The 45128-nt window shown below is 53.7% G+C and carries 35 protein-coding genes, 1 rRNA gene, 1 riboswitch and 1 other annotated feature; of the genes, 6 read left to right on the top strand and 30 right to left on the bottom strand.

What is annotated here, in order from left to right; translation table 11 throughout:
* Nucleotides 1-37 precede the first annotated feature (37 nt).
* The 7 genes from WH277_RS06790 to dnaB all read right to left on the bottom strand — a co-directional run bounded on the left by WH277_RS06790 (nt 38) and on the right by dnaB (nt 8648).
* Entirely contained in the window at nt 38-2923 is a 2886-nt protein-coding gene (locus tag WH277_RS06790; protein ID WP_445235315.1) for an autotransporter outer membrane beta-barrel domain-containing protein, read from the bottom strand.
* A 580-nt stretch (nt 2924-3503) separates the two neighbouring features.
* Nucleotides 3504-3821 (bottom strand): MmcQ/YjbR family DNA-binding protein, encoded by a 318-nt coding sequence (locus WH277_RS06785; protein WP_133846972.1) that lies wholly within the window; start codon nt 3819-3821, stop codon nt 3504-3506.
* Nucleotides 3822-3823: 2 nt separating this feature from the next.
* Complete coding sequence (locus WH277_RS06780; RefSeq protein ID WP_339505068.1) at nt 3824-4243, bottom strand: secondary thiamine-phosphate synthase enzyme YjbQ; 420 nt, start codon at nt 4241-4243, stop codon at nt 3824-3826.
* A 114-nt stretch (nt 4244-4357) separates the two neighbouring features.
* Nucleotides 4358-5551: an amino acid aminotransferase gene (locus WH277_RS06775; RefSeq protein ID WP_339505066.1), complete on the bottom strand. Its 1194-nt coding sequence runs from the start codon at nt 5549-5551 to the stop codon at nt 4358-4360.
* A gap of 74 nt (nt 5552-5625) precedes the next feature.
* Entirely contained in the window at nt 5626-6243 is a 618-nt protein-coding gene (locus tag WH277_RS06770) for a YitT family protein (RefSeq protein ID WP_133846970.1), read from the bottom strand.
* A 255-nt stretch (nt 6244-6498) separates the two neighbouring features.
* Entirely contained in the window at nt 6499-6978 is a 480-nt protein-coding gene (locus tag WH277_RS06765) for an Lrp/AsnC family transcriptional regulator (RefSeq protein WP_133846969.1), read from the bottom strand.
* A gap of 254 nt (nt 6979-7232) precedes the next feature.
* A complete protein-coding gene (gene dnaB, locus WH277_RS06760; protein WP_133846968.1) occupies nt 7233-8648 on the bottom strand; it encodes a replicative DNA helicase in 1416 nt (471 codons plus the stop codon).
* Nucleotides 8649-8749: 101 nt separating this feature from the next.
* Between dnaB and WH277_RS06755 the strand changes: the two genes are divergently transcribed.
* The gene (locus WH277_RS06755; RefSeq protein WP_133846967.1) at nt 8750-9730 is read left to right on the top strand and encodes a quinone oxidoreductase; all 981 of its coding nucleotides are present in this window, start codon (nt 8750-8752) and stop codon (nt 9728-9730) included.
* 239 nt (nt 9731-9969) lie between these two features.
* Here the strand turns inward: WH277_RS06755 and pspG are convergent, their stop codons facing one another.
* From pspG to WH277_RS06735, 4 genes are all read right to left on the bottom strand, one after another.
* Nucleotides 9970-10203, bottom strand: coding sequence for an envelope stress response protein PspG (pspG, locus tag WH277_RS06750; RefSeq protein ID WP_133846966.1), 234 nt, complete (start codon nt 10201-10203; stop codon nt 9970-9972).
* A gap of 157 nt (nt 10204-10360) precedes the next feature.
* Complete coding sequence (gene dusA / locus WH277_RS06745; protein WP_159336738.1) at nt 10361-11356, bottom strand: tRNA dihydrouridine(20/20a) synthase DusA; 996 nt, start codon at nt 11354-11356, stop codon at nt 10361-10363.
* A 190-nt stretch (nt 11357-11546) separates the two neighbouring features.
* Nucleotides 11547-11837, bottom strand: coding sequence for a hypothetical protein (locus WH277_RS06740; RefSeq protein WP_238337024.1), 291 nt, complete (start codon nt 11835-11837; stop codon nt 11547-11549).
* 181 nt (nt 11838-12018) lie between these two features.
* Nucleotides 12019-13260, bottom strand: coding sequence for a conjugal transfer protein TraF (locus WH277_RS06735; RefSeq protein WP_133846963.1), 1242 nt, complete (start codon nt 13258-13260; stop codon nt 12019-12021).
* 462 nt (nt 13261-13722) lie between these two features.
* Between WH277_RS06735 and zur the strand changes: the two genes are divergently transcribed.
* Complete coding sequence (gene zur, locus WH277_RS06730) at nt 13723-14232, top strand: zinc uptake transcriptional repressor Zur (RefSeq protein WP_133846982.1); 510 nt, start codon at nt 13723-13725, stop codon at nt 14230-14232.
* Between the two features lie 86 nt (nt 14233-14318).
* Here zur and WH277_RS06725 read toward each other — a convergent pair whose 3' ends face one another.
* The 4 genes from WH277_RS06725 to WH277_RS06710 form a co-directional block, all read right to left on the bottom strand.
* Entirely contained in the window at nt 14319-14528 is a 210-nt protein-coding gene (locus WH277_RS06725) for a CsbD family protein (protein ID WP_133846962.1), read from the bottom strand.
* 215 nt (nt 14529-14743) lie between these two features.
* Nucleotides 14744-16066, bottom strand: a complete 1323-nt coding sequence (gene dinF / locus WH277_RS06720) for an MATE family efflux transporter DinF (protein WP_133846961.1) — start codon at nt 16064-16066, stop codon at nt 14744-14746.
* Between the two features lie 82 nt (nt 16067-16148).
* Entirely contained in the window at nt 16149-16757 is a 609-nt protein-coding gene (gene lexA / locus WH277_RS06715; RefSeq protein WP_062748337.1) for a transcriptional repressor LexA, read from the bottom strand.
* 106 nt (nt 16758-16863) lie between these two features.
* On the bottom strand, nt 16864-17232 hold the full coding sequence (locus WH277_RS06710; protein ID WP_133846960.1) for a diacylglycerol kinase: 369 nt from the start codon (nt 17230-17232) through the stop codon (nt 16864-16866).
* 127 nt (nt 17233-17359) lie between these two features.
* Here WH277_RS06710 and plsB point away from each other — a divergent pair, with 127 nt between their 5' ends.
* A complete protein-coding gene (plsB, locus tag WH277_RS06705) occupies nt 17360-19783 on the top strand; it encodes a glycerol-3-phosphate 1-O-acyltransferase PlsB (RefSeq protein ID WP_133846981.1) in 2424 nt (807 codons plus the stop codon).
* Between the two features lie 51 nt (nt 19784-19834).
* Here plsB and ubiA read toward each other — a convergent pair whose 3' ends face one another.
* The 8 genes from ubiA to pgi all read right to left on the bottom strand — a co-directional run bounded on the left by ubiA (nt 19835) and on the right by pgi (nt 28058).
* Nucleotides 19835-20683 (bottom strand): 4-hydroxybenzoate octaprenyltransferase, encoded by an 849-nt coding sequence (gene ubiA, locus WH277_RS06700; protein ID WP_192933176.1) that lies wholly within the window; start codon nt 20681-20683, stop codon nt 19835-19837.
* A gap of 19 nt (nt 20684-20702) precedes the next feature.
* Nucleotides 20703-21230 carry a chorismate lyase gene (gene ubiC, locus WH277_RS06695; RefSeq protein WP_159336736.1) on the bottom strand — a complete coding sequence of 176 codons (528 nt, stop codon included), beginning with the start codon at nt 21228-21230 and terminating at the stop codon, nt 20703-20705.
* A gap of 105 nt (nt 21231-21335) precedes the next feature.
* Complete coding sequence (gene psiE, locus WH277_RS06690; RefSeq protein ID WP_062748345.1) at nt 21336-21752, bottom strand: phosphate-starvation-inducible protein PsiE; 417 nt, start codon at nt 21750-21752, stop codon at nt 21336-21338.
* 174 nt (nt 21753-21926) lie between these two features.
* Nucleotides 21927-24020, bottom strand: coding sequence for a YjbH domain-containing protein (locus WH277_RS06685; RefSeq protein ID WP_133846957.1), 2094 nt, complete (start codon nt 24018-24020; stop codon nt 21927-21929).
* The gene (locus WH277_RS06680; protein ID WP_339505060.1) at nt 24020-24775 is read right to left on the bottom strand and encodes a capsule biosynthesis GfcC D2 domain-containing protein; all 756 of its coding nucleotides are present in this window, start codon (nt 24773-24775) and stop codon (nt 24020-24022) included. Before WH277_RS06680 ends, WH277_RS06685 begins: the two co-directional genes overlap by 1 nt.
* Nucleotides 24772-25419: a YjbF family lipoprotein gene (locus WH277_RS06675; RefSeq protein ID WP_133846955.1), complete on the bottom strand. Its 648-nt coding sequence runs from the start codon at nt 25417-25419 to the stop codon at nt 24772-24774. The genes WH277_RS06680 and WH277_RS06675 overlap by 4 nt, the downstream gene beginning before the upstream one ends.
* A gap of 77 nt (nt 25420-25496) precedes the next feature.
* Nucleotides 25497-25766, bottom strand: coding sequence for an exopolysaccharide production protein YjbE (yjbE, locus tag WH277_RS06670; protein ID WP_133846954.1), 270 nt, complete (start codon nt 25764-25766; stop codon nt 25497-25499).
* 648 nt (nt 25767-26414) lie between these two features.
* Complete coding sequence (gene pgi / locus WH277_RS06665; protein WP_133846953.1) at nt 26415-28058, bottom strand: glucose-6-phosphate isomerase; 1644 nt, start codon at nt 28056-28058, stop codon at nt 26415-26417.
* Nucleotides 28059-28429: 371 nt separating this feature from the next.
* Nucleotides 28430-28619, top strand: a riboswitch (Lysine riboswitch).
* A 92-nt stretch (nt 28620-28711) separates the two neighbouring features.
* Between pgi and lysC the strand changes: the two genes are divergently transcribed.
* Entirely contained in the window at nt 28712-30064 is a 1353-nt protein-coding gene (gene lysC, locus WH277_RS06660) for a lysine-sensitive aspartokinase 3 (protein WP_159336734.1), read from the top strand.
* Nucleotides 30065-30312: 248 nt separating this feature from the next.
* Nucleotides 30313-31230, top strand: coding sequence for a ketopantoate/pantoate/pantothenate transporter PanS (gene panS, locus WH277_RS06655; protein WP_133846951.1), 918 nt, complete (start codon nt 30313-30315; stop codon nt 31228-31230).
* 53 nt (nt 31231-31283) lie between these two features.
* Here the strand turns inward: panS and WH277_RS06650 are convergent, their stop codons facing one another.
* Together WH277_RS06650 and metH are read right to left on the bottom strand one after the other, a co-directional pair.
* Complete coding sequence (locus WH277_RS06650; RefSeq protein WP_133846950.1) at nt 31284-32933, bottom strand: Na/Pi cotransporter family protein; 1650 nt, start codon at nt 32931-32933, stop codon at nt 31284-31286.
* 126 nt (nt 32934-33059) lie between these two features.
* Nucleotides 33060-36743, bottom strand: a complete 3684-nt coding sequence (metH, locus tag WH277_RS06645) for a methionine synthase (protein WP_133846949.1) — start codon at nt 36741-36743, stop codon at nt 33060-33062.
* 383 nt (nt 36744-37126) lie between these two features.
* Between metH and iclR the strand changes: the two genes are divergently transcribed.
* Nucleotides 37127-37960 carry a glyoxylate bypass operon transcriptional repressor IclR gene (gene iclR, locus WH277_RS06640; RefSeq protein WP_133846948.1) on the top strand — a complete coding sequence of 278 codons (834 nt, stop codon included), beginning with the start codon at nt 37127-37129 and terminating at the stop codon, nt 37958-37960.
* On the opposite strand, the gene aceK is transcribed toward iclR, so the two are convergent.
* The 5 genes from aceK to rrf all read right to left on the bottom strand — a co-directional run bounded on the left by aceK (nt 37957) and on the right by rrf (nt 44534).
* The gene (gene aceK / locus WH277_RS06635; protein ID WP_171149324.1) at nt 37957-39696 is read right to left on the bottom strand and encodes a bifunctional isocitrate dehydrogenase kinase/phosphatase; all 1740 of its coding nucleotides are present in this window, start codon (nt 39694-39696) and stop codon (nt 37957-37959) included. The two genes, iclR and aceK, sit on opposite strands and share 4 nt — an antisense overlap.
* Before the next feature lie 251 nt (nt 39697-39947).
* Nucleotides 39948-41252 (bottom strand): isocitrate lyase, encoded by a 1305-nt coding sequence (gene aceA, locus WH277_RS06630; RefSeq protein WP_133846946.1) that lies wholly within the window; start codon nt 41250-41252, stop codon nt 39948-39950.
* 21 nt (nt 41253-41273) lie between these two features.
* Nucleotides 41274-42872, bottom strand: a complete 1599-nt coding sequence (gene aceB, locus WH277_RS06625; RefSeq protein ID WP_339505056.1) for a malate synthase A — start codon at nt 42870-42872, stop codon at nt 41274-41276.
* Between the two features lie 314 nt (nt 42873-43186).
* Complete coding sequence (gene metA, locus WH277_RS06620) at nt 43187-44116, bottom strand: homoserine O-acetyltransferase MetA (protein WP_133846944.1); 930 nt, start codon at nt 44114-44116, stop codon at nt 43187-43189.
* A 302-nt stretch (nt 44117-44418) separates the two neighbouring features.
* A 5S ribosomal RNA gene (rrf, locus tag WH277_RS06615) occupies nt 44419-44534 on the bottom strand.
* A 217-nt stretch (nt 44535-44751) separates the two neighbouring features.
* Nucleotides 44752-44923, bottom strand: a sequence feature (most likely nonfunctional fraction of RNA operon).
* Between the last annotated feature and the right edge of the window lie 205 nt (nt 44924-45128).

Genomic DNA, 45128 nt, shown 5'->3' with positions numbered 1-45128 from the left:
CAGGCCCTGTTCAGGGCCGCCCGCTTAATGTTGACGATTAGAAATTGTATTTCACGCCAACCATTGCGGCATTATCGTTGTAACCCGCATCACCCATCTGCACGCCAATGTTCCCCCACAGATTCAGATGTGGGTTCACTTTCCCTTCCAGCCCGACTTTCACTTCGGCCAGGTTGGTTGCGCCGTTCTGGCTGACGCGAACGTCATCCATTTTGGTCGCAAAGTTGCGTGTGTTATGCAGCCAGTTTACCTGAAGGAAAGGCTGGAACTCGCGCTGCTTATTGTTATCAATAGCACTGTGACCTTTCAGGTAGGTTTTCACCCCCAGACGCGTCAACAGGTTGCCGTCGCCCTCACCTTTCACCTTCGTACCATTCGCTTCCTGAACGTTATTTGCCTTTACACCCATCCAGACAACCTGGGCCTGAGGTTGAATAAACCATTCATTGAGCGATCCCTGGCTCCCCGAGAACTGGCCGAGTTTCCAGGTGTAGCCGCCTTCCAGTGAAGCTGAAACCCCGTGGGATTTATAGCTTTCGGTCGCCAGTTCTTCACCTTTAACGTCGTTATCAAACCAGCCATACTGCAGCCAGGTATCCAGGTGCGCACCGGTATGGTTTTCAGTATTGCCATACCAGGTGGCATAACCGCCCACGCTGTAACCATTAACGGAACCTTTTGAACGGTAACCGCTGTGCTGGTTTCGGGTGGTGCTGTGGCTGTCACCATAACCAGCCATAACACCAACATGCCAGCGGTCTAGCCCATCCGTACTCCAGCGGGCAACATCACCACCGATCTGCGCCACATAGCGATTGCTCTGGGTTTTCAACTGTCCACTGTCGTCGTGCCATGAATTATGTCCGCCAACCTGGCGTAACCACATGCTGGTGACTTCCTTCTGGCCCGTTAGCGCATCAATGAACTGTGTTTCACCCAACCTGTCATGCAGGGTCAGAAGGAACAGGGTGTTTGCTGTTGCCAGGTTAGCCGTGTAGCTTCCACCTTCAGGGCGAATGACTGAGGGGCGCAGAGTATGACCTGGGTTTGGATCAGTTGGATCAGTTGGATCTGTTGGATCTGTTGGATTTGTTGGATTTGTTGGGTCTGTTGGATCGGGAACCACTGGAGTGAGCAGACTGGTCAGATACCAGTTTTCGCCTTTCTGAACGAGGTCGTAATCATAGGCTCCTGCAACCATACGCCCCGATTTCTCGAAAGTCCCTGTCGAGGTTCCACCCACCTCAACAATTTCAATACCTTCCACGGTCTGTGCGCCCTGGCCGCCAAGGTTATTGATCGTTACGCTGGTTGTTCCTGCCAGTACATCTCCGCCGACAATCAGCTTATTGGTTTGTGAGCTGTCATCACCCAGTACGCTGTTCATCACCAGCGATCCACCGTCACCGGCGTAATCGCCCGTTATCGTCAAGGTGTCAAACTTGCTTTGATCGGAGAAAGTAATCGTACCGTTATTGGTCAACTGGCCGACATCGGAATTGTTGTTCATGTTCCATTCGCTGCTGGCATCGAGCGACAGCGAGGTGGCTTTCGTGACGGCACCGTTGAGCACAGACGCGGAGGACAGATCGACCGCCACGATATTGCCAATATTACTCACCACAATATCGCCATTTAAGGTGCTGCCTGTGGCATTGAAAGTGAGATTACTGTAGGCATTATTGGCTTTATTATCTGCAACGGTTAATGCCTGCCCGCTACCGCCGGTCAGCACGGAGTCTTTCACATTCATCACCGCGCTGGCAGTATCAAACTCAATTGCCTGAGCCTGCCGGGCATCGATAGTCACCGTATCCAGCAAAACAGAGTTGTCTCCAGCCCCCAAACCGCCGACATACATCCCACTCGCCAGCTCACCTGCGGTGGAAATATCGCTGTTACGGATATCCAGCGTACTTCCGCTGCTCGATATGCCGTAACTCTGCTTACCCATCGTTTTAATCTGTACATCATCAGCAGTAATTGCTGCGCCTTCGCCTACATCAATGGCTGAAGAAGAATCACCATAGGTATCAACGGTACTTCTCAGCAGCACACCTTCGGCACTCTGTTGGACATCCAACGCCACAGAAGCTTCACCCCGGGTGGTTATTGCCAGATTCTCACCCCGAATGTTGTCTTCAGTGTAAAGGGCATGACTTCCGCCCCCCTCTGTCTCAATCTTGCTATTAGTCAGAACCATGGTTCCGCTTTCAGCTTTAACGCCCATGGAAACATCACCTTTGGTGGTGATAGTCACATCATTCAGGGTAGCCGTGGGGTTTAACCCATGTATCCACACGGCAGAACTTTCCTCCTCTTCGGTGGAAAAACTTCCACCATCAGCGATGACGCTAGCCTCTGAAGTCACCTCTAACGCATAGTTATTCGTCCCCTGAGTACTGGCCGACACGTTATTCAGGGTAAGTACACCCGAGGAGGCATTGATCGCAGTGCCTTTGTTGGTGCTAATGGTACCGGTATTAATCTCCGCGCTGTTCCCCTTGAACACCAGCCCCTTCGCAGTGTCATCGCCTGAAATGTTAAGGTCTTTCAATACGACCTCTGCGCCAGCGCCCAGCATCAGCCCGGTACTGCCACTCCCCGACACATTGACAATTAAGTCCTGCGCATTAAATTTGCCGTTTTGAACCGATACCCCCGAGCTCCTCGCCCCCGTGCTATTAAGCGTGACACCGTTTGCCGTGAGATCTCCGCCATTCGTCACTGCAAGGATGTTTTTACTGAGGGAGCCGTTCGAATATATTTCATTCTCAATGAGGCGCGCCTCATTATTGGTCACCAGAATCGCTGTATCTTCCGCCCAAACAGGCATGCAAGGAGCAAAAATTAAAGGCACGACACACATTGGAGTTTTCAGTAACTTCCCAATATTCCATTTCTTATTCAAATCAACATCCATTATCAATTCCTTTTAAGCCAACCATTACAAATATAAAGTCGTATTGCGATGCACCACACCCCGCATAAAAATCATCATTATCAAGACCTTTGCGATTTAACACTGCAGCCAGCCCTTCGCGCCACAATAATATTTATTAATATATTGTGGTGAAAAATTGAGAGTTTTTAATGGGTTCGCTACCTTTGCCTTCAGTTTTAACCGCGATGTTTTAGCATATTCATCGTAAAAATGATGTTAGTGTTTTTCTTATTTTTTCCTGGAAATGAAAAAAAACAATGTGTGCTCGTAGCAGAAAAATATTTTTTACAATCAATAAATGAATGAAATTAAATAGATAAAAAGCCATAAAACACAATCGTCACCGCCCTTGTTAACATAATTTAACAAGGGTGAGATACGTTTTAATTTAGATATGTATTAGAAAAATAAAATAGCAATGCATTAAATTACGATATTTTTATTCCTCTGTCCTTTAATATAACGTTGATGTGTCGCTAATGAGCATCTCGTTTAGTGGAAATATTCGGTAAAGCAGGATAACGACCAGCCCGCACCAGGCATTCTGGCCGTTTCATCTTTATTTCTGCACCTGTTGATAAGACGCATCCACCAGGTAGTAAATTTGTGAATCTTTCAGTGATCCGTCCAGCAACACGGCGTTCCAGTGTGAGGGATTCAGATGCTCGCAGGGCTGCACATCACTGTGCTGCTCTCGAATAAGATCGGCCAAGGCAGGGGTGCTTTTCAGCGCCACCGCAGGACGTCCACCCACATCGTAGAGCATGGCAAACAGCACTCCTTTGGCTTTGATCTGTGTAGCCTGCCACTCATCGTGTTCACTTTGCTCTGCACCGTTTTTCGCCATGCAGTATGACAACAGCTCAGATATCTTCATGCTTAATCATCCCCCTGTAGGGTTGCCACGATACGTCGGGCACCACCGCGAATCCGGTGTTCACCCAGGTAAATTCCCTGCCATGTCCCCAGCATCAGCCGACCACGGCTGATCGGCAGCAACAGTGAGGTGCCCAGCAGCGAGGACTTAATATGGGCAGGCATATCATCCGCACCTTCATAGTCGTGCTGGTAGGGCGCATTGTCCGGCACCGAACGCAGAAAATGTTGCTCCATATCGGTTCTCACCGTGGGATCGCAGTTTTCGTTCAGCGTCAGGGAAGCAGATGTATGCTGCAACAGCAGATGCAGCAGCCCGGTCTGCACATCACTTAATCGACGTAGTTCACCGAGGATCTCATCCGTTATCAGATGAAAGCCACGCGGTTTTTCGTTCACAGTGAGCGTTTGCTGATACCACATAGTAGGACTCCTTAACGCAATAGATGCGTTAAGTGTGCAGCAAGTGGCGAAAAGGTAAACCTGAAAAGTGAAAAAGCAGGAATAGCTGGCCGGGAGAGTCCCGGCCAGAAATGATTACATAACAGCAGCCATCGCTTCCGCAACCTGACGCACATTGTTGTGATTCAGGCCAGCGATGCAGATACGTCCGCTGGCAATCAGGTACACGCCAAACTCATTACGCAGGCGGTCGACCTGTGCTGCGCTCAGGCCGGTGTAGCTGAACATGCCGCGCTGCTTCAGCAAGTAGTCAAAGTTTTTACCCGGGACGGCGAGGGTAAGCCCTTCCACCAGCGCCTGACGCATTTCCAGAATACGCACGCGCATCGCTTCTACTTCTGCCAGCCAGCTGGCTTTCAGCTCAGGGTTATTGAGCACGCAGGAGACGACCTGCGCACCAAAGTTTGGTGGGCTGGAGTAGTTACGGCGCACAGTCGCTTTGAGCTGGCCAAGCACATGAGCGGCTTCATCCGCATCATCACAGACGATGGACAGGCCGCCAACGCGTTCGCCATACAGGGAGAAGATTTTAGAGAATGAGTTACTGACCAGCGCAGGCAGGCCCGCCGCGGCGATAGCGCGGATAGCATAGGCATCGTCTTCCATGCCAGCACCGAAGCCCTGATAGGCGATATCCAGGAACGGGATCAGCTCGCGTGCTTTCAGCACAGCGGTCACTTCATCCCACTGTGCGTTGGTCAGATCAGCCCCGGTTGGGTTATGGCAGCACGGATGCAGCAGCACAATGCTCTGGGCAGGCAAGGTGTTCAGTTTTTCCAGCAACGCGGCGAACTTCACACCATTGCTTTCATCGTCATACCACGGGTACGTATTGACCGTGAAGCCGGCACCCGCAAAGATGGCAATGTGGTTTTCCCAGGTCGGATCGCTGACCCAGACCTGTGAATTCGGGAAGTAGTATTTCAGGAAGTCAGCACCGACTTTCAGCGCACCCGATCCCCCCAGGGTCTGAATTGTGGCGATACGCCCCGCTTTCAGTACCGGATGTTCTGCGCCAAACAGCAGTGGCGCAACCGCGCTGCGGTAAGGTGGCAGGCCTTCCATCGGCAGATAGAGAGAGGCACTCTGTGGCTGTGCATTCAGCAAAGCTTCCGCTGCGGCAACCGCCCTCATCTGTGGGATCACACCCTGTGCGTCGTAATACAGGCCGATGCTCAGGTTCACCTTGTGCGCGCAGTTGTCCTGCTTGAAAGTTTCCATCAGGGAGAGAATCGGATCGCCAGCGTAGGCATCAACGTTTTGAAACACGGTGCAAGTCTCCATTAAATAATCAGTCATGTCCTGCAACGCCGCGGCGGGCGTTGCGGTAAATTCAGGCAGGGTTAAACGTAATAGCGGCCAGGGCGGTGGTTCATGGCAATAATCAGATTCAGCACTACCGCACCGGCAATAGAGGCCGCCAGCATCTCGCGCGAAACAACAAACAGCGAGGCCAACACCACGCAGGTATCCACCCCCATTTGCAGTTTTCCGGCGCGAATACCGTAACGGTCCTGCAACCACAACGCCAGGATATTGATCCCACCCAGGCTGGCCTTATGGCGAAATAACACTATAAACCCAATCCCCATGACCACGTTACCGAACAGTGTCGCATAAAAGGGATCCAGCGCGGAAAAATGGATGAATAATGGGTGCAGGTGGCTAAATGCAGAGACCAGTGCCACAGCAGAGAAGGTTTTCACAGTGAAAGCCCAACCCATGCGCTTCACGGCCAGCCAGTAAAATGGGATGTTGATCAGGAAAAATGCCAGCCCAAAGGAGGTTTTACTCAAGTAGCTGATCAGAAAGGCGATACCGGCAGTACTTCCGGTCAGCGCCCCGGCCTGTTTCAGCAGCGTGACACCAAAAGAGACCATCAACGTACCCAGCAGAATAGCCAGCACATCTTCCAGCAGGGTATGGGGGATTTTTACAGGTTGTTGCACGACGTTATCCATCGGATTGATTCTCGGGTGATTATTGCTTTATTGATTGCCCAATATATAGCAAAAATCGCACCAATCCGGCGGCCCCTGGAGCCACCGGATGGTGCCAGCGAATTAACCCATTGAATACAAGGCGCTTTGTTGCTCGTTTTTGTGCATGAAATTGCCATTTAAGCATCACATCACGCACTTAAGTTGATTTTATCGCACACATTTCGCATGAAATATCACTTTGATGCACAAGCATGGTGCGCGACATGCACTGTTTTAGCGCAGCAGCGTCTCACTCACCGACATCAGGCCATTCTCTTTCAGGCGGTTCAGGACCACTGACGTCTTCACATGCGAAACGCTTTGATGCCCTGCCACCAACTGGCTAATCAGCGCGCTCAGCCCGGCGAGATCGGCCACCGCCACTTTCAGCAGGTAATCAGCGTCACCCGTGGTTTTATAGGCATCCACGATAGCCGACTGCTCGGATACCATGCGGTGAAAACTCTCAACGTATTCTGTCGTGTGGCTGATCAGCCGCACTTCAATCAGACCGATCATCCCCAGGCCGACGGCATCCGGGGACAACCGCGCGTGATAGCCAAGGATCAATCCAGCCTGTTCCAGGTTAATACGGCGGCGTGAGCACTGTGAGGCGGACAGCTTCACAATATCGCTCAATTCCTGGTTAGTCAGGCGACCATTCGCTTCCAGTAAAGTCAGTATCTTAAGGTCAAAATCATCAATCTGGGTCATCGTTCATCCGTGCTGGTGTCTGGATACAGCTGACAGACAGATAACCGCATTCATTGCAGTGTTGTCCAACACTATTTTGTGATGACAGGCGTTGAAAGCGGGTCGGGCATGCCCGCCCCCTACAAGCGTCGGAAGCGAGGGATAAATCGTAGGGGGGTTGGGCAGGCTGGCCCACCAAGATTGTGGAGGTATGTTGTATCGCGTCGGAAGCGAGGGATAAATCGTAGGGGTCGTGCATGCCCGACCCGAAAAGATTACTCGTCGTCGTACTGCGGACCCGCATAGTTGTCGAAGCGCGACCACTGACCATTAAAGGTCAGGCGTACAGTCCCGATGGGGCCGTTACGCTGCTTACCGATGATGATCTCAGCGATGCCTTTATGCTCGCTGTTTTCTTCATAAACCTCATCACGGTAGATAAACATGATCAAGTCGGCATCCTGCTCGATGGAGCCGGATTCACGCAGGTCGGAGTTAATCGGGCGTTTATTACTGCGTTGCTCCAGAGAGCGGTTAAGCTGCGACAGCGCCACAACCGGCACCTGAAGCTCTTTCGCGAGCGCCTTAAGCGAACGTGATATCTCAGCAATTTCCAGGGTACGGTTATCGGACAGTGCCGGTACGCGCATCAATTGCAGGTAGTCGATCATGATCAGACTTAAGCCGCCGTGCTCACGGAAAATACGGCGCGCACGCGAACGAACATCGGTCGGGGTGAGGCCGGAAGAATCATCAATGTACATGTTCTTCTTCTCCATCATGATCCCCATAGTGCTGGAGATGCGCGCCCAATCCTCATCATCAAGCTGACCGGTACGAATACGGGTCTGGTCAACGCGGGACATCGATGCCAGCATACGCATCATGATCTGCTCGCCGGGCATCTCCAGGCTGAAGATCAGCACCGGTTTATCCTGTTCCATCGCTGCGTTTTCACACAGGTTCATGGCAAAGGTGGTTTTACCCATCGACGGACGGGCCGCGACGATAATCAGGTCAGAACGCTGAAGCCCGGCAGTTTTCTTATTCAGATCGCCGTAGCCCGTATCCACCCCGGTGACACCATTCTGCGGCGTCTGATAGAGGGCCTCGATACGCTCGATTGTTGATTCGAGGATCTGATCAACACTCTTCGGCCCTTCATCTTTATTGGCACGGCTTTCGGCGATCTGGAACACGCGGGTTTCCGCCAGATCGAGCAGATCTTCACTGGTGCGCCCCTGAGGATCATAACCGGCATCCGCAATTTCGTTAGCAACGGAAATCATCTCACGCACAACGGCACGTTCACGGACGATATCCGCATAGGCGCCGATGTTTGCCGCACTTGGCGTATTTTTAGACAACTCAGCCAGATAGGCAAAACCGCCGACCATGCTCAGTTCGCCTTTGGTTTCCATCGATTCGGAAAGGGTAATCAGATCGATCGGTTTACCCAGTTCCAGCAGGCGCTGCATCTCCGCGAAGATCATCCGGTGCGGGCGGCTAAAGAAATCCTTTGCCACCACGCGCTCGGCAACGTTATCCCAGCGTTCGTTATCCAGCATTAAACCGCCCAACACCGACTGTTCAGCTTCCAGCGAGTGCGGGGGCAGCTTAAGACCTTCCATCTGGCGGTCACGCGGCTCGCGGTTTTCGAAGGATTTGTTGGTGGGTTTATTTCCTGCCATAGTGATGCGATACCAAAAATCTTGTGGGGGGACGCGCAAGTATACCCGTTTGCATGACTGACGTCCTCCCCCACATTACCGCGAAATCCACAGGAGTGAACATGGCGAAACGTATACAAATCAGCCAGCACGGTGCACCCGAAGTGATGCAGCTGGTGAGTTTTGAACCGACCGATCCGGCCCCCGGTGAGGTGCAGGTTGAGAACAAAGCCATCGGCATCAATTACATCGATACCTATGTGCGCAGCGGCCTGTACCCTGCTCCGCTTCCTGCCGGGCTGGGAACAGAAGCCGCCGGGATCGTCACTCGCGTTGGCGCTGGCGTCAGCGCCCTGAAACCAGGTGACCGTGTGGTTTACGCACAGTCGTCTCTGGGTGCCTACAGCGAAGTGCACAACGTTCCGGTCGATAAAGTGGCGCTGCTGCCGGATGCCATCTCCTATGAACAGGGCGCGGCATCCTTTCTTAAAGGCCTGACGGTGCATTATTTGCTGCGCCAGACCTATGTGGTGCAGCCGGATGAGGTGTTTCTGTTCCATGCCGCTGCAGGCGGCGTCGGGCTGATTGCCTGCCAGTGGGCAAAGGCGCTCGGGGCACATCTGATCGGCACGGTAGGCTCGGCGGAGAAAGCCGCGCTGGCAAAACGTGCGGGCGCCTGGGAAACCATTAACTATCGGGAAGAGGACATTGCCGCGCGCGTCAGCGAGTTGACCCATGGCAAAAAGCTGCGTGTGGTGTATGACTCGGTAGGGAAAGATACCTGGGAAGCATCGCTGGACTGCCTGCAGCGTCGTGGCCTGATGGTCAGCTTTGGCAACTCATCCGGCCCGGTGACGGGTGTGAATCTCAGCATCCTCAATCAAAAAGGATCACTGTATGTGACCCGGCCATCCCTCAATGGTTATATCACCACGCGTGAAGCGCTGCTTCAGGCCAGCAATGAGCTGTTCTCGCTGATGGCAAGTAATGCGATTAAAGTGGATGTGCCAGACACGCAGAAGTTTGCGCTGGCCGATGCAGAGCGGGCGCACCAGGTACTCGAAGGACGTGGTACACAGGGATCGAGTTTATTAATACCGTGATTTCTGGCGTACTGCACAAATAATCAGGGCCTCCCGAAGGAGGCCCTTTTTTCTTTCTTTTTTATAGTTCGCACTGAGTGTAGGGTCAGCGGCGATGAATACGTTTTGATTCAGTGAAACCATCTTGGCAGAATTCATAAGTAAAAAATATGTTTAATTGCGAAATGGTGCTTAGCAATTTGCCATGATGTGATCCAACCCGCATTAACACGCCAAAGACCTCAGGCAACTCATTGATATTATCGAGATAACCAGGGTTTATCCTTCGCAGAGGGTTTCCGAAAAGCCCGATATAACCAGACGCCAATCACCGCCAGCAGCAACCACGGTAACAATTTAATAACAACAGCGAACAATCCGCCAACGACCATCACTACGGTAGCCACCAGCAGCGCTGCAATGATGCCCAATAACGAAATACCGGTCAGCAACAGCATCATAAAAAAGCCGATGACAAACAGGATCTCTAACATGTCGATACGCTCCAGAATAAGGGACTCTGAAGGGACTATTACAAGAAGCGTGCCAGTACGGCGAGGATTTTAAGGTATTGATCTATAAGGAAGGCACTCACCAGGGCCGTAACAACCCTGGTGAATTTCATCAAAGCTTAGTGAATATTTGACGATGTTATACGTTGGCAGGCACTTTATCCGCAACCAGTAGCAAGGCTTTTTCCACCACATCAACACCGGCACCCGCTTTATGGGCATTCTCACTCAGGTAACGACGCCACTGACGCGCACCAGGAATGCCCTGGAACAGTCCCAGCATATGGCGGGTCACGTGGCCAAGGTAAGTACCGTTCGCCAGCTCGCGCTCGATATACGGGTACATCGCACGCACCACTGCAACAGGATCAACCATCGGCACGGTGCTGCCGAAGATCATCTGGTCTACCTGCGCCAACAGTCCCGGGTTCTGATAGGCTTCGCGCCCCATCATCACCCCGTCCAGATGCTGTAAATGAGTGCGGGCTTCTTCCAGCGACTTGACGCCGCCGTTAAGCGATAGCGTAAGCTGCGGGAAATCACGCTTCAGCTGGTAAACGCGTTCATAGTCGAGCGGTGGAATTTCACGGTTCTCTTTCGGGCTGAGGCCAGAGAGCCAGGCTTTGCGGGCGTGAATAATAAATGTCTCGCATCCCCCCTGCTCTGCAACGCGCTGAATGAAATCACAGAGGAATTCGTAGCTGTCCTGATCGTCGATGCCAATTCGGGTTTTCACGGTAACCGGAATAGAGACCACATCGCGCATCGCTTTGATGCAATCCGCCACCAGTTGGGCCTCACCCATCAGGCAGGCACCGAAGCGGCCATTCTGCACACGGTCAGACGGGCAGCCCACATTGAGGTTGACCTCATTGTAGCCACGCTCTTCTGCCAGTTTTGCACACTGTGCCAGTGCTGCCGGATCGCTGCCGCCCAGTTGCAGCGCCACGGGCTGCTCTTCAGAACTCCAGGCCAGGTAATCGCCTTTGCCGTGGATAATCGCCCCGGTAGTCACCATTTCGGTGTACAGCAACGTCTGACGCGTCAACTGACGATGAAAGTAACGACAGTGGCGATCGGTCCAGTCGAGCATCGGGGCAATGGAAAAGCGATGTGCAGGGAAATTATCGGTCATGAAAAGCGTTAACTCTGTATCAGAAAGGGAGTGTCGATATTGTGCGCAATCATAGCACGGCGGGCCGCGAGGATACAGGATCAGGGAAAGGTGATTGCCAGCAGCCGTGAGGTGACTGCTGGGAAAAATCAGAAAATAACGTTCCGCTTCAAAGCGCAGTGACTTGAATGAATTATTAAGTTATTCAATATCAGCTAAAGTCATAACGGTTTAAAATATTTTCAACTGCAGGGTCATTTTCATATTTTATTTTCAGTTTTTCTTTCTGCTCTTTCGCTTTACCGCAATAATTATCAACAGATTTTTCAATTTCCACCTGCCGTTCTTTAGGGAGGTTACTATCCCATTCTCCCGACATATGGATGCAGTTATCAGCATTATCGGTAAATGCTTTGATATCCCTGGATGGCGCAGTCGTGATGTTAGACGCACACCCACTGATTACCAGACACAACAAAACCATTCCATTCATTACCCGCATTGTTATCTTCCCTGTATTTTCCCCTATGAGTTTACTCAGTCTGCCAGTATTGGAGAAAACCATCCAGGGTATGTCTGTTCGATTGAGTGAGCAAAGATGAATATCAGGAAAAGTGCGAGGAAAAACCTGTAAGGGTGAGGACAACCCCTTAGGGTTGCCCTCCTAAAGACCATCCGGACTATCAGAAAGTGAAGTTCAACTGGGCAACGGCGCCCCAGGTATTGTCTTTCCCCACCATCCCGGCAAGGTCCAGATGCACTTTGTTAAACGGTGACAGGCCAAAACCGCCCGTGAAGACATCAGTGTCATTGGACTTCACATCAGCACGGTAACCGGCGCGCAGTTGCAGCCAGTCCAGTAAACGATACTCCGCACCCACGGCAGCATACTGGCTGTCCTGTTGCGTTTTAAAGCGCTTAGTCGGGGTCAGGTCCACATCCAGTGCCGTTGTCAGGCGCTCGGTATGGTATGCCACGCCGGAGGTGACCAGCGGACGGATTTGATAGGTATCCTTGTAGCCGCTGACCTCTTTGGTATCAATATCACGTGAGATCAGGTTCTGCGCGCTCAGGCCCAGCGTCCAGTTTTCACCGAGGTCGGTTGAGGCGCCCGCATCCAGGTTAAACCCGGTGTTGGTATTTTTATAATTGCCGTTGGTGAAGTCTGACTTGTCATAGCTGTATACCGAGGCGCTGTAGTTATACAGCGTGGTTTTTTGCAGCTTTGGCGTGATGCCCAGCGACACCGGCTGACCACCGAAATCGAACTCATGCGCGACGGCGATCCCCATATCGTAAACCACCGCTGCACGTCCCAGTCCGGCAGAAGTCAGGCTGTTCAGTCCCGCCGTCGTCGGAATGTTAGTGCCATCGGCAATACCTTGCAGATAATCGATGTCGCTTTGCGTGACATCGGTTACCACGGAAGCCGTACCGTAAGCTTTGGTGACAAACGCGAAAGGCAGAACCTCATTCGGAACCGTCACTGCAAATGCAGCACCGGCATTTGCCCATGCCTTCTGCCCTTTGATCTCGCGCAGACGATCGGCTAGATCACCGGCAGCCGACTGGGCGCGGGGGATATCCGTGGGGAAGACGAAGTTATTCGCCAGGTCTTTGTAACTGTCGACAGCATTGGTCAGGTCATCCACCTTATCGACCAGTTTTCCTTTGTCGCTGATCTGCGCACCGACGGCTGGCAGGATAATACTGACGCTGTCTTCCGGTTTTGCTTTGGTCATCAGCGCCGGGTTCGCCAGCACCGCCGAACCGTAGCTGGAAGAGGCAACCCCCACCCCGCCCATCGCATCATTGCGGGCATCGAAATAGTTACCGGCGGCAAGCGCACTCAGCGGAGTAAACAACAGAGCGGGTAATACCACTGGTGCGGAAAAACCGATTAATTTATTGAATTTATTTGCCATTGACCCCAAACCCACCATAAAAAAAATGAAAAAGCGAATGCGCAAAGACACGCATAACCGAATGCCTGAATAATGAACATAAAGGCACCATTTCATTGCTGTGAATTGAGAGAAGATGAGTGGGCTTATCAGGTCATTGCCATTTTATTAATCTGTTATCACGCTAACAGTTGAACGTTTTGCATCTGTTTATTTCAGTACCAAACGCACACAGCCCTTTGCAAAAGGTAGTCATGAACCTTAAGCCCTGCAAATCAGATTAACGATACTGCATTAAAAAATAATGGCCCTGGTGCACTCAAAACAATGATTAAATTTTTTTTACCTTCTGCACTTATCAGCAATACCAGTAAAGGGTTGAGTCTGTGCACGTGACAGAGGGCCGCCTGAAGGTGAACTCGGCGTTTTGTTGCAGACGTGATAAAATAACATCCTGATATGGCCTGAGGGGGAACAATGAATATGACCAGTGCTGAAAAAATCCTGTCGCAGGCGGAAGTTATCTGTCAGCAACGCAGCGTGCGACTCACGCCGCAGCGTCTTGAAGTTCTGCGTTTGATGAGTGAGCAGAATGGGGCCATCAGCGCCTACGATCTGCTGGACTTACTGCGTGCCTCTGAACCTCAGGCAAAGCCTCCTACCATCTACCGTGCGCTGGACTTCCTGCTGGAGCAGGGCTTTATCCATCGCGTGGAGTCCACCAACAGCTATGTGGTTTGTCATCACTTTGAAGAACCGTCACACACCTCAGCCATGCTGATTTGTGACCGCTGCGGTTCAGTGGCCGAGCAGCATGCTAATGGCGTGGAAGATATTTTGAAATCGCTGGCCCTGAAGTCCGGTTTTACCCTGGGACATAGCGTGATTGAGGCGCATGGTTTCTGTGAAAAATGCGGGGAGATTGAAGCCTGCACACATCAGGATGCGTGCCAGCACGATCATAGTGTGCAGAGTAAAAAACGCGGGCGTTAGTCAAATTTTGTGAGGGAGGAGAAAGAGGTGAGTGGCACTGTCCTTGTGCCTGGGTAGGAGCATCGTCCTGAAAGGGTCCGCTGTTTTTACCAGCGGTGGTTGTTACGGGTTTCCCAATCACTCAGCTCTTTTTCGGCCTGATCTTTCTGATAGCCGTAGCGTTCCTGAATTTTACCCACCAACTGATCGCGTTTACCTTCAACGACCGTCAGGTCATCATCGGTCAGCTTACCCCATTGTTCTTTCACTTTACCTTTAAACTGTTTCCAGTTACCGCCGGCTTCGTCTTTATTCATAATGTGATTCCTCTACCTTGGGTTAAAACAGCTTTAATGCCTCAAAAACCAACTGTTAAACCAGACAATCATCTGGTTATTTGCCTGAGACAAAGATAATTGTAGTAGAGAAACCACGCACTGGCCGTTAACCCGCTGGCAAAAGCGGTAGAAATCACTAAAAACACCTAGAATTCAGTGAACTAGCGAAGCGGCGCGTTACGTAACCAAATGTGTCACTGCGCGAACCAGGTTCCCTTACGCCAGTGACGACGCCAGATGACCCACAGGGAGACACCGCGCAGCAGCAGGAACAACGTGACTGCCAGCCACAGACCATGATTACCCAGCCACGGCACGCTAAACAGCGCCAAACCAAAGCCCAGTGCTGCGACGGCCATACTGTTGCGCATCTCACTGGCGCGGGTGGCACCGATAAACATCCCATCCAGCAAATAACAGCCCACACCCGCTAATGGCATCAGCACCTGCCACCATAAATACCGATCGGCAAGCTGGCGAAGCGGTTCCAGAGACGTCAGCAGCGCGATAATTTGCTCACCAAACAGGGCATAAAATAGAGAAAACCCTGCTGCGACTAGTAACGACTGCCGACAGGCAGCATGCCAGACGCTGAGTAACTGCTTACTGTCGCGCGCGCCATAGGCTTCTCCAGAACAGGCCTCAACCGCATAGGCGAAGCCATCCAGTGCATAGGCGGTAAAGGTGAGGAACATCAGCAATACCGCGTTGACCGCCACCACATCATTCCCCAGACGGGCACCAAAGATAGTCAGCGACGCAAAGCAGATTTGCAACAACAGAGAACGCAGCATGATGTCGCGATTTAAGCGCAGCAGGCGCCCCACATCACCGCGCCAGGCACTCAGCATCAACCTTACTGACAGACCACGCAGTTTCATCACCCGCCATACCAGCAGCAGACCAACAATAAAACTGACATATTCAGCTATTGCGGTAGCCGCTGCCGCGCCCTGTACACCCCACTTCAGGCCAATAACAAACCACAGATCCAGCAGGATATTGACCAGATTACCCACCACCAGCAGGATCACAGGGGCACGCGCATACTGCACCCCAAGGAGCCAGCCAAGCAGCACGAGATTGGCCAACGTTGCGGGAGCACTGAGCCAGCGCACCTGCATAAACAGTGCCGCCTGGTGCAGAACGTCTTCGCTGCCACCGGTCAGGCCCAGAGCAAAGTGAGTGATGGGTGTTTTTAGCAGGATAAACAGCAGGCCGGCCAGCAGAGCGAGCAGCAGCGGCTGCATCAATGCACGTGCCAGTGCGGATTTATCACTGGCTCCAAATGCCTGGGCAGTCAGCCCGGTGGTGCTCATGCGTAGAAACAGTAGCAGCATAAACAGGAAGCTGGTTACGGTCGTGCCGATCGCCACCCCACCAAGATACGTCGGGCTATCAAGATGGCCGATCACGGCGGTATCGACCAGACCAAGCAGTGGCACGGTAATATTAGAAAGGATCATCGGCAGCGCCAGCCGCCAGAGGCTTTTATCCGCAGAGGTGAGCAGTTTCATCAGAACCCATCAGAGCTAAAGCGATTACAGATGATAATACGCGCCACAGAAGCAGCGCGCAGGATTTAGCGGGGAGTAACGATTACAGCCAGTTGCCGTTGCGAATAACGCCGACAGCAAGACCTTCAATAGTCAGCGTTTGCTGACGCAGGTCGACAATGATAGGTTTGAAGTCCGGGTTTTCTGGTAAAAGTTGCACCGTATTACCCTGCCTTTTCAGGCGTTTCACTGTCACTTCGTCATCAATGCGCGCAACCACAACCTGCCCATTACGCACATCTTCCGTTTTATGTACCGCTAACAGATCGCCGTCCATAATACCGATGTCTTTCATCGACATCCCACTGACGCGCAACAGAAAATCAGCGCCAGGCTTGAACAGGTCAGGGTCAACTTTGTAGTGCCCTTCAATGTGCTGCTCTGCCAACAGTGGCTCACCGGCGGCAACCCGGCCAATCAGTGGAAGACCGTCTTCTTCTTCCATCATCAGGCGAATACCGCGGGAAGCACCAGAAACGATCTCAATCACGCCTTTACGGGCTAAGGCCTTCAGGTGTTCTTCAGCCGCATTCGGGGAACGGAAACCAAGTTGCGCAGCGATCTCTGCGCGCGTCGGCGGCATACCAGTTTGATTAATGTGGTCGCGAATCAGGTCATAAACCTGCTGCTGCCTCGCCGTTAGTGCTTTCATTCCGCCCCCTGGTTGTTTATACAGTCGACTGTGAGTATATACAGGTATTTAGACATTGAAAACCTAAAGTTGGGCGAAATGCAGTTTGTGGCGATTTTTGGAAAACTCATCGCAAATGTGGCACTAACAGCATGATCCAAACAAAAATTGCCAGCAAGATAGTCAACAGCACGGCCGCAGAACCCATATCTTTGGCCCGGCCTGCAAGGGGGTGTATTTCACTGCCGATACGGTCGACGACCGCTTCGATGGCACTGTTGAGTATTTCGACAATGATGACCAGCATGACCGAGCCAATCAGCAGCACACGGGTAATGGCATCTACGTCCAGCCAGCAGGCAATGATAATCGCAATGATCGCCGCGACGGCTTCCTGACGAAAAGCGGCTTCATGCTGCCACGCGCTGCGGATGCCTTTCCACGAATACCCGGCTGCTTTTATGATTCGCGTCAGTCCGGTGACATTATTTGCCATAATCAGGGAACCCTTTGAGAAGTTTAACGTCAATGAGTGGAACTACAGGTTTTTTAACACCACAGATTCTGTTGGCGCTTTCTGGTATGCTTGCGGCGCTTTGCTAACAAGAGGCTTCATGTTGTCTATGTCAGGTTGGCGTAAATTATATTATAACTTATTGAATCTTCCAGTAAAACTACTGGTAAAAAGTAAAGCAATTCCGGCTGAGCCGGTTGCCGAACTCGGGCTTGATACGTCGCGCCCTATTATGTATGTGCTGCCTTATGATTCAAAGGCCGATCTCCTTGCACTGCGTGAGCAGTGTCGCAAACAAGACCTGCCCGATCCTCTGGAACCTCTGGAGATCGACGGTACGGTATTGCCACGCCATGTGTTTATTCATGATGGCCCGCGCTTGTTCCCGTACTTTGTTCCGAATCTTGAGTCGGTCAAGCTGTTCCACGATTATCTCGATCTGCACCGCAATCATCCCGATCTGGATGTGCAAATGGTGCCGGTATCAGTGATGTTTGGTCGTGCGCCGGGCCGTGAGGTACAGGGTGACGAACAGCCGCATCTGCGCATGTTGAATGGTATCCAGAAATTCTTTGCCGTCATCTGGCTGGGACGTGACAGTTTTGTGCGCTTCTCACCGATGGTATCGCTGCGCCATATGGCCACCGAGCACGGTACAGATAAAATCATCGCGCAGAAGCTGGCCCGTGTGGCGCGTATGCACTTTGCCCGCCAGCGTTTAGCGGCCGTGGGGCCGCGTCTGCCTGTGCGCCAGGACTTGTTCAACAAGCTGTTGCAGTCTAAAGCGATCGCCAAAGCGGTTGAAGACGAAGCACGCAGCAAAAAAATCTCCCATGAAAAAGCCCAGCAGAATGCCGTTGAGCTGATGGAAGAGATCGCCGCTGACTTCTCTTACGAAGCGATTCGTCTGACCGACCGTATCATGGGTTGGACCTGGAGCAAGCTGTATCAGGGGATTAACGTTAACGGCGGTGAGCGCGTGCGCCAGCTGGCACAGGACGGACATGAGATTGTCTACGTGCCCTGCCATCGCAGCCATATGGACTACCTGCTGCTCTCCTATGTGCTGTATCACCAGGGTCTGGTGCCGCCGCATATTGCAGCCGGGATCAACCTGAACTTCTGGCCAGCGGGCCCGATTTTCCGTCGCCTGGGCGCTTTCTTTATTCGTCGTACCTTCAAGGGCAATAAGCTCTACTCCACGGTGTTCCGTGAATACCTTGGTGAGCTGTTCACCCGTGGCTATTCCGTCGAATACTTCGTGGAAGGCGGCCGTTCACGTACAGGCCGCCTGCTGGATCCGAAAACCGGCACCCTGTCGATGACGATTCAGGCGATGCTGCGTGGAGGTAACCGCCCTATTACGCTGGTACCGATTTACATCGGTTACGAACACGTGATGGAAGTGGGAACTTACGCCAAAGAGCTGCGCGGTGCGACCAAAGAGAAAGAAGGCTTTATGTCGATGGTGCGCGGGCTGCGTAAGCTGCGTAATCTCGGTCAGGGCTATGTGAACTTTGGTGAGCCGCTGCCGCTGGTCGCGTATCTGAATCAGCAGGTACCAGAGTGGCGTGAGGCTATCGATCCTATTGAAGCCCAGCGTCCAGCCTGGTTAACCCCGGCCGTGAACGACATCGCGCAGAAAGTCATGGTGCGGATTAACAATGCAGGGGCAGCCAATGCCATGAACCTGTGTGTGACTGCGCTGCTGGCATCACGCCAGCGTTCGATGACCCGCGAGCAGCTGACCGAACAGCTCGACTGTTATGTGCAACTGCTGCGCAATGTGCCGTACTCGCCTGATTCCACCGTGCCGGATATGACGCCAGAGGCACTGCTGGAACATGCGCTGAGCATGAACAAATTCGAGCTGGAGCAGGATAGCATCGGCGAGATCGTGGTACTGCCGCGTGAGCAGGCCGTGCTGATGACCTACTATCGCAACAACATTCATCACATGCTGGTGATGCCGTCGCTGATTGCCGCCATTCTGATGCAGCACCGTGAAATCACCCGCGCCGAGCTTCTGCGCCAGGTCACGGTGATCTACCCAATGCTGAAGAGTGAGCTTTTCCTGCGCTGGAGCACCGATGAACTGGGCCAGGTACTCGACTCACTGGTGGCTGAAATGGCCCGTCAGGGGCTGTTGATTGCTGAAGAGAGTAGTCTGCGTCTGAGTGCCGGTCGTTTCCGTACCCTGCAACTGCTGGCTGCCGGCGTGCGCGAAACCCTGCAACGTTACTCGATTACCTTCTCTATCCTCAGCGCGAAACCCGCAATTAACCGTGGCACGCTGGAAAAAGAGAGCCGTACCATGGCACAGCGTCTGTCCGTGCTGCATGGTATTAACGCGCCGGAGTTCTTCGACAAAGCGGTGTTTACATCGCTGGTGTTAACGCTGCGTGATGAAGGCTATATCAGCGATTCCGGTGATGCTCAGGTTGAGCAGACACAGCAGGTTTATCAACTGCTGGCAGAGCTGATAACTCAGGATGTGAGAATGACCATTGAGAGTGCCGTAGAGCACGATTGATGTCAGTGTGGTGGGCCGATGATCGAAACAGATGATCGGCCCCTACGCGTTTTATCCGATCCCCAGTACCACGCCAACGAACAGCACCAACCCTACCCAGTTATTATTCAGGAAGGCCTGGAAACAGCGATCGCGCTGACGTCCGGCAATCAGCTTCTGCTGATGGACAAAAAACACACCCGCCACCAGCACCGCCCAATAGAATACGCCGCTGAGATGCAGTTGCCAGCCCACCAGCGTCATCAGGCCAAGCGTTGCCAGCTGTAACAGCCCCACAATCAGCTTATCGAAACGTCCAAACAGAATGGCGGTGGATTTCACGCCGATTTTCAAATCATCATCACGATCAACCATCGCATAAAGCGTGTCGTACGCCACCGTCCAGCAAATATTCGCCAGGAACAGCAGCCAGCAGGTTAAGGGGACCGTTTCACTTACCGCCGCCCAGCCCATCGGAATAGCCCAGCCAAACGCCGCCCCGAGCACCACCTGCGGCAGATGCGTGTAACGTTTCATAAACGGATAGAGCCAGGCCAACCCCAACCCACCAAGCGACAGCCAGATGGTCATGTTATTCATGGTCAGCACCAGCCCAAAGGAAACCAGTACCAGCCCGGCGAACAGCAGTTTTGCCTCTAGCGTGGTCACCGCACCGCTGGGGAGCGGGCGCTCCCGGGTACGCTTCACAAAACCATCGATTTTGCGGTCAGCAAAATCATTGACCACACAACCTGCTGCACGCATAAAAAATACGCCCAGCACAAAGACCAGCAGCACGTTGAGCGGCGGGATGCTCATGCCAGCCAGCCAGAGCGCCCAAAGCGTTGGCCACAGCAGCAGCAACGAACCAATCGGTTTATCAATACGCATCAGACGGCTATAGGCCGAAAGCTTACTCATTTGCAGACTTCTCTCCACGCTACTGTCCCCCTTCTGCCGCCACGCTGGCATAGAGCGGGGAAGCGGGTAAAAACAGTTCGGTCAATAATAGCGGCTTGCCCGATAAACGCAGGCGTGAACGCCGCCCCCACAGTTCAGCACTGTGGCCGACATCAATAAAATCACGCGTTAAGGTAGACGTGGCAAACAGGTAACGACCCAGAGGGACGGTGCCCAGCTGTTGCAGCTTCTGCTCCGGGCCGTTCAGGGTCGACTCCGGGACCAGCGTGCGCGCCACCAGCCAGGGAACCCCGTCACCGCACAGTTCGATTTCCCGCAACCAGTAACGTGGTTCTGTTGGCAGCAGGGCGATATCCTCTGCTGCGTCCTGGGCACTGACAAATCCTTCACGCAGCAGGTTAACCGTCACCTGTTGGCAGTGACGCTCAAAACGACGGGTCATGGAATCGACTTCCAGCAGCCAGTCCAGCAGGGGGGCGGTTAACAGGGGTGATGAATCTGGTAGCCAGTTGATCGCGCGCAATAGCGACAGCGCGTTCTCAGCCATAACACTTCTCCGCAAAATCTTCGATGCGTCAGTGTAACGCAGACCCTGGCGGCAAACCTATCAAAGCTCGGCAAAAAGCCACGATTTTGTGGCTGGTTTGGCGAGTTATTCCCGCTTCAGGCGGTTGCTGTTCGCCAGCCAAAGGGTGATAACCAGGATGAGAATGGCAATGGCGTAGGCCAGGGTATCGAACGGGTTTTTATGGTCGACGATAATCAGACGAATGATCGCCGTGATCCCGATGTAGACAAAGTAGCGCAGCGGGAAGTGATAGCCTGACTGAAAATACTTAATGATCAGTGCGATAAACTCAAAATAGAGGAAGTAGATCACGATACCTTCGATCAGCAGATAAGACGATGTCTGCTCTCCGGTATTCAGCAGCACGTTACCAAGATGGATGGTCTCTTTACCAAGAAAGATGATCAGAATACAGGCCAGCACGATCAGGCCTGTGTTTAATACCATTTGCAGGGCAAAGGCCAGCCGGGTGGCGGGCGTGTTACGTTCCTGGGACGTCATGGTGTGCCTCAAAGTCATTGTTATCCGTCGTGAATGCCGACGGATAACAATATGCTTGAGCGTGATGCAGATCACAACATTTCGATGATGGATAACGCATGCATTGTACTGGCTGCGGGCCGGGCGTGCCCGACCCTTACATTTCGTAGGGGCCAGGCATGTCTGGCCCGGCGGTTAACGGTAATTGCGGTCGCGATCGGTTGTCATATCGTACAGCTGGTATTTACGGCCCAGCATCTGGCCGCCATCACGCGTCAGCGGCGTCCAGTTGACCTGCGCACGACCACGGGTTGGTGAAACACTAAAGACATCCATCGGTACGGAGATGTAGAAGCCTTTGGTGAAATCGCCTTCGCCATACTCTTCTGCTGAGACGTTGGTTTTCGTGGCGTAAGCGCCCACGATAATCCCGCTGTCAAAGCGTTTCGAAACGTCAACGGTAACCCCTTTGTCTTCAGCCAGATATTGCCCGACGCTGGCTTTCACCAGAACATTACGCATGAACCACGGCTGCCAGTATCCGGTAATATTGCCCACCTTCGCCGAATAGTCGTTGAACTTCATCATATTGTCCCAGTCACGCTGTTTGACGTAGTTCGCATCCACGCCAATCGCCCAGCTGGAATCCAGTGGGCGGTACAATACTTCGCCCCCCGCTCCGCCGTACATGGTTTCCAGATACCCGCCATACACCTGACCATAGAAGCCGTTGCCGAGTTCACGCATGTAGTTGGCCTGCAGGTTATTCACGTAAACGTTATTTTCAACGTAGTCGCGAATATGGGTACGTACGCGGGGAAGCGTGGAGTCTGCCGGTGCGCCGTTGTAGTTGAACTTGTCATAATTATTGGCAAGGTTGCCGAACAGGCTGCCATCGACCAGCAAATGATCCGTCAGCCAGAAGCTGGCATTCGCCATCACGCCCAGCTGATACAGGTAGAAGCTTTCCGGGCCACCGACTGACTGATTGAGCACTGGCGACAAACTGTAGTTCAGGCGATCGCCATCGATAAAGAAGCCCTGTTCGGTGCGCCCCGGGTCAACCGGATTGACACGTTGCTGCTGTAGCGTCTCTTCACGCCCCAGCGGGTATCCCGCCAGCTGACGTTGCAGACTTGCCACATTAGTCTCCGTCGTCACCTGCGGCATATGGCTGCGCGTCTGCGTCACCTTCAGGGTATCAATCCCCTCTGGCAGGTGGTTCACCATGATGATGTTGGCGCGATCAACGCCGCGGGTGGTATCGCGATATTTCGCCTGCTCACCGCTCACGTATAGCGTGCTGCCTTCTACCTGAATACTTGGTGCATTCAGCCCGGCGTTGTATTTCAGATCGGTCAACTGATTGGCCGTCACCGTTGGATCGAGGAAGCGCTCCTGCGGCTGCGGGTTATATTCCGGTTTCGGCGTATCACGCTGGGTCTGATGCAGATCGTTGAAGTTAGTGCGCAGGGTGAAGCCTGCCATAAAGGTGTTGCCACGCTCGTAGCTGACGTTCACATCTGCCCAGTCTGTAATGCGATAGATCGCCCCGACGTTAAACTTGCTCTTCTGCTCGAGACGACCGGCGAAATCATCCTGATAGTCGTTACCTTCGTACTCCATTTTCAGGCGCAGCGGCTGCCACGGCGTCTGATATTCAATCCCGCCGAAGATAGCGGTCGGCCCTTTGAACATATCGCTACCGCTGACGGAACCGGCGGTGCCGCTACCCTCGGTGCGGTAGCAATATTTTTCACTGGCGGAGCAGAACGGATTTTTCACCGTGCCGCTGTTACCGATATAGCCCCAGCCCATACCGAGGGTGAAATCAAATGGCCCCCAGGCTTTGGTGGCAACCAGATATTCACTGTCAAACAGGCCCGTACCGCCGAGATCACGTGTCCCCACGGAGACTTCCGGTAGCCAGAAGCCCTCTTCCCACAGGCGCAGTTTGAGGTCGAAGGCTTTGTCTTTGTAGGTTTGATCTCCCGAGAAGCTCGACACCGCACTGTACTCACGCGTTTTCACATCGGTGTAGCGGATGGTCGCTTCCAGCCACGGGAACAGCTGCACCGAGGAGGAGTAGAAGTGATACTGATCGTTATAACGATAGTTAAGGCTGAACTCGCCCTCTTTGGCCATACGCGCAGTCGGTACCTGCATCAGGCCGACGCCACCGAAGTCAGACTGTGACGGGCCAATCGGGTCCGGATAACCGGCAGCCTGAACCTGACAGGCACAGGCGACAGAGAGTGACAGCAGGCTGAGAAGATAACGTTTTTTCATCAGTCAGGGATCCGGTGCGTCAGAACAGAAACGATCTGCTGGTTAAGATCGGCATAGGCGCTCGGCAGCGTCCAGGAAGAGAAGCCCACAAACAGGATGCTGCCCGGCTGCGGCTCATAGTGACGACGGTTCCAGTACGCCACCGGCACTTCTGTCACCTCGCCTGCCGGAGAGATCACCTGCGCGTTGTTGCGTTCACCGCCTTCCCTTCGCGGGTTCGCATCAAGATACTCAACCACAGATCGTCCTGCTGCCCACGGTGTTTTTCCAGCATTTTCCACCACGCCAGCCAGCGTAATGGAAGTGGGTTCTGCCAGGGTATAGAGGCTGTATTCCCCTTCCAGCGTGCGGTTAGCCTGCGGTCGTAAACGCACCCAGTCCGGGTCCAGATTCACGATCTGACGCCCTGTGACTTTCATTCCGGCAATCTGCTGACGGACGTTTTCCACCACGGCGGCCTGTTCACCGTCACCGTCACTTTTGAGTTCATCGCGCCATGCCTGCAAGCGTGTCAGCAGCTGCTGTTGCTGCTGTACCGCCACGGCCGTCGCCAGTTTTTCGCCGATCACCGTTCCCGGCCACCAGGTTTTCTGCGTCAGTGCCGGGTTGGTCACCAGTTGCGCCAGATTGGCCGCTCCGCTGATCACTACCGGTTGTGTCTGTCCAGGGTAAAAGACATTGACCCGACCATCGGCCTGGGCGTGCAGCGACAGTGATGCCACTATCCCTGCGAGAATAAGGGTTATTTTTTTCATGATTTCGCAGGCTTCAGGATGGTGGATTCAACAGGGATATAGTCTGCCCCCAGCATTTGCAGTGACTGGCGCACCTGCCCGGTGGAGATATCCACCCAGAAGGTATTACGCCAGGATTCGCCACTTTCCGCTATCGACACCTCTTCCTGCCAGACGCGGCATGCCACCGACTGACCCGCCAGTTGCAGTACTTCATCCTTCTGGCGCGAGAAGTGGGAAACCGCCGTGCCCGCCTCCGGCTTGCCGCCCTCGGTCCAGCGCAGGGTGCGGGTCCAGCTCGCGCCATCGGTCAGATGCAGGGCATCTCGCAGCGGATCGTTATCTAGGTTACTGACACCGTTGAGGTTATCTGCCAGGCCGAGCGTTTTCACCAGACGACCATGCTGAGTGACCACCATGGCTTTATCGCGGGTGATCCACTTTTGCTGACCATTTTCGTTGAAGCCCAGCACCACAAAGATTTGCTGGCCGCCGTTGACGCGCAGATACATGCTGGCGTAAGGCATCGTGTCGATTTGTTCGTTAGTCATCTGGATGTCGTCGACGCCAAGAAAAGCCAGCTTGACGGTTTCACCCAATCCTTTTTGCGTTTGTGTACAGGCCTGAAGCAGCAGGCAGAGCAGCAGAAGTGGTAGGTTTCGCAACTGTGTGTGTCCCTGAGCAAAGTAGAACAAGGCTGAAAATAACCACACAAATGTGTGGTTATGATTAATTTTTGAACTTAGCGGGTTGTACTTGTGGTGGTGGTGGTCGTTGTTCCGGTATTAGAACCATTTCCACCGCTGCTTGCTGCCAGCACCACGCCAGCCAGTGCGCCAACAGCGCCAATACCAACAGCGGTGGTGACACCGGTTGACATCGCACCTGCTTCAGCACCAGCAGCCGCACCCGTTTCAACCTCTGGCGCACCAGTGGCTTCAACGGCGGCAAACGCGCCTGTTGCACTCGCTAAGTACACTATGGCTGCAGTAGCCCATATGACTTTTTTCATCACACTTTCCCTTCATTAAATGAATGGATGCCCGGGCCTGGATGGCACCTGGCGACTCCAGTATGGGGAATTAATTTCCAGAAAGCAGCGCATCGGGCGAGGTGTCGAAGCAAGAGACACAGCTATGATAAAAGACTGAAAATGTGGCGTATTAAGATATTTTTACCTGCCATACACATTTAAACAGCGGTTAATACCAACACTCACTTTATTATCGATATGAAAAGTTGAAAAAGGCATACAGCGAGGAGAATAATGACGTAGCGGTAGTAATTGACGAAATATCGACAGAAAAACGATAAAAATCAATTAAATAACAAATTAGTTCTTAACATTTATTAGGTTTTAACGAGCGTTTATTTAAGAATTATCTGTCTCAAATTGGTACGGTTTACGTGATTTTTAGGATTATGCCCACCCTCCTTACGGCCACTTTATTCATCTTTGGGGTGAAAAATAGCCGTGTAATCAGAGTGCCTACAGGCTGCCAACGCCTGTACGCGGCTGTTAAGAGAAAGGGCGCGCTGTCAACCAGGTCCAGTTATTTCCAGAAAATAAAAAACCCCCAGAAACTGGGGGCCGCATAGAGCATCGCAGGGGTCAGAAACGCCTGCCCTGGGCGAGGCGTGCCTCGCCCAGGCGGGTAGATTAACGCCAGGATTTATAGCGATTAATCAGACCATTCGTCGAGCTGTCATGACTGCTGACCGGTTCGCCACTCGCCAGTTCTGGCAGGATGCGGTTAGCCAGCTGTTTGCCCAGCTCCACGCCCCACTGATCGAAGGTGAAGATGTTGAGGATCACGCCCTGGGTGAAGATTTTGTGCTCATACAGTGCAATCAGCGCACCGAGGCTGTACGGGGTGATATCACGCAGCAGGATGGAGTTGGTTGGACGGTTGCCTTCAAACACTTTGTACGGCACCACGTGCTCAACGGCTTTCGCGTCCAGGCCGGCATCCGCGAACTCTTTTTCCACAACATCACGTGCTTTACCAAACGCCAGAGCTTCCGTCTGAGCAAAGAAGTTAGACAGCAGCTTACTGTGGTGATCGCCCAGTTTGTTATGCGATACCGCTGGCGCGATAAAGTCGCATGGCACCAGCTTGGTACCCTGGTGGATCAACTGGTAGAACGCGTGCTGACCATTGGTGCCTGGCTCGCCCCAGATAATCGGGCCAGTCTGGTAAGAGACCGGGTTACCGGCACGGTCCACATATTTGCCGTTAGACTCCATGTTGCCCTGCTGGAAGTAAGCAGCAAAGCGATGCATATACTGATCGTAAGGCAGGATCGCTTCGGTTTCTGCGCCGAAGAAGTTGTTGTACCAGATGCCGATCAGCGCCAGCAGAACCGGCAGGTTTTTCTCTTCCGGGGTATCCGCAAAATGGCGATCCATGGCGTGGGCACCGTCCAGCAGCTTCTCGAAGTTGTCGAAACCGATAGAGAGGATGATCGACAGACCAATCGCTGACCACAGAGAATAACGCCCCCCCACCCAATCCCAGAACTCGAACATGTTAGCGGTGTCGATACCGAACTCTGCCACCGCTTTACCGTTGGTCGACAGCGCGGCAAAGTGCTTCGCCACATCCTCCTGATGACCCGAGGTCAGGAACCAGTCACGCGCGCTGTGGGCGTTGGTCATGGTTTCCTGCGTGGTGAAGGTTTTTGACGCCACCAGGAACAGGGTGGTTTCCGGGCTCAGTGTTTTCAGCGTTTCAGCAATATGGGTGCCGTCAACGTTAGAAACGAAGTGCATATTCAGATGATTTTTATACGGACGCAACGCTTCGGTGACCATAAACGGCCCCAGGTCCGAACCGCCGATACCGATGTTTACCACGTCAGTGATCGGTTTCCCGGTAAAGCCTTTCCACTCACCGCCGATGATGCGCTCAGAGAAACCTTTCATCTTCTCCAGCACCGCGTTCACTTCCGGCATCACATCTTTACCGTCGACGACGATTGGCGTGTTGCTACGGTTACGCAGCGCCACGTGCAGTACGGCACGATCTTCAGTACGGTTGATTTTCTCGCCGGAGAACATGGATTTGATCGCGCCCTGCAGATCGGTCTCTTTAGCCAGCGCCTGCAGTTTTTCCAGGGTTTCGCTGGTGATGCGGTTTTTGGAGAAATCCACCAGCATCTGATCGTCGAACGTGGCAGAGAAGGCAGCAAACCGGTTGGCATCTTTGGCGAACAGGTCAGCAATTTGCACATCTTTCATTTGTTCAAAATGCTGAAGCAGCGCCTGCCAGGCAGCGGTTTGTGTCGGATTGATATTTTTCATAGCAACACACTCTTTTTATTTAAGAACTGTCATTCAGACCGGACGATATATTACCTGTTACGGGCGTTCGGCTCCCCTCTTACTGCAACAGGTTACAGCTATCATCCCGCCACGATTTTGTCTCCGCCAGTGCGAATGATTCGCATGGAGGGTTTCAGTATGACTATTCATACCCTTTTACGAGAAAAAATTATAGCCCGGACCGTGCTTATAAGAATTGACGCTTATGGTCTAAACGATGATTTTTGATCCAAAAGTGATTAGCACGAGTGATACCTTCCCGGGTATAACGAAAATGAATAATCATTAGCCGACAAGCGTTGACAGCCGCGCCATAACCCGATATTTCTATGCGCAACTTACGCAATGTGTAAGCCAGAAGAGGCGCGTCGCCCAGGCAGTGTATTGGAGGAACCGAATCCTTTGATAATGCATGATGGGGAGCGACGCCGAGGTATCAACCACGCGGAGTGGGGCGTATCGACCGCAGGGGCTGAATCCTCTGGGTTGTCACCAGCAACGTCCGGTAGTCGGGCGGCGAGGTGGGGCGCTTCTGGGTGACTCGTAGCCTTCATTCTACGTCCTCCCCTGTTGTGCTCCTTCCCTTGTGCCAAGCTGATGGAATAAATCCTGACACGAAGGTAGTCATCGTAATGTCTCAAAATCTGATCGTGGCGAAATTTGGCGGCACCAGTGTGGCCGACTTTACCGCTATGAACCGCAGCGCTGATGTGGTGCTGTCCAATCCCGATGTGCGTCTGGTTGTCTTATCCGCCTCTGCGGGTGTGACCAATCTGCTGGTTGCACTGGCTGAAGGCCAGCAGCCAAAACAGCGTGCTTCCCTGCTCGACGACATTCGCCGTATTCAGTACGCGATCATTGACGCACTGGATCAACCGACGGTCATCCGTGACGAAATCGACCGCATGCTGGACAACATCAGTATGCTGTCCGAAGCGGCAGCACTGTCGCCCTCTACCGCCCTGACCGATGAACTGGTCAGCCACGGTGAACTGATGTCCACCCTGCTGTTTGTTGAGATCCTGCGCCAGCGTCAGGTCGCCGCAGAGTGGTTCGATGTGCGTAAAGTGATGCGCACTAACGACCGCTTTGGCCGCGCAGAACCAAACGTCACGCTGCTGAACGAACTGGTTAACACCCAGCTGAAATCCCGCACTGACGAAGCGCTGGTGGTGACACAGGGCTTTATCGGGAGTGAAGCACAGGGCCGCACCACCACGCTAGGCCGTGGCGGCAGTGACTATACGGCTGCCCTGCTGGGTGAAGCGCTGCATGCCAGCCGCATTGATATCTGGACTGACGTGCCGGGTATCTACACCACCGATCCGCGCGTGGTGCATACTGCCCATCGTATCGATGAGATCACCTTCGAAGAAGCTGCTGAAATGGCGACATTTGGCGCGAAAGTGCTGCATCCGGCGACGCTGTTGCCTGCGGTCCGCAGTGATATTCCGGTGTTTGTCGGTTCCAGCAAAGATCCGTCAGCCGGTGGCACCATGGTGTGCAATAAAACCGAGAACCCGCCGCTGTTCCGCGCCCTTGCGTTGCGCCGTAAACAGACGCTGCTGACGCTGCACAGCCTGAATATGCTGCATGCGCGCGGGTTCCTTGCCGAAGTCTTCAACATTCTGGCGCGTCACAATATCTCCGTTGACCTGATCACCACCTCTGAAGTGAGCGTGGCGCTGACGCTGGATACCACCGGTTCAACCTCGACCGGAGAAAGCCTGCTGACACAGGCGTTGCTGACGGAACTCTCCTCCCTGTGCCGGGTAGAAGTGGAAGAGAATCTCGCGCTGGTTGCGATTATCGGCAACAAACTTTCTCAGGCCTGTGGCGTGGGCAAAGAAGTGTTTGGCGTGCTGGAGCCGTTCAATCTGCGCATGATCTGTTACGGTGCCAGCAGCTACAATCTCTGCTTCCTTGTCCCTGGACAGGATGCAGAGAAAATTGTCCAAACACTGCACCGCAACCTGTTTGAATGATGATGAAACCGGGCCTTGCCCGGTTTTTTCGTCGGCGGCAGAAGAAGTATGCTGTGCTGCCTGAACCCTACTCCGGTGGGGTTTTCTGCTTTATATCCGCCGGAACTCGCTGACTTTTCACCCCATTTTTAATGCTATGATCTTCGACGTCTTATCCTTCGGGATGAGCGTTGTTTTGCTATGGCAATTTGGCATCATCTGCATACTCGCTGAAAGAAAAAATGCGATTCTAAAAAGGAAGTCTCTCTATGCTCGCCACTGTTACCCGACTGTTTCCTCTCTGGGCAGTCCTGCTCTCTGTTGCCGCGTATTACACGCCCACGACCTTCACCGGCATGGGACCTTATGTGCCTTACCTGCTGATGCTGATTATGTTCGGTATGGGTGTGACGCTAAACGTCGGCGATTTCAAACGGGTACTGACCCGCCCGGCACCGGTGATTGCCGGTACCTTCCTGCACTATCTGGTGATGCCACTGGCAGCCTGGGGCCTGGCAAAGCTGTTCCATATGCCGCCTGACCTGGCAGCAGGTATGATTCTGGTGGGCAGCGTGGCCAGCGGGACCGCCTCTAACGTGATGATCTATCTGGCCAAGGGCGATGTTGCCCTGTCCGTAACCATCTCCTCCGTGTCGGCGCTGGTGGGGGTCTTCGCTACGCCGCTGCTGACTAAATTCTATGTCGATACCCATATTCAGGTGGATGTGGTGGGCATGCTGCTGAGTATTGTGAAAATTGTCGTCGTGCCGATCAGCCTCGGCCTGGTGATCCACCACACCATGAACGGCCTGGTGAAACGCGTAGAGCCTTACCTGCCTGCATTTTCCATGGTCTGCATTCTGTTGATCATCAGTGCGGTGGTGGCAGGCAGCCAGGGCTTTATCGGTTCAGTGGGGCTGATGGTGATTGTCGCTGTGATCCTGCATAACGCCATTGGTCTGCTGGGCGGCTACTGGGGCGGCAAGCTGTTTGGCTTCGACGAATCCACCTGCCGCACGCTGGCGCTGGAAGTGGGCATGCAGAACTCCGGTCTGGCCGCGGCGCTGGGGAAAATGTACTTTTCCCCACTGGCAGCATTGCCAGGCGCGCTGTTCTCCGTGTGGCATAACCTGTCCGGGTCACTGCTGGCGGGTTACTGGTCTGGCAAAGCGATTAAGAAAAAATAACCTGCTGTTGGGGTTTGTTTTAACATTCGTAGCGGGTCAGGCGTGCCTGGCCCCTACACCTTCCTGACTCTGCTACTTTCCTCATCATCTCTGTCATCATCCGCCTGCTCCAGCACGCTGTATGCCACCGCGCAGAACAGAGAGTTAAGGCGCTTCATATCCCCCAGTAACCCCAGATGCAGCGAACTGGTTTCGATGCTCTGAACATTATGCTGATGCAGACGATCAACATGAGCATGCGAGTAGCGACGGTTGGTGATGCGAAAACGGTGCTTGGAACGACGCAGGCGTTTCGCACTGGTCATGTCGCGGGATAAAAATACCGACAGGCTCAGGCGCAGGTTGTTGGTCAGCAGCTCTAACTGAGCATCCAGCTCCTGTAAACCTTCCACCGAGAATGCGCGCCGCGCGGCCAGTGATTTATCGGCCACATCGCCACTCATCCGTTCAAGAATATCTCCGGCCTGCTCCAGGTTCAGGGCCATCTCAATAATTTCTGCCCAGCGCCGTGAATCCTCTTCCGGCAGGTCTTCTTTTGGCATCTGTGCCAGATAGAGTTTGATGGCGGTGTACAACACATCGACATCATCATCCAACTTGCGAATTTCGCGATCTTCCCGCAGTTCACCGTGCACAACTTTGCTAAAGGTCGCCAGCATTTGTTCCATCACATCCCCCATTCGCAGAGTTTCACGTGAGGCATTAGCCAGCGCCAGCGCAGGCGTATCCAGTGAGCCGGGATCAAGATGGCGTGGCTTCAGACGCAGGTCGGTTTCCGGCTCCTCACGGATCAGCCGACGACACAGCGCAGCCATCGGTTCGGCAAAGGGCACCATGACAACGCAGCGGATCAGGTTGTAAAACACATGGAAGAAAATCACTAACTCTTCGTCGTTGACCGGCAATTTCTCCAGCCAACCCGCCAGCGGCTCAATAAACGGCAGCACCAGCAGCGAGCCGATAAATTTAAACAGCAGGCTGCCGAGCGCCACCCGTTTGCCGGAAGCGTTCGACGCGCTGTTATTCAGCATCGCCAGCAGCCCACTGCCGAGGTTAGCCCCAACCACCAGACAGAGGGCGACTTTGAAGGAGATCACCCCGGTGGCCGTCAGCGTGGCGGTCAGCAGAACGGCCGCGAGGCTGGAATAGCTGATAATCGCGAACAGCGCACCGATCAGTGAATCAAGCATCACATCACCGGTCAGTGATGAGAACAGCACTTTTACCCCGGCGGCCTGGGTGATCGGCGTGGCAGCAGCAACAATCAGCTGTAAGGCCAGAAGAATTAACCCCAGCCCGATGCTGGCACGCCCTATCTGCCCCGCACGGGTCTGTTTGCGGCCAAGGAAAAACACCACGCCAAAGAAGATAAACAACGGCGACAGCCAGGAGAGATCAAACGTGAGGATACGCGCCATCAGCGCCGTACCGACATCCGCGCCGAGGATGATCACCAGCGCAGGTGTCAGCCCCACCAGCTCCTGGGCGACAAATGACGTCACCAGCATGGTGGTGGCATTGCTGCTCTGCACCAGGGCGGTAACACCAATGCCCGCCAGAAACGCCATCGGTTTTTTTGCCACGCTGCGGCTGAGTACCCGCCGCAGATCGGCACCGTAGACGCGCATAATGCCGGTACGCACGATGTGCGTCCCCCACACCAGCAACGCCACGGCAGAAAGAAGATTAAGCAGGGTTAACACAGATATCGACCTCATCACTCAGAAAGACTGACTATGCACAGCAGTAACAACATCCGCTGTGCTGATAGTGTTAGTTTAGCCGATGATTACCTTATCAATTCTCAATGAAGAGCAATGAACACGTTTTTAATCAGCGTCATATCCCAGATTAGGCGCTAACCAGCGTTCAACGTCGGTGACCGACATCCCTTTACGCCGGGCGTAGTCTTCAATCTGGTCACGCTGTAGCTGGGCCACGGCAAAGTATTTACTCTCCGGATGGCTGAAGTACCAGCCGGACACCGCCGCCCCCGGCCACATGGCGAAGGACTCCGTCAGTTTCATTCCGGTGTGGGATTCCACATCGAGCAGTTCCCAGATGGTGGCTTTCTCCGTGTGCTCCGGGCAGGCAGGGTAGCCAGGCGCAGGACGGATCCCCTGGTAGTTTTCCCGAATCAACTCGTCGTTGCTGAGGTTTTCCGTGGCGGCAAAGCCCCATATCACTTTACGCACCCGCTCATGCAGATATTCGGCAAAACCTTCCGCCAGGCGATCTGACAATGCTTTGACCATGATTTTGTTGTAGTCGTCGTGCTGTGCATCCCAGGCGTCTGCCAGGGCATCTTCTTCGAGGCCTGCGGTGACGGCAAATGCGCCCAGATAGTCGGCTTTACCGCTCGACTTCGGCGCGACAAAATCGGCGAGACAATAGTTAGCAAAGCCCTTTTTTTCGGTCTGCTGGCGTAAGTGATGACTCACTTGCAAAATTTCAGTACGCGATTCGTCGCTGTAAATTTCGATATCATCCCCGACGCGGTTCGCCGGGAAAATGCCCACTACACCGCGCGGATTGAGTGAACCGTCGCGGCTTAGCTGATCCAGCATCGCGTTGGCATCGGCGAACAGCCGTTTGGCTTCTTCACCGACCACCTCATCTTCCAGAATGCGCGGATATTTGCCGGCCAGCGACCAGGTCATAAAGAATGGCGTCCAGTCGATATAGTTGCGCAGCGTTTCGATGTTAGCACTCACTTCGCTCACACCCAGCCTGTGTGCTCTCGGTGGTGTGTAATTCTCCCAGTCGAAGGAAAAATCGTTGTCACGTGCCACCTGTAAAGTCACCGGCGGCGTACGCGGTTTTTTACGGGCATGCTGAATACGTACGGTGTCGTACTCTTTGCGGGTGCGGGTGACAAAGTCATCGTACTGGGTCGCAGACAGCAGCGCAGAGACCACGCCCACGGTGCGCGAGGCGTTCTGCACATATACCGTCGGGCCGCTGTAATTCTGTTCGATTTTTACCGCAGTGTGCGCTTTAGACGTGGTAGCCCCACCAATCAACAGCGGTATTGTAAAGCCCTGGCGCTCCATCTCTTTCGCCACGTTGACCATCTCGTCCAGTGACGGGGTGATCAGGCCAGACAGGCCGATAATATCGGCGTTGTGTTCGCGGGCGGTTTTCAGGATCTTATCGCTGGGCACCATCACGCCCAGGTCAATGATTTCGTAATTATTACACTGCAACACCACGCCAACGATATTTTTGCCGATATCGTGCACATCGCCTTTTACCGTCGCCAGAACGATTTTACCGTTGGTGCTGCCCTTCTCTTTGCTGGCTTCAATATAGGGTTCCAGCCAGGCCACCGCCTGTTTCATCACACGCGCTGATTTCACCACCTGTGGCAGAAACATTTTACCCTCGCCAAACAGGTCACCGACGACGTTCATACCGGCCATCAGTGGCCCTTCAATCACTTCGATCGGACGGGCGGCCAACAGGCGTGCGGCTTCCGTATCGACTTCAATAAATTCGGTAATCCCTTTAACCAGCGAGTATTCCAGGCGTTTTGCCACGTCCCAGCTGCGCCATTCGGCCTGCGGTTTGGTGCTGTCATCATCGGCTTTGCTGCCACGATATTTCTCTGCCAGCTCCAGCAGACGTTCGGTGCCGTCGTCGCGACGGTTTTGCACCACGTCCTCTACCGCATCACGCAGGTCGGCAGGCAGGTCGTCATAGATTGCCAGCTGCCCGGCATTCACGATCCCCATATCCATGCCGTTACGGATAGCGTGGTAGAGGAAGACCGCGTGAATCGCTTCACGCACCGGGTCGTTACCCCGGAAGGAGAACGACACGTTGGACACCCCGCCCGAAATCATCGCATGCGGCAGTTCGCGTTTGATGTCTTCACAGGCGCCGATAAAGTCCATCGCGTAGTTGTTGTGCTCTTCAATGCCGGTGGCGACCGCGAAGATATTCGGGTCAAAAATAATATCTTCCGGCGGGAAGCCGACCTCTTCCGTCAGCAGCTTGTAGGCGCGGCGGCAGATCTCGATTTTACGCGCACGGGTATCCGCCTGGCCCACTTCATCAAAGGCCATCACCACCATTGCCGCACCGTAACGCCGCACCAGGCGGGCATGACGCAGGAACTGATCGACGCCCTCTTTCATGGAGATCGAGTTAACGATGCCCTTGCCCTGGATACATTGCAGACCTTTCTCGATCACCTCCCATTTCGAGGAGTCGATCATAATGGGCACACGCGCAATATCCGGTTCCCCGGCAATCAGGTTGAGAAAACGCACCATCGCTGCTTCAGCGTCGAGCATCCCCTCATCCATATTAATATCAATAATCTGTGCGCCGCTTTGCACCTGTTGCAAAGCCACTTCCAGCGCTTCGTTATACTTTTCTTCTTTGATCAGTCGTTTAAATTTCGCCGAGCCGGTGACGTTAGTCCGTTCCCCCACGTTGACAAACAGGCTTTCTGCGCTGATGTTCAGCGGCTCCAGCCCGGCAAGGCGGCAGGCAACGGGCAGCGTTGGTAGCGGACGCGGGGCAACGCCCTCAACCGCTTTCGCCATCGCCGCGATATGCTCTGGCGTGGTACCGCAGCAGCCGCCGACAATGTTCAGGAAGCCGGCCTGCGCCCATTCACCAATCTGTTCGGCCATGATCTGCGCATCCAGATCGTATTCACCAAAAGCGTTGGGTAACCCGGCATTCGGGTGTGCGGTGACATACCCTTCGGCAATACGCGCCAGCTCCGCTACGTACTGACGTAACTCGTCTGGACCAAGAGCACAGTTCAGGCCAAAGGAGAGCGGTTCCGCGTGGCGCAGTGAGTTATAGAAGGCTTCCGTCGTCTGGCCAGAGAGCGTTCGGCCTGAAGCATCGGTGATGGTACCGGAGATCATCAGCGGCAGCTCAACCCCCAGCGCTTCAAATTCCTCTTTAACGGCAAAGATCGCCGCTTTGGCATTCAGGGTATCGAACACCGTTTCAATCATGATGATGTCAGCGCCCCCCTCCACCAGCGCGCGGGTGGATTCGCGGTAAGCTTCCACCAGCTGGTTAAAGGTGACATTACGAAATGCGGGATCGTTGACATCAGGAGAAATGGAGCAGGTGCGGTTAGTGGGCCCTAACACACCTGCGACATAGCGTGGACGATCCGGGGTGCGTGCCGTCCACTCGTCGGCACAGGCCCGCGCCAGTTTCGCGGCGACGTAGTTGATCTCGGCCGACAGGGATTCCATCTGGTAATCGGCCATCGCGATGGTGGTGGAGTTGAAGGTGTTAGTTTCGAGGATATCTGCACCTGCGGCGAGGTAGCCGTTGTGGATTTCGCTAATCATCTCGGGTTTCGTCAGCACCAGCAGATCGTTGTTACCTTTGAGATCGCTCGGCCAGTCGGCAAAACGCGCACCGCGAAAATCCTCTTCTTCCAGTCTGTAGCTCTGGATCATGGTTCCCATGCCGCCATCCAGCAGCATAATGCGTTTTTTCAACTGCTGATGCAGCGCTTCAATCCGGTTACTCACCACTCTTCCCCTTCAGCATCTCACCCAGGCACCACTGCCAGCACGTCATACTGGCACAACTTTTGTGCGGGTAACAGTGATGCCAGGTGAGACATTTTCAGTCTGATGACAAATGCAGAAGCAGCTTGAAGTATGACGGTAAGTACCCTAAATAATTCGAGTTGCTTCAAGGCGGCCAACGAATGACAAATTGGCCAACGGCCATTTTGAACAGCGTTTACGCTTGCCCGTAGGGTGAGCTTCATAAAATGAAGCTCATAATCCCGATGAGCTTACTGGAGTAAGTGATTCGGGTGAGTGAGAGCAGCCAACGCAGAAGCAGCTTGAAGTATGACGGGTATAGAACGAAAATGATTTCCATAATGCGCAAAAAGGAGTCAGGTATGGTCACCCCCGTCGTCGTGAAACGCGGCAAGAAGCCGCGTGCCGCCGCTGCATCTACTGCTGCGCCTGCCGGGCAGGTTCAGTCGTTAACCCGTGGTCTGAAGCTGCTGGAATTTATTGCTGAGTCCCACGGTAATGTGGCGCTCACTGAACTGGCACAGCAGGCCGGGTTACCTAACTCCACCACACATCGCTTGTTGACCACTATGCAGCAACAGGGATTTGTGCGGCAGGTCGGGGATTTAGGGCTGTGGACTATTGGGGCGCACGCGTTTGTGGTCGGCAGTAGCTTTTTGCAAAGCCGTAACCTGCTGGCACTGGTCCATCCGATGCTACGCACACTGATGGAGGCCTCCGGCGAAACGGTGAATCTGGCGGTGTTAGACATCAGCGATCACCAGGCGGTGATTATCGATCAGGTGCAATGCACTCAGCTAATGCGCATGTCAGCGCCGATTGGCGGCAAACTGCCGATGCACGCCTCCGGTGCAGGTAAGGCATTTCTCGCCAACCTTGATGATAAGCAGGTGAGCGAACTACTGCATCGTCAGGGGCTACATCACTACACGCCGAAAACGTTGATGTCACCACACAGCCTGAAAGAGAATCTTGCGCAGGTACGCAAGGCCGGTTATTCGTTTGATGATGAAGAACACGCGCTGGGTCTGCGCTGCATTGCCGCCTGCATCTACGACGAACACCGCGAACCTTTCGCAGCGATTTCCATCTCCGGCCCGATCTCACGCATTACCGACGACCGTGTTACCGAAATCGGTGCACTGGTGATCAAAGCGGCGAAAGAGATCACCCGTGAATACGGCGGATCGCGCTAACCTGCCGTTTGCAGTGAACGATAACGCTGACTGAAGCGCTGGCGGCGGCGGTAGGCGAACACATCTTCAATGTGACCCGCGCGGATACGCTGCTGTAGCCCGCGCCAGAAGTCGGCGTGAAACAGCTCCGCGTGCATTTCATCAAACAGTGTGGCGATGGCCGGATCGGCGCACAGGTAGTGACGAAACTCTTCCGGAAACACGTCTTCTGGCGACACGCTGTACCAGGGCTCGTGGCTTAATTCATCTTCCGGGTAGCGTGCGGCGGGGATATCGCGGAAGTTCACTTCAGTCATATAGCTGATTTCATCGTAGTCATAGAACACCACCCGCCCGTGACGGGTGACGCCAAAATTTTTATACAGCATATCGCCAGGGAAGATATTGGCCGCCGCCAGCTGCTTCACCGCATTTCCGTACTCTTCTATCGCCTCTCGTCGTTGCTGCGCACTGGCCTGCTCCAGCCACAGGTTAAGCGGGGTCATACGCCGTTCCATATACAGATGGCTGATGGTCAGCATCTCCCCGTTCCGTTGCAATTTCTCCGGCACCTCTTGCTCCAGCAGCGCCAGCAGCGCCGGGCTGATGCGCTTCTCTTCGATAGCAAAATTTTCGAATTCCTGGGTATCCGCCATTCTGCCCACGCGGTCATGCTCTTTGACCAGCTGATAGCACTGACGCACCCGCTCTGGCGTCACCTCTTTCTGCGGCGCAAAGCGATCTTTAATCACTTTAAATACCCGATCAAAGCCCGGCAGGGTAAACACCAGCATCACCAGCCCTGGTACGCCGGGCGCCACGACAAACTGCTCGTTTGTTGCGCTCATATAGTGGAGATATTCGCGATACGTTTCGGTTTTGCCATGCTTCTGGCAGCCAATCGCCATATAGAGTTCAGCCGTAGTTTTGCCCGGCAGGATCTCACGCAGCCATTCAACCAGCGCCGCAGGCAACGGGGCATACACCATAAAGTAGGAGCGGGCGAAGCCAAAGACGATGCTGGCCTCACGGTTGCGCGTCAGGCAGGTATCAATAAACAATGTGCCTTCGTCACTGCGGTGAATCGGCAGCAGGAAGGCGCAGACTCCTGAAGGCGTGCGCAGTTTGGCAACCAGCCAGGCAGCCTTATTCCGGTAAAACAGTTCATTGGCGACCTGTAAATTCGCCTGTTGCAGCTCACTGGCGCTAAAGTTTTCCCGCAGATGCGCAATGATATACTGGATATCTCGCGCCATATCCTGCCAAGGCAGGCGCAACGGCAGATCGTGCAGTAAACGGCTCAGCAAAGGCTGCCAGCCATCGGCCGCACTGAAGTTTTTTGCCAGTGGGCGTGGAATGGTGCGAAATCGCTGCTCTGGTTGTGAACTGAAGATAAACAGTCGTTCCGGCGTCAGAGCCTGGTGGCTGAACAGACGGCAGTAGACGGAATTAAAGAAGCTTTCGGCTATTTCAAAACGCGGGTAGTCCGGCAGCAAATCGGTGTAGATGGCCTTTACCCGTTGCAAAAAATCACGGTCTTCCGACTGCGAGGCGGTAATACAGCGCAGCTGTTCTACCACCAGACCCACATGGTGATCGTAGAGATGGATACGCGCTTTCATCGCCAGTTGCACCGCCTGCCAGTCGGCCTGTTCAAAACGCTGTTGCGCCCCGCCAGTGACTTCCAGAAAACGTCCATACTGCGCGTCAAATCCCTGCAGGATGGTGCGGGCAATCAGGGTTTCCAGTATCGGCATGATTCACCTCAGGCGTCAGCATGAAGAAGGGACGGGCATGCCCGTCCCCTACAGAAGTCTGTGGAGGTCGGACAGGCCCAGAATAGGTGTCGGGTCGGACATGCCCGAGATACGTGTCGGGTCGGACATATCCGGGATACGTGTCGGGTCGGACATGCCCGGGATACGTGTCGGGTCGGACATACCCGGGATACGTGTCGGGTCGGACATGCCCCGGATACGTGTAGGGGTCGGGCATGCCCGACCCAGGATCAGAACTGTTCTTCTTCCGTCGATCCCGTCAGTGCCGTCACCGATGACACCCCGCCCTGGATGATGGTGGTGACATGATCAAAGTATCCCGTTCCGACCTCCTGCTGATGCGAGGAGAAGGTGTAGCCCTGTTTAATCGCGGCAAACTCCGGCTGCTGTACTTTCTCTACATAGTGGCGCATGCCTTCCCCCTGTGCGTAAGCCTGTGCGAGGTCGAACATGTTGAACCACATGCTGTGGATGCCCGCCAGGGTAATGAACTGGTATTTGTAGCCCATCTCTGACAGCGCCTGCTGGAAGCGGGCAATGGTGTTGTCGTCGAGGTTCTTCTTCCAGTTAAATGACGGCGAGCAGTTATAGGCCAGCAGTTTACCCGGGAAGCGCGCGTGAATGGCTTCGGCAAAGCGTCGCGCCTGCTCAAGATCCGGCTTTGAGGTTTCACACCAGATCACATCAGCATAAGGTGCGTACGCCAGACCCCGGCTGATCGCCTGCTCAATACCGGCATGGGTGCGGAAGAAACCTTCCGGTGTGCGTTCTCCGCTAATAAATTCACGGTCATAATCATCGCAGTCGGAGGTGATCAGGTCTGCTGCATCCGCATCCGTGCGGGCAATCAACACCGTAGGCACGCCCATCACATCAGCTGCCAGACGTGCAGCCACCAGTTTTTGAATCGCTTCCTGAGTCGGCACCAGCACTTTGCCGCCCATATGACCGCACTTCTTCACTGATGCCAGCTGGTCTTCAAAGTGCACGCCCGCCGCGCCGGCCTGAATCATCGACTTCATCAGTTCAAAGGCATTGAGTACACCGCCAAATCCGGCTTCCGCATCGGCCACGATCGGCAGGAAATAGTCCACATAGCGCGGATCGCCAGGCTCAATATTCGATGACCACTGAATCTGATCGGCACGCTGGAAGGTGTTATTGATGCGTTCCACCACCGACGGGACGGAGTTAGCCGGATACAGCGACTGGTCCGGGTACATGCTGGCGGCGAGGTTAGCATCGGCCGCCACCTGCCAGCCGGAGAGGTAGATCGCCTCAATCCCCGCTTTCGCCTGTTGCAGTGCCTGCCCGCCCGTCAGTGCGCCCAGGCTATTGATATAACCTTTCTTTGCGCCGCCATTAAGCAGCGCCCAGAGTTTTTCTGCTCCATTTTGGGCCAGCGTACAGACCGGGTTAACCGAGCCACGCAGTTTGACCACCTCTTCAGCGCTGTACGGACGGGTGATGCCATCCCAGCGTGCATCGCGCCAGGATTGTTCTGTCTGCTGAATCTGTTGGGTACGAGAAGTCATGATGGAGCTCCTTGTCAGGGTTCAGGGAAGTAAGCGGTAGCCCGGCAGAGTCAGAAACTCAACCAGTTCGGATTCAGTGGTAATGCGTTCCATCAGTGAAGCGGCCTCATCGAAGCGCCCTGCGTGATAGCGTAAGTCACCCAGCTCTTGCCGGATCACCTGCAACTCTTCTGTCAGCATCTTGCGGAACAGGGCTTCAGTGACCACTTCACCGCTTTGCAGCGTTTTGCGGTGATGAATCCATTGCCAGATTGAGGTACGTGAGATTTCAGCGGTGGCGGCATCTTCCATCAGTCCATAGATAGGCACGCAGCCGTTGCCGTTGATCCAGGCTTCGATGTACTGCACAGCCACCCGAATATTGGCGCGCATACCCTCTTCAGTACGCTCACCCGCACAGGGGGCCAGCAACTGTTCTGCGGTGATGTCTGCATCCTGTTCACGCATCACCTGGAGTTGGTTTGGACGTTCACCCAGCACCTGGTCAAAAATGGTCATCACCGTATCGGCCAGACCGGGGTGAGCAATCCAGGTGCCATCGTGACCGTTAGCCGCTTCACGCTGTTTGTCGGCCTGTACTTTGTCCAGCACCCACCGATTGCGCTCTGCGTCTTTGCTGGGAATAAACGCTGCCATTCCCCCCATCGCGAACGCGCCGCGCCGGTGACAGGTTTTGATCAGCAGGCGTGAATACGCATCCAGGAAACCCTGATCCATCGTCACGGACTGGCGATCGGGTAAAACACGATCGGGATGATTTTTCAGGGTTTTGATGTAGCTGAAGATGTAATCCCAGCGGCCGCAGTTCAGGCCAACAATATGATCGCGCAGGTGCCAGAGGATCTCGTCCATCTGGAAAACGGCCGGTAAGGTTTCGATCAGCAAGGTCGCTTTGATCGTCCCACGCGGGAGATCGAAACGATCTTCGGTGTAGCTGAACACATCACTCCACCAGGCCGCTTCATGATACGACTGGGTTTTCGGCAGATAGAAGTAAGGCCCGCTTCCCTTTGCCAGCAGCGCATTCACGTTGTGGAAAAAGTAGAACGCAAAATCAAACAGGCTGCCCGGGATCGGCTCATCGCGCCATGTGACATGCTTTTCAGGCAGGTGCAGGCCGCGAACACGGCAGATCAGTACTGCCGGATCGGGCTTCAGCTGATAGATCTTCCCGGCCTCATTGGTGTAGCTGATGGTGCCGTTGATCGCATCGCGCAGATTGATCTGTCCGGCGATCACTTTGTCCCATGCAGGGGCCAACGAGTCTTCAAAGTCAGCCATAAACACATTCACGTTAGCATTGAGCGCATTGATGACCATCTTGCGCTCTACCGGGCCGGTGATCTCGACTCTGCGGTTCTGCAAATCTGCTGGAATACCGCGGATTGTCCACTCGCCATTTTTAATGGAATCCATTTCCGAAATAAAACATGGGAGCTCTCCCCCATCAATCCGGCACTGTATCCGTGCACGTTCTGATAGCAGTGCCTGGCGGCGCGGCGTGAACTTCACCACCAGATCGCTAAGAAAATCGACGGCTTCATCGGTGAGAATCTGCTGTTCATCCTCACCAAATGCGCGCTGGAAGGCCAGTTCCCTGCTAATTACCTGCTGTGTCATCTGTTTGCTCCTGTCATCGATGCTACCGGGTATGCAATGTGTTACCCGGCGATCTTCTTTGAACAATCTTTGAACTGCAGGATCAAAATAGCATCAGTTAAATTTCAAAATCAAAAACTATTTCCATTTTAAACTCAATATGAACTCAATGAATTGATTTATATATAATTAAAATTACAAATCAACAGGAAGTTGTTTTCACAGAATAATGAGATCGCGATCGGGTGACTGGATTCAGCAAAATGAGAGAGGGGGGAGTGGGCGGTGTTTAAGGTGGATCGATGATCCACCTGGTAACAGAACAGGGGGAGTGTTTACTCGAGTGTTGGGTTCATATGACGCAGATCGAACGGTGTGATCTGGTATACGTAGTAGTTCAGCCAGTTGGAGAACAGCAGGTTACCGTGACTACGCCAGCTGGCACGCGGTGGCAATGCCGGGTTGTCATTCGGGAAGTAGTTAAAGGGCACTTCCGGATTCAGGCCCGCATCAAAATCACGGTGGAATTCACCGGACAGCGTCAGTGCATCATATTCAGGATGGCCGGTGACAAAGGCCAGGCGTTTGTCTTTGCTGGCAAACAGATATGCACCGGTCTGGTCCGACTCAGCAAAAATTTCCAGGTCAGTATAGTCACGCAGTAGCTGAGTGGGGAAGTCAGCATAACGTGAATGTGGCGCCAGGAAGGTATCGTCAAAGCCGCGCGTTAACAGTGCGTGAGGATGTAAGATTTGATGCTCAAACACACCTGATAATTTGTTTTCGCGGGTCTGTTTTGGAATGCCATACAGAATATTCAGTGCCGCCTGTACAGCCCAACAGACAAATAACGTGGAAGTCACGTGCTCTTTTGCCCAGTGCAAAACCTTCTGGATTTGCGGCCAGTACGCGACATCGCAGAAGTCGACCAGCCCGAGCGGGGCACCTGTCACGATCAGTCCATCGTAGTTATCATTCTGAATGTCTTCGAAATTACAGTAGAAGTTATTCAGATGTTCCGATGGCGTATTGCGTGACTCGCGGCTGTCGATGCGCAGTAGCTGGATGTCGATCTGCAGCGGGGAGTTAGAAAGCAGACGCAAAAATTGGTTTTCAGTTTCGATCTTCTTTGGCATCAAATTCAGTACCAGCACTTTCAGCGGGCGAATATTCTGCGTGCTGGCACGCGTGGACGTCATAACAAAGACGTTCTCGTCGCGCAAAAAACTTACGGCTGGTAATTCATCGGGTACCCTGATCGGCATGACCTGCTTCCTCACTACATACGCTTATACGTTTAGACATCCAGACAGCCAAAGATAACGTGCCTCTGCCCGAATGTCGAGTACTCATCCGATTATTGAAAATGTTTCATCTCATTGCTCAGTATAGAGTAACGATCGACTCATTAGTGGTGAGGAAACAGGCAATGCAGAGGAGGATTGCTTCGATTCAGCAACTATTAACGTTCTGATTTTGTTCTAAATAGGGGACATACATGGCAATGATTAAATCGCAGACGAAAAAAAACCCCGGCCTTTCGGTCGGGGTTCTTTCTTCGTTTGATGCCTGGCAGTTCCCTACTCTCGCATGGGGAGACCCCACACTACCATCGGCGCTACGGCGTTTCACTTCTGAGTTCGGCATGGGGTCAGGTGGGACCACCGCGCTAAAGCCGCCAGGCAAATTCTTTGTGCTCTGTCCTGTGTCTTTTGTGCTCTGACTGCGTTGCCTGCGCTCGTAAGCTCAGTCACATACTTATCTATGCTCCTTCCCTCACTTCACTGGCCGCCTTGTCACAGCGCAAAATCCTTCGGACTTAATTCCGGTAACAAGCTGAAAATCTCTTTTGCGTCTCTCGAACGCCACCAGAACGCTTCTGGCGTTGTAAGGTTAAGCCTCACGGGTCATTAGTACCGGTTAGCTCAACGCATCGCTGCGCTTACACACCCGGCCTATCAACGTCGTAGTCTTCAACGTCCCTTCAGGGGTCTCAAGCCATCGGCGCTACGGCGTTTCACTTCTGAGTTCGGCATGGGGTCAGGTGGGACCACCGCGCTAAAGCCGCCAGGCAAATTCTTTGTGCTCTGTCCTGTGTCTTTTGTGCTCTGACTGCGTTGCCTGCGCTCGTAAGCTCAGTCACATACTTATCTATGCTCCTTCCCTCACTTCACTGGCCGCCTTGTCACAGCGCAAAATCCTTCGGACTTAATTCCGGTAACAAGCTGAAAATCTCTTTTGCGTCTCTCGAACGCCACCAGAACGCTTCTGGCGTTG

Source organism: Erwinia sp. MYb416, assembly GCF_037479575.1.
In the GTDB taxonomy this organism is placed as follows: Bacteria; Pseudomonadota; Gammaproteobacteria; order Enterobacterales; family Enterobacteriaceae; genus Erwinia; species Erwinia rhapontici.
This window is presented reverse-complemented; position numbering and strand designations above follow the sequence as displayed.

Excerpts from the sequence above, each read along its gene's own strand:
- WH277_RS06740 (WP_238337024.1), bottom strand. The coding sequence starts at position 11,837 with ATGCGGGTAATGAATGGAATGGTTTTGTTGTGTCTGGTAATCAGTGGG.
- dusA (WP_159336738.1), bottom strand. The coding sequence starts at position 11,356 with ATGACCGATAATTTCCCTGCACATCGCTTTTCCATTGCCCCGATGCTC.
- plsB (WP_133846981.1), top strand. The coding sequence starts at position 17,360 with ATGTCAGGTTGGCGTAAATTATATTATAACTTATTGAATCTTCCAGTA.
- WH277_RS06755 (WP_133846967.1), top strand. The coding sequence starts at position 8,750 with ATGGCGAAACGTATACAAATCAGCCAGCACGGTGCACCCGAAGTGATG.
- aceA (WP_133846946.1), bottom strand. The coding sequence starts at position 41,252 with ATGACTTCTCGTACCCAACAGATTCAGCAGACAGAACAATCCTGGCGC.
- pspG (WP_133846966.1), bottom strand. The coding sequence starts at position 10,203 with ATGTTAGAGATCCTGTTTGTCATCGGCTTTTTTATGATGCTGTTGCTG.
- aceK (WP_171149324.1), bottom strand. The coding sequence starts at position 39,696 with ATGCCGATACTGGAAACCCTGATTGCCCGCACCATCCTGCAGGGATTT.
- WH277_RS06790 (WP_445235315.1), bottom strand. The coding sequence starts at position 2,923 with ATGGATGTTGATTTGAATAAGAAATGGAATATTGGGAAGTTACTGAAA.
- WH277_RS06735 (WP_133846963.1), bottom strand. The coding sequence starts at position 13,260 with ATGGCAAATAAATTCAATAAATTAATCGGTTTTTCCGCACCAGTGGTA.
- WH277_RS06725 (WP_133846962.1), bottom strand. The coding sequence starts at position 14,528 with ATGAATAAAGACGAAGCCGGCGGTAACTGGAAACAGTTTAAAGGTAAA.
- dnaB (WP_133846968.1), bottom strand. The coding sequence starts at position 8,648 with ATGGCAGGAAATAAACCCACCAACAAATCCTTCGAAAACCGCGAGCCG.
- WH277_RS06685 (WP_133846957.1), bottom strand. The coding sequence starts at position 24,020 with ATGAAAAAACGTTATCTTCTCAGCCTGCTGTCACTCTCTGTCGCCTGT.
- zur (WP_133846982.1), top strand. The coding sequence starts at position 13,723 with ATGACCAGTGCTGAAAAAATCCTGTCGCAGGCGGAAGTTATCTGTCAG.
- pgi (WP_133846953.1), bottom strand. The coding sequence starts at position 28,058 with ATGAAAAATATCAATCCGACACAAACCGCTGCCTGGCAGGCGCTGCTT.
- lexA (WP_062748337.1), bottom strand. The coding sequence starts at position 16,757 with ATGAAAGCACTAACGGCGAGGCAGCAGCAGGTTTATGACCTGATTCGC.
- ubiC (WP_159336736.1), bottom strand. The coding sequence starts at position 21,230 with ATGGCTGAGAACGCGCTGTCGCTATTGCGCGCGATCAACTGGCTACCA.
- iclR (WP_133846948.1), top strand. The coding sequence starts at position 37,127 with ATGGTCACCCCCGTCGTCGTGAAACGCGGCAAGAAGCCGCGTGCCGCC.
- lysC (WP_159336734.1), top strand. The coding sequence starts at position 28,712 with ATGTCTCAAAATCTGATCGTGGCGAAATTTGGCGGCACCAGTGTGGCC.
- WH277_RS06780 (WP_339505068.1), bottom strand. The coding sequence starts at position 4,243 with ATGTGGTATCAGCAAACGCTCACTGTGAACGAAAAACCGCGTGGCTTT.
- yjbE (WP_133846954.1), bottom strand. The coding sequence starts at position 25,766 with ATGAAAAAAGTCATATGGGCTACTGCAGCCATAGTGTACTTAGCGAGT.
- WH277_RS06710 (WP_133846960.1), bottom strand. The coding sequence starts at position 17,232 with ATGGCAAATAATGTCACCGGACTGACGCGAATCATAAAAGCAGCCGGG.
- panS (WP_133846951.1), top strand. The coding sequence starts at position 30,313 with ATGCTCGCCACTGTTACCCGACTGTTTCCTCTCTGGGCAGTCCTGCTC.
- dinF (WP_133846961.1), bottom strand. The coding sequence starts at position 16,066 with ATGAAACTGCTCACCTCTGCGGATAAAAGCCTCTGGCGGCTGGCGCTG.
- WH277_RS06770 (WP_133846970.1), bottom strand. The coding sequence starts at position 6,243 with ATGGATAACGTCGTGCAACAACCTGTAAAAATCCCCCATACCCTGCTG.
- WH277_RS06680 (WP_339505060.1), bottom strand. The coding sequence starts at position 24,775 with ATGAAAAAAATAACCCTTATTCTCGCAGGGATAGTGGCATCACTGTCG.
- metA (WP_133846944.1), bottom strand. The coding sequence starts at position 44,116 with ATGCCGATCAGGGTACCCGATGAATTACCAGCCGTAAGTTTTTTGCGC.
- WH277_RS06785 (WP_133846972.1), bottom strand. The coding sequence starts at position 3,821 with ATGAAGATATCTGAGCTGTTGTCATACTGCATGGCGAAAAACGGTGCA.
- psiE (WP_062748345.1), bottom strand. The coding sequence starts at position 21,752 with ATGACGTCCCAGGAACGTAACACGCCCGCCACCCGGCTGGCCTTTGCC.
- WH277_RS06765 (WP_133846969.1), bottom strand. The coding sequence starts at position 6,978 with ATGACCCAGATTGATGATTTTGACCTTAAGATACTGACTTTACTGGAA.
- aceB (WP_339505056.1), bottom strand. The coding sequence starts at position 42,872 with ATGACACAGCAGGTAATTAGCAGGGAACTGGCCTTCCAGCGCGCATTT.
- ubiA (WP_192933176.1), bottom strand. The coding sequence starts at position 20,683 with ATGAGTAAGCTTTCGGCCTATAGCCGTCTGATGCGTATTGATAAACCG.